At 69.9% G+C, this 55,492-nt stretch carries 58 protein-coding genes and 1 pseudogene (1 of these 59 cut by a window edge); 19 read left to right on the forward strand and 40 right to left on the reverse strand.

What is annotated here, in order from left to right:
- Positions 1-186 precede the first annotated feature (186 nt).
- Both KAH28_RS13080 and KAH28_RS13085 read right to left on the reverse strand, forming a co-directional pair.
- Positions 187-1,716, reverse strand: coding sequence for a long-chain-fatty-acid--CoA ligase (locus tag KAH28_RS13080; protein WP_290577317.1), 1,530 nt, complete (start codon positions 1,714-1,716; stop codon positions 187-189).
- A 116-nt stretch (positions 1,717-1,832) separates the two neighbouring features.
- Complete coding sequence (locus KAH28_RS13085; protein WP_290577319.1) at positions 1,833-2,777, reverse strand: LysR family transcriptional regulator; 945 nt, start codon at positions 2,775-2,777, stop codon at positions 1,833-1,835.
- Between the two features lie 101 nt (positions 2,778-2,878).
- Here KAH28_RS13085 and KAH28_RS13090 point away from each other — a divergent pair, with 101 nt between their 5' ends.
- The 7 genes from KAH28_RS13090 to KAH28_RS13120 all read left to right on the forward strand — a co-directional run bounded on the left by KAH28_RS13090 (position 2,879) and on the right by KAH28_RS13120 (position 10,129).
- A complete protein-coding gene (locus tag KAH28_RS13090) occupies positions 2,879-3,217 on the forward strand; it encodes a nuclear transport factor 2 family protein (RefSeq protein ID WP_290577321.1) in 339 nt (112 codons plus the stop codon).
- Positions 3,214-3,996 carry an SDR family oxidoreductase gene (locus tag KAH28_RS13095; RefSeq protein ID WP_290577323.1) on the forward strand — a complete coding sequence of 261 codons (783 nt, stop codon included), beginning with the start codon at positions 3,214-3,216 and terminating at the stop codon, positions 3,994-3,996. Before KAH28_RS13090 ends, KAH28_RS13095 begins: the two co-directional genes overlap by 4 nt.
- A gap of 110 nt (positions 3,997-4,106) precedes the next feature.
- A complete protein-coding gene (locus KAH28_RS13100) occupies positions 4,107-5,105 on the forward strand; it encodes an AraC family transcriptional regulator (RefSeq protein WP_290577324.1) in 999 nt (332 codons plus the stop codon).
- 56 nt (positions 5,106-5,161) lie between these two features.
- Positions 5,162-5,956, forward strand: a complete 795-nt coding sequence (locus tag KAH28_RS13105; protein WP_290577326.1) for an alpha/beta hydrolase — start codon at positions 5,162-5,164, stop codon at positions 5,954-5,956.
- Positions 5,957-6,077: 121 nt separating this feature from the next.
- Positions 6,078-7,586 (forward strand): serine hydrolase, encoded by a 1,509-nt coding sequence (locus KAH28_RS13110; protein WP_290577328.1) that lies wholly within the window; start codon positions 6,078-6,080, stop codon positions 7,584-7,586.
- A 112-nt stretch (positions 7,587-7,698) separates the two neighbouring features.
- Positions 7,699-8,991: a PQQ-dependent sugar dehydrogenase gene (locus KAH28_RS13115; RefSeq protein WP_290577329.1), complete on the forward strand. Its 1,293-nt coding sequence runs from the start codon at positions 7,699-7,701 to the stop codon at positions 8,989-8,991.
- 334 nt (positions 8,992-9,325) lie between these two features.
- The gene (locus KAH28_RS13120; RefSeq protein ID WP_290577331.1) at positions 9,326-10,129 is read left to right on the forward strand and encodes a hypothetical protein; all 804 of its coding nucleotides are present in this window, start codon (positions 9,326-9,328) and stop codon (positions 10,127-10,129) included.
- Positions 10,130-10,304: 175 nt separating this feature from the next.
- Here the strand turns inward: KAH28_RS13120 and KAH28_RS13125 are convergent, their stop codons facing one another.
- The 4 genes from KAH28_RS13125 to KAH28_RS13140 all read right to left on the reverse strand — a co-directional run bounded on the left by KAH28_RS13125 (position 10,305) and on the right by KAH28_RS13140 (position 13,391).
- Positions 10,305-10,922, reverse strand: coding sequence for a TPM domain-containing protein (locus KAH28_RS13125; protein ID WP_290577333.1), 618 nt, complete (start codon positions 10,920-10,922; stop codon positions 10,305-10,307).
- A gap of 60 nt (positions 10,923-10,982) precedes the next feature.
- Positions 10,983-11,744 carry a TPM domain-containing protein gene (locus tag KAH28_RS13130; RefSeq protein ID WP_366918193.1) on the reverse strand — a complete coding sequence of 254 codons (762 nt, stop codon included), beginning with the start codon at positions 11,742-11,744 and terminating at the stop codon, positions 10,983-10,985.
- A gap of 2 nt (positions 11,745-11,746) precedes the next feature.
- Complete coding sequence (locus KAH28_RS13135; protein ID WP_290577337.1) at positions 11,747-12,307, reverse strand: LemA family protein; 561 nt, start codon at positions 12,305-12,307, stop codon at positions 11,747-11,749.
- A 130-nt stretch (positions 12,308-12,437) separates the two neighbouring features.
- The gene (locus tag KAH28_RS13140; RefSeq protein ID WP_290577339.1) at positions 12,438-13,391 is read right to left on the reverse strand and encodes an NAD-dependent epimerase/dehydratase family protein; all 954 of its coding nucleotides are present in this window, start codon (positions 13,389-13,391) and stop codon (positions 12,438-12,440) included.
- 131 nt (positions 13,392-13,522) lie between these two features.
- Here KAH28_RS13140 and KAH28_RS13145 point away from each other — a divergent pair, with 131 nt between their 5' ends.
- Entirely contained in the window at positions 13,523-13,987 is a 465-nt protein-coding gene (locus tag KAH28_RS13145; RefSeq protein ID WP_366918194.1) for a MerR family transcriptional regulator, read from the forward strand.
- 56 nt (positions 13,988-14,043) lie between these two features.
- Here the strand turns inward: KAH28_RS13145 and KAH28_RS13150 are convergent, their stop codons facing one another.
- The 7 genes from KAH28_RS13150 to KAH28_RS13180 form a co-directional block, all read right to left on the reverse strand.
- On the reverse strand, positions 14,044-15,093 hold the full coding sequence (locus KAH28_RS13150) for a saccharopine dehydrogenase NADP-binding domain-containing protein (RefSeq protein ID WP_366918195.1): 1,050 nt from the start codon (positions 15,091-15,093) through the stop codon (positions 14,044-14,046).
- Between the two features lie 61 nt (positions 15,094-15,154).
- On the reverse strand, positions 15,155-15,838 hold the full coding sequence (locus tag KAH28_RS13155; protein WP_290577343.1) for a type 1 glutamine amidotransferase domain-containing protein: 684 nt from the start codon (positions 15,836-15,838) through the stop codon (positions 15,155-15,157).
- A 70-nt stretch (positions 15,839-15,908) separates the two neighbouring features.
- The gene (locus tag KAH28_RS13160; protein WP_366918196.1) at positions 15,909-16,877 is read right to left on the reverse strand and encodes an acetoacetate decarboxylase (ADC); all 969 of its coding nucleotides are present in this window, start codon (positions 16,875-16,877) and stop codon (positions 15,909-15,911) included.
- Positions 16,878-17,140: 263 nt separating this feature from the next.
- Positions 17,141-19,486 carry a molybdopterin cofactor-binding domain-containing protein gene (locus tag KAH28_RS13165; protein WP_290577347.1) on the reverse strand — a complete coding sequence of 782 codons (2,346 nt, stop codon included), beginning with the start codon at positions 19,484-19,486 and terminating at the stop codon, positions 17,141-17,143.
- Positions 19,483-19,950, reverse strand: coding sequence for a (2Fe-2S)-binding protein (locus KAH28_RS13170; RefSeq protein WP_290577349.1), 468 nt, complete (start codon positions 19,948-19,950; stop codon positions 19,483-19,485). The genes KAH28_RS13165 and KAH28_RS13170 overlap by 4 nt, the downstream gene beginning before the upstream one ends.
- Before the next feature lie 51 nt (positions 19,951-20,001).
- Positions 20,002-20,778: a carboxymuconolactone decarboxylase family protein gene (locus tag KAH28_RS13175; protein WP_290577351.1), complete on the reverse strand. Its 777-nt coding sequence runs from the start codon at positions 20,776-20,778 to the stop codon at positions 20,002-20,004.
- Between the two features lie 171 nt (positions 20,779-20,949).
- Entirely contained in the window at positions 20,950-21,843 is an 894-nt protein-coding gene (locus tag KAH28_RS13180; RefSeq protein WP_290577353.1) for a LysR family transcriptional regulator, read from the reverse strand.
- 96 nt (positions 21,844-21,939) lie between these two features.
- Here KAH28_RS13180 and KAH28_RS13185 point away from each other — a divergent pair, with 96 nt between their 5' ends.
- From KAH28_RS13185 to KAH28_RS13220, 8 genes are all read left to right on the forward strand, one after another.
- Positions 21,940-22,608: an NAD(P)-binding domain-containing protein gene (locus tag KAH28_RS13185; RefSeq protein WP_290577355.1), complete on the forward strand. Its 669-nt coding sequence runs from the start codon at positions 21,940-21,942 to the stop codon at positions 22,606-22,608.
- 174 nt (positions 22,609-22,782) lie between these two features.
- Positions 22,783-23,469 carry a dihydrofolate reductase family protein gene (locus tag KAH28_RS13190; RefSeq protein WP_366918191.1) on the forward strand — a complete coding sequence of 229 codons (687 nt, stop codon included), beginning with the start codon at positions 22,783-22,785 and terminating at the stop codon, positions 23,467-23,469.
- Positions 23,470-23,512: 43 nt separating this feature from the next.
- The gene (locus KAH28_RS13195) at positions 23,513-23,989 is read left to right on the forward strand and encodes a cupin domain-containing protein (RefSeq protein WP_290577359.1); all 477 of its coding nucleotides are present in this window, start codon (positions 23,513-23,515) and stop codon (positions 23,987-23,989) included.
- Positions 23,986-24,396: a cyclophilin-like fold protein gene (locus KAH28_RS13200; RefSeq protein ID WP_290577361.1), complete on the forward strand. Its 411-nt coding sequence runs from the start codon at positions 23,986-23,988 to the stop codon at positions 24,394-24,396. Before KAH28_RS13195 ends, KAH28_RS13200 begins: the two co-directional genes overlap by 4 nt.
- Positions 24,397-24,471: 75 nt before the next feature.
- Positions 24,472-25,218, forward strand: coding sequence for an SDR family oxidoreductase (locus KAH28_RS13205; protein ID WP_290577362.1), 747 nt, complete (start codon positions 24,472-24,474; stop codon positions 25,216-25,218).
- A gap of 74 nt (positions 25,219-25,292) precedes the next feature.
- Entirely contained in the window at positions 25,293-25,709 is a 417-nt protein-coding gene (locus KAH28_RS13210; RefSeq protein WP_290577364.1) for a cupin domain-containing protein, read from the forward strand.
- A gap of 140 nt (positions 25,710-25,849) precedes the next feature.
- Positions 25,850-26,989: a low temperature requirement protein A gene (locus KAH28_RS13215; protein WP_290577366.1), complete on the forward strand. Its 1,140-nt coding sequence runs from the start codon at positions 25,850-25,852 to the stop codon at positions 26,987-26,989.
- Positions 26,990-27,034: 45 nt separating this feature from the next.
- Entirely contained in the window at positions 27,035-28,240 is a 1,206-nt protein-coding gene (locus KAH28_RS13220) for a low temperature requirement protein A (RefSeq protein ID WP_290577369.1), read from the forward strand.
- A gap of 25 nt (positions 28,241-28,265) precedes the next feature.
- On the opposite strand, the gene KAH28_RS13225 is transcribed toward KAH28_RS13220, so the two are convergent.
- Positions 28,266-29,111 (reverse strand): AraC family transcriptional regulator, encoded by an 846-nt coding sequence (locus KAH28_RS13225; protein WP_290577371.1) that lies wholly within the window; start codon positions 29,109-29,111, stop codon positions 28,266-28,268.
- Between the two features lie 110 nt (positions 29,112-29,221).
- Between KAH28_RS13225 and KAH28_RS13230 the strand changes: the two genes are divergently transcribed.
- A complete protein-coding gene (locus tag KAH28_RS13230) occupies positions 29,222-29,647 on the forward strand; it encodes an organic hydroperoxide resistance protein (protein ID WP_290577373.1) in 426 nt (141 codons plus the stop codon).
- A 37-nt stretch (positions 29,648-29,684) separates the two neighbouring features.
- The gene (locus KAH28_RS13235) at positions 29,685-30,698 is read left to right on the forward strand and encodes an alpha/beta hydrolase (protein WP_290577375.1); all 1,014 of its coding nucleotides are present in this window, start codon (positions 29,685-29,687) and stop codon (positions 30,696-30,698) included.
- Between the two features lie 84 nt (positions 30,699-30,782).
- Here the strand turns inward: KAH28_RS13235 and KAH28_RS13240 are convergent, their stop codons facing one another.
- The 11 genes from KAH28_RS13240 to KAH28_RS13290 form a co-directional block, all read right to left on the reverse strand.
- The gene (locus KAH28_RS13240; protein WP_290577377.1) at positions 30,783-32,150 is read right to left on the reverse strand and encodes a wax ester/triacylglycerol synthase family O-acyltransferase; all 1,368 of its coding nucleotides are present in this window, start codon (positions 32,148-32,150) and stop codon (positions 30,783-30,785) included.
- 120 nt (positions 32,151-32,270) lie between these two features.
- The gene (locus tag KAH28_RS13245; protein ID WP_290577379.1) at positions 32,271-33,365 is read right to left on the reverse strand and encodes a PPC domain-containing protein; all 1,095 of its coding nucleotides are present in this window, start codon (positions 33,363-33,365) and stop codon (positions 32,271-32,273) included.
- Between the two features lie 110 nt (positions 33,366-33,475).
- Entirely contained in the window at positions 33,476-34,117 is a 642-nt protein-coding gene (locus tag KAH28_RS13250; RefSeq protein ID WP_290577381.1) for a cupin domain-containing protein, read from the reverse strand.
- 7 nt (positions 34,118-34,124) lie between these two features.
- A complete protein-coding gene (locus tag KAH28_RS13255; RefSeq protein ID WP_290577383.1) occupies positions 34,125-35,453 on the reverse strand; it encodes an FMN-binding glutamate synthase family protein in 1,329 nt (442 codons plus the stop codon).
- Positions 35,446-36,099 carry a hypothetical protein gene (locus KAH28_RS13260; protein WP_366918197.1) on the reverse strand — a complete coding sequence of 218 codons (654 nt, stop codon included), beginning with the start codon at positions 36,097-36,099 and terminating at the stop codon, positions 35,446-35,448. Before KAH28_RS13260 ends, KAH28_RS13255 begins: the two co-directional genes overlap by 8 nt.
- A gap of 44 nt (positions 36,100-36,143) precedes the next feature.
- On the reverse strand, positions 36,144-37,079 hold the full coding sequence (locus tag KAH28_RS13265) for a glutamine amidotransferase family protein (RefSeq protein ID WP_290577387.1): 936 nt from the start codon (positions 37,077-37,079) through the stop codon (positions 36,144-36,146).
- Between the two features lie 30 nt (positions 37,080-37,109).
- Positions 37,110-38,444 carry a type III glutamate--ammonia ligase gene (gene glnT, locus KAH28_RS13270; RefSeq protein WP_290577389.1) on the reverse strand — a complete coding sequence of 445 codons (1,335 nt, stop codon included), beginning with the start codon at positions 38,442-38,444 and terminating at the stop codon, positions 37,110-37,112.
- A 16-nt stretch (positions 38,445-38,460) separates the two neighbouring features.
- Positions 38,461-38,952: a hypothetical protein gene (locus KAH28_RS13275; protein ID WP_290577391.1), complete on the reverse strand. Its 492-nt coding sequence runs from the start codon at positions 38,950-38,952 to the stop codon at positions 38,461-38,463.
- Positions 38,949-41,849, reverse strand: coding sequence for a glycine cleavage T C-terminal barrel domain-containing protein (locus KAH28_RS13280; RefSeq protein ID WP_290577394.1), 2,901 nt, complete (start codon positions 41,847-41,849; stop codon positions 38,949-38,951). Before KAH28_RS13280 ends, KAH28_RS13275 begins: the two co-directional genes overlap by 4 nt.
- Positions 41,830-42,102: a sarcosine oxidase subunit delta gene (locus KAH28_RS13285; protein ID WP_290577396.1), complete on the reverse strand. Its 273-nt coding sequence runs from the start codon at positions 42,100-42,102 to the stop codon at positions 41,830-41,832. Before KAH28_RS13285 ends, KAH28_RS13280 begins: the two co-directional genes overlap by 20 nt.
- Positions 42,103-42,104: 2 nt before the next feature.
- Entirely contained in the window at positions 42,105-43,271 is a 1,167-nt protein-coding gene (locus KAH28_RS13290) for an FAD-dependent oxidoreductase (protein WP_366918198.1), read from the reverse strand.
- Between the two features lie 528 nt (positions 43,272-43,799).
- Here KAH28_RS13290 and KAH28_RS13295 point away from each other — a divergent pair.
- Positions 43,800-44,219 (forward strand): universal stress protein, encoded by a 420-nt coding sequence (locus KAH28_RS13295; RefSeq protein WP_290577400.1) that lies wholly within the window; start codon positions 43,800-43,802, stop codon positions 44,217-44,219.
- Positions 44,220-44,253: 34 nt separating this feature from the next.
- Here KAH28_RS13295 and fliR read toward each other — a convergent pair whose 3' ends face one another.
- The 15 genes and pseudogenes from fliR to KAH28_RS13370 form a co-directional block, all read right to left on the reverse strand.
- A complete protein-coding gene (fliR, locus tag KAH28_RS13300) occupies positions 44,254-45,021 on the reverse strand; it encodes a flagellar biosynthetic protein FliR (RefSeq protein WP_290577402.1) in 768 nt (255 codons plus the stop codon).
- Between the two features lie 11 nt (positions 45,022-45,032).
- Complete coding sequence (gene fliQ, locus KAH28_RS13305) at positions 45,033-45,302, reverse strand: flagellar biosynthesis protein FliQ (protein WP_290577405.1); 270 nt, start codon at positions 45,300-45,302, stop codon at positions 45,033-45,035.
- Positions 45,299-46,045 (reverse strand): flagellar type III secretion system pore protein FliP, encoded by a 747-nt coding sequence (gene fliP, locus KAH28_RS13310; protein WP_290577407.1) that lies wholly within the window; start codon positions 46,043-46,045, stop codon positions 45,299-45,301. Before fliP ends, fliQ begins: the two co-directional genes overlap by 4 nt.
- The gene (locus KAH28_RS13315) at positions 46,042-46,389 is read right to left on the reverse strand and encodes a flagellar biosynthetic protein FliO (RefSeq protein WP_290577409.1); all 348 of its coding nucleotides are present in this window, start codon (positions 46,387-46,389) and stop codon (positions 46,042-46,044) included. Before KAH28_RS13315 ends, fliP begins: the two co-directional genes overlap by 4 nt.
- A 5-nt stretch (positions 46,390-46,394) precedes the next feature.
- The gene (gene fliN / locus KAH28_RS13320; RefSeq protein WP_290577411.1) at positions 46,395-46,784 is read right to left on the reverse strand and encodes a flagellar motor switch protein FliN; all 390 of its coding nucleotides are present in this window, start codon (positions 46,782-46,784) and stop codon (positions 46,395-46,397) included.
- A gap of 38 nt (positions 46,785-46,822) precedes the next feature.
- Entirely contained in the window at positions 46,823-47,818 is a 996-nt protein-coding gene (gene fliM, locus KAH28_RS13325; protein ID WP_290577413.1) for a flagellar motor switch protein FliM, read from the reverse strand.
- A complete protein-coding gene (locus KAH28_RS13330) occupies positions 47,815-48,303 on the reverse strand; it encodes a flagellar basal body-associated protein FliL (RefSeq protein ID WP_290577415.1) in 489 nt (162 codons plus the stop codon). Before KAH28_RS13330 ends, fliM begins: the two co-directional genes overlap by 4 nt.
- A gap of 73 nt (positions 48,304-48,376) precedes the next feature.
- Positions 48,377-49,624 carry a flagellar hook-length control protein FliK gene (locus KAH28_RS13335; protein WP_290577417.1) on the reverse strand — a complete coding sequence of 416 codons (1,248 nt, stop codon included), beginning with the start codon at positions 49,622-49,624 and terminating at the stop codon, positions 48,377-48,379.
- The gene (fliJ, locus tag KAH28_RS13340) at positions 49,621-50,046 is read right to left on the reverse strand and encodes a flagellar export protein FliJ (RefSeq protein ID WP_290577419.1); all 426 of its coding nucleotides are present in this window, start codon (positions 50,044-50,046) and stop codon (positions 49,621-49,623) included. Before fliJ ends, KAH28_RS13335 begins: the two co-directional genes overlap by 4 nt.
- On the reverse strand, positions 50,043-51,365 hold the full coding sequence (locus KAH28_RS13345; protein ID WP_366918199.1) for a FliI/YscN family ATPase: 1,323 nt from the start codon (positions 51,363-51,365) through the stop codon (positions 50,043-50,045). Before KAH28_RS13345 ends, fliJ begins: the two co-directional genes overlap by 4 nt.
- 20 nt (positions 51,366-51,385) lie before the next feature.
- Positions 51,386-51,958 (reverse strand): FliH/SctL family protein, encoded by a 573-nt coding sequence (locus KAH28_RS13350; protein WP_290577423.1) that lies wholly within the window; start codon positions 51,956-51,958, stop codon positions 51,386-51,388.
- Entirely contained in the window at positions 51,951-52,982 is a 1,032-nt protein-coding gene (gene fliG / locus KAH28_RS13355; RefSeq protein ID WP_290577425.1) for a flagellar motor switch protein FliG, read from the reverse strand. Before fliG ends, KAH28_RS13350 begins: the two co-directional genes overlap by 8 nt.
- Complete coding sequence (gene fliF, locus KAH28_RS13360) at positions 52,975-54,579, reverse strand: flagellar basal-body MS-ring/collar protein FliF (protein WP_290577426.1); 1,605 nt, start codon at positions 54,577-54,579, stop codon at positions 52,975-52,977. Before fliF ends, fliG begins: the two co-directional genes overlap by 8 nt.
- Before the next feature lie 10 nt (positions 54,580-54,589).
- Complete coding sequence (gene fliE, locus KAH28_RS13365) at positions 54,590-54,919, reverse strand: flagellar hook-basal body complex protein FliE (protein ID WP_290577428.1); 330 nt, start codon at positions 54,917-54,919, stop codon at positions 54,590-54,592.
- A gap of 57 nt (positions 54,920-54,976) precedes the next feature.
- A pseudogene (locus KAH28_RS13370) lies at positions 54,977-55,492 on the reverse strand (sigma 54-interacting transcriptional regulator); its annotated part runs 480 nt beyond the window's last position; the annotation flags it as partial.

Genomic DNA, 55,492 nt, shown 5'->3' on the forward strand with positions numbered 1-55,492 from the left:
CCTCCTCGATACCCGGGGCGGTTCAATGCACGGTCTGGGGAAGTGGCAGCGATAGCCTCAAGAAGAACGACTGAGCAGCAGTTAGCCAGTCCCATAGCGATGGCGAACAATGGAGCGTTGCAACGCGGATGCGCTCGTCCTCACTTGCGCAAGTAGCGCGCCATCCTCCGACGCGCTACCAGGCCCTCACCCTGCCAGCTCCTTGCGCAGCTCGGTCTTGAGGATCTTCCCGGCACCGCTCAGCGGCAGCGCCTCTTCCCGGAAACTGATGCTGCGCGGCAGCTTGTAGTCCGCGATGAGGCCGCGGCAGTGGGCGATGATGTCGGCCTCGGTCGCGGTACCGCCTTCCCTCAGCACGATCACCGCGTGCACGGCCTCGCCCCACTGCTCGCTGGGCAGGCCGATGACGGCGGTTTCCTGGACGTCCGGGTGCTGGTAGATGGCGCCCTCGACCTCGACACTGAAGATGTTCTCGCCGCCGCTGATGATCATGTCCTTGGCGCGGTCGACGATGAAGACGTAGCCGTCGCCGTCCATGTAGCCGAGATCACCGGTGCGCAGCCAGCCGTCGCGCAGCGTCTCGGCGGTCTGCTCCGGCCGCTTCCAGTAGCCCTGCATGATGTTGAGCCCGCGCGCGCAGACCTCACCCACCGTGCCGGTGGCGACCTCGCTGCCGGCCTCGTCCATGATCGCCACGTCCACGCCGTAGGCCGGCACGCCGGCGCTGGTCAGCTTGTCGCTGCCCGGGTAGTGCGCCTCGGCCGGCAGCAGGGTGACCACCGGCGCGGCCTCGGTCTGGCCGTAGCCCTGCACGAAGCCGACGCCGGGCAGCGCCTTCATGGCGCGCAGCAGCAGTGCCTCGGGCATCGGCGAGGCGCCGTACAGCATGCGCCGCAGGCTGGCGATGTCCGCGCCTTCCAGCTTCCCGGAGCTGACCAGCATGTTGATCATCGTCGGCACCAGCATGGTGTGCGTGACCTTGCCGCGCGCGATCATCGCCAGCAGCGCGTCGATGTCGAAGCGCGGAATCACGCAGTGCGTGCCGCCCACCGCCGTCACGGCGTGCGTATTGGCCATGTCCGCGAGATGGAACATGGGCGCCGCGTGCAGATACACCGCGGTCTGGTCGTAGCCCAGCATCGGCAGCATGTTGAGCATGTTGTAGACGATGGCGTCGTGCGACAGCATCACGCCCTTCGACTTGCCGGTGGTGCCGCCGGTGTAGAACAGCCCGGCCAGCGCATCGCCGCGCACCTCAGCTTCCGCGGCCGGCGCGTGATTCGCGATGAGGTCCTCGTAGGCCAGGCAGCCCTCCGGCAGTTCGCCGTCGCCGATGAACACCACGTGCTCCAGCGCCGGCAGCTGCGCGCGGATCTGCGCCACCACGGGCGCGAAGGCGTCATCGACGAACAGCACGCGGCTCTCGGAATCCTCCAGCGTGTAGGCGATCTCCGGCGGTGCCAGCCGGATGTTCACCGGATTCGCCGCCGCACCAGCCCAGGACACCCCGTAGAGGTACTCCAGATAGCGATCGCTGTTCAGCGCCAGGATCGCGACCCGATCTTCCGCCTGCACGCCCAGCCCGTGCAGCGCGCCCGCAAGCCGCGCAACGCGGTCCCTCAGCTCCCGCCAGGTCTGCTCACGGTTTCCGCAGATGGTCGCGGTGGCGTCGGCACGCGTCTGCACCGCGCGGCGCAGGGTCTGGGTGATGCGCATGGGGTCGTCTCCTCGATCCGCTTGGCAACGTTTGTCACCCGAATCCTAGCGTGCCTGCAGGGGGCGTTCACGCATGCACCGGCCTGAGCTGCATGACCGACGGCAGGCCGGATCCGTCACGACCGAGATGCCCCGCCGGGCGCTTCCCTGCCGGGCTGCTCGGGAATGTCGCGATCGAGCAGGCAATCGATGAATGCCCTGAGGGCGGGTCGGACGTAGCGGCGATTCGCGTAGTAGAGGTGCAGGCCGGGCAGCGTCTGGGCCCAGTCGCGGAGAACGCGCTTCAGCTGGCCACGCTCCAGTGCTTCCGCGATGCCATCGTCGTTGTAGGCGTAGAAAATGCCCAGCCCCTGGAGCGCGGCGGGGATGACGATGTCCTGATGGTTGGCGGTCAGCGGCCCCTCGACCTGGACTTCGACCCGCTGGCCGTCCCGCACGAACTCCCAGCGGGCGATCCTGCCGCTGCCGGGAAACCGCCAGTTGAGGCAGGCGTGGTGCTGCAGGTCGGCCGGAGACGCCGGCTCGCCATGACGAGCGAGGTACTCCGGTGACGCCACGGCGAGCAGTTCGACGTCCGGCGTGAGCCGCACCGCGATCATGTCGTTCTGCAGGCGCTCACCGACCCGAATGCCCGCATCGAACCCGCCGGCCACGATGTCGCTCAGACCGTCGTCGATCACGATATCGAGCACGACATCGGGACAGGCGGCGTGAAAGCGCCCCAGCCGCGGCGCAATGACCTTCTTCGCCGCCATGCTCAACGCGTTGATCCGCAGCGTACCCGCCGTCCTGCCGGTCGCACTGACCGCCTGCTCGACGGCGTCGTCCATCTCGCGAAGCATCGGCGCGATGCGCTCGTGCAGACGTCGCCCCGGCTCCGTCGGCGACACGCTGCGGGTCGTGCGATCGAGCAGGCGCACGCCCAGGCGCGATTCAAGCTGGCGGATGATCTGGCTGAGCGCGGACCTCGACAGGCCGAGTTGGTCCGCGGCGCGGGAGAAGCTCGCCCAGTCCACCACGGCCACGAAGGCCTTCAGCTCGGCGAATTCGGAACCGCGCATTGTGTACGGATCGCTACATGGCCTGATCGGATACTAGGCGATTCTCTTGTGCGCCACCGTGGTTCATCGTGGTCTCCCGGAAACAACAGCGAGACCACGACATGAACGACACGAAGGAACTGCACCTTCCCGCCGCCGTTGCCGCCTACTTCGATGCCGACCTCGGTAACGGTGACGCGGTTGCACGCTGCTTCACCACGGACGGGCAGGTCACGGACGAGGGCCGGACCTACACGGGACGGTCGGCGATCGCCGCCTGGAAGGACGCGGCCTCCGCCCAGTTTTCCTATGTCACGAAGCCCGTATCGCTCGAGGAAACGAATGGCAGCTGCATCGTGACGGGGCGAGTGACGGGCGACTTTCCCGGAAGCCCGACCGACCTTCGGTATGCCTTCACGCTCGCACAGGGCGGGATCGCGTCGCTGGAGATCACCCAGTGAGCTTCGATCTGCAGCTTGCGGACAAGCGGGTGCTGGTGACCGGCGGCACGCGTGGCGTCGGTTCGGCGACCGTCGCGTTGATGGCGGCGGCAGGCGCCCGGGTGATGGTGGCTGCGCGCTCGCTTCCGGAGTCACCCGTCGACGATGTGCGCTATGTCGCTGCCGATCTGTCGACCGCCACGCACGCGCACTCCTTGGCCGACGCAGTTCACGAGCAGCTCGGCGGCATCGATGTCCTGGTCAATGTCGTCGGGGGCTCGTCCGCACCGGCGGGCGGATTCGCCGCACTCGATGATGCCGAATGGTCGAAGGAGATCGAACTGAACCTGATGTCCTCGGTTCGGCTCGATCGCGCGCTCATGCCGGCCATGATCGAGCAGGGCTCCGGCGTCATCATCCACGTCACCTCGATCCAGCGCGTTCTGCCCCTGCCCGAGGCAACCATCGCCTACGCCGCCGCCAAGGCTGCGCTGTCGACGTACAGCAAGGCACTCTCGAAGGAGGTCACGCCCCGGGGTGTCCGCGTCGTTCGCGTCTCTCCCGGATGGATCGAGACCGAAGCAGCGGTCGCGCTTGCGGAAAGGCTCGCCACCCAGGCGAATACCGACTATGCGGGCGCGCAGCGGATCATCATGGATTCACTGGGCGGCATCCCGCTGGGACGACCGGCGAAGCCGGGCGAAGTCGCCGACCTCATCGGCTTCCTGGCATCGCCGCGTGCAGCTTCCATATCCGGGGTGGAGTACGTGATCGACGGCGGCACCGTGCCGACGGTCTGACCGAAGACACTGCAACGATTGCCCGGCTGGCGAATCGCGGGGCAACGGCATAGATTATTGCCGCTGACCGTGCGCCCCACGGCCTTTCTCGGGCTTCAATGACGCGCCGCATGAACGGACACCGTCACGGAGGCGGCCCCCGGCACCGGGAGGTTTCCGGCGTTCGAGGCATTGCCGACAGTCTGGACTTGCAGCACGCGCCGGTCCTGCAGACCAGCATCGCCTCCCGGTCGGGCATGGCCTTCATCGAGCTGGCGTCCGGACCGGGCCACACCGGGACGACACTGCCGGTCGCCGATGATGCCTTCCTGATTGCGCTCCAGCTCAGAGCCTGTCAGGACTTCGACCTGTACGCCGACGGTCGCCTGATTCGCCCGCGCGCATTCGATGCCGGCGCTGTGGCCATCTTCGACCTCAGGACGAAGCTGGCGATGGCGCACCGGGATCCGTTTCACGCCGTGGATCTGTACCTCCCCCGCAAGGCGCTCGATGCGCTGGCCGAGGACGCCAATGCACCCCCCATGGACGGGCTTCGGCACGAGCCCGGCAGGGCACTGCACGATCCCGTCGCGCGCCATCTCCTGCTGGCGATTCGGCCGGCTCTGGCAGCGCGCGAGCAGGCAAGCGAGCTCTTCGTCGATCAGCTCGCCGTGGCGCTCGCGACCCATGTCGCGCAGGCCTACGGCGGTCTGCACGCGGGGCCTGTAGCGAATACGGGCACGCTGGCGCGCTGGCAGGAGCGCCGCGCCAAGGAGCTGATTGCCGCGAATCTTGCAGGCCACATCACGCTCGCCGAACTGGCCGCGGAATGCGGCCTGTCGATCCGCCACTTCACGCGCGCGTTCCGTGGCTCGACGGGCATGTCGCCGCACGCGTGGCTCACGCAGCTCCGCCTGGAGAAGGCCAGGCGGCTGCTCGCGCACTCCCGCCGATTGCTGGTCGATATCGCGCTGGAATGCGGCTTCTCGGATCAAAGCCACTTGACCCGCGCTTTCCAGCGGCGTTTCGGAGTGGCTCCGGGCGCTTGGCGGCGGCTGCATCAACGCGCCGCCGCCCGGGATGCATGGCCCGATGATGCAAAAGCTGTCCCGTTCGTGCAGGAAGCGTGAGGGCCGCTTCGCGAGCATGGCCGCTCCCGCAATCGCCCGTACCACGGAGAAGTGTCATGAAGCGCACCCAGGCCATCCTCGCGACCGTCGTGGCGGCCACCATCGGCCCCGCGACCCACGCACAACCCGCGCTGGCCACGAACGGCACCGGCCCGGCGCAGAACGTCGTGCTGGTGCACGGCGCCTTCGCCGATGGTTCCGGCTGGCGTGGGGTCTACGACGAGCTGACCCGGCGGGGTTACCGGGTAACCATCGTGCAGAACCCGCTCACTTCACTTGCCGATGATGTCGCGTCCACGCGACGCATCCTCGATCGCCAGGACGGACCCACGATCCTGGTGGGGCACTCCTGGGGCGGCACGGTCATCACCGAGGCAGGCATGCACCCGAACGTCGCGGGCCTGGTGTACGTCTCGGCGCTGGTGCCCGACGCCGGCGAATCCACGGCCCAGCAGTATCAGGGGTTCGCGGCCACACCCGAGTTCGTGATCGATGTCCAGGAGGATGGATTCGGCTTCCTGAATCCGCAGCACTTCCAGGCCGGGTTCGCCCACGATGTCGGCGATGCGGACGCAGCGTTCATGCGCGACGCGCAGGTTCCCATCAGCATGTCGGTCTTCGAGACCCGGGTGCAGAACGCCGCTTGGCGCACGAAGCCCAGCTGGGCCGTGATCGCCACAGAGGACAAGGCGTTCGATCAGGCCATGCTCGTCCACATGGCCGAGCGTGCCGGCGCGCAGATCACGCGGGTCCCTGCCAGTCATGCCGTTTTCATGACCCAGCCTAAGGTGGTTGCCGCGACCATCGAGCGCGCCGCCCGGGAGGCGGTTGCAGGCATTGCACGAAAGTAGCTCGCACCATCGGGGATCCGAATCTCGCTGCCCTCCCCCACAAACGGAGTAGAGGCTGTCCCCTGTCCTCCGACATAATCCCGCTCATTACAGTGGGAATACAGTCGAGGGGGGAGAGGCCATGTATCAGTCCATGTGGCGCCAGCTTGCCGTCACGGCCATTGTGTCGATGGCGCTTGCGGCGTGTGGGGGAAGCGGCAGCCAGAGCCAGAACGAGCAGGTCGCGGTTCCGGGTTCGGAGGATCCGGCTGTCGAGCCGCCGAACGAGGGCGTGATCCTCGCGCAGGAGCTGGCGCACATGGTGGAGCGCGCCGGGCTGTACTCGCTGCCCACCGACCTGGAGTCGGTGCTGCAGTCGATCACGACGCTGCCCACCGGGCTGGGCAACGTGGTGGCGATGCATCTGGGCCGACTGTATGCGACGCCGGACGAATCGCTGCCCGCCGTCGGGCCGCTGCTGGATCTGCTGCGGGCACGCCTGGAGCTGTTGCTGACCGGGCAGCAGCCGGTGCGGTTGGTGCAGGACACGCTGGATGGCGAGTTCTCCATCCTGCTGCTGCCGGTGGATGCGGTCACGGTGATCGTGATCCTGCCGACACAGGTGGTGAAGGCTGCGCCCTCCTCCCCGGACCTGCCGGCGGCCGAGGTCGACCTCAGCCAGATCACCTACGAGGTGAACGGCCGCACGCGTACGGTCGATGAGTACATGCAGAGCGGCATGACGAATGCCATTGCCTTCATGCACAACGGCCAGTTCATCTACGAGGATTATCAGAACGGCTACAACCCCGATACCCGCGCCCACATGTGGTCGGTCACGAAGTCGGTGACGACGTCGCTGGTGGGGATTGCGGTGTCGGAGGGTCTGGTCGATTCGATTCACGACCCCATCAAGAAGTACATCCCGGAAGCCGCCGACTCGGTCTGGGAGGGCGTGACCGTCGAGGATCTGCTGCAGATGGAGTCCGGCACGTACTGGGTGGATGTGCCGATCCACCAGCCCGAGCAGCTGGTGCTGATGGGCGCGGACTTCCACACCAACGGCCTGTTCGGCATGACGCGCGACGAGTACCTGCTGCGGCTGACGCGCGTTTCGCCGCCGGGGGAGTTCTACCGCTACAACAGTGGCGACGCACAGATGCTGGCGTGGATGCTGGAGAACATCTACGACCGTCCCTATGCGGAGATCCTGTCGGAGAAGATCTGGCAGCCGGCGGGCATGCAGGACGATGCGCTGGTCACGGTGGACCGCCTGGGCAACACCTTTGCCTCCATGGGACTGATGGCCACGCCGCGCGACATGCTCCGCTTCGGCGAGATCTTCCGCAACGGCGGCCGCACCTTCGACGGCCGGCAGATCATTCCGGCGGCCTGGGTCGAGGCCTCGCACAACTACGACAAGGACAACGGCGGCGGCCCGCGCGGCTACATGTGGCCGCACTGGGGCGGCGAGGAGTCCGGCAACTACACGGCGGCGGGCTTCGGGCACCAGCGGGTGAGCGTGGCGCCATCGCTGAACATGGTGGGCGTGCGCTTCGGCAACGACCCCATCGACACGGTCGCGCCGGCGGAATGGGAAGCCGTGCTGACGGCCGTGGGCAACTACCTCCAGTACGGCACGACGCAGTAGATCGCCGGTCGCGGGCGCCCTGCATGCGGGGCGCCCGGGCGGCCGCGCAACCCGTTCTCCGGGCTTTTTGACATATGTTAGATTTGCCGATCCTTCACTTCAGGGTCGGGCCATGCTGCGTCGAACCAACCGCCTCCCACGCAAGACCGCGTACCTCCTGCTCCCGGCACTCGTGCTGGCGGGATGCGGCAGCGACGGCAGCGGCGGACCCGGCCAGGCGCCGGAGCTCAGCCGGCAGGCCTGCGAATTCGTGCCCCGGGCCGAGGGTGACGACGCGCCCATCGGCCCCGAGCTCGACGTCGAGGTGGTGGTCGACGGCCTGGAGATCCCCTGGGGCCTGGACTGGCTGCCGAACGGCGACATGATCTTCACGGAGCGGGACAAGGGCCTGCTGCGCATCATCCGGAACGGGCAGCTGGAGTCGGGCGCGGTGGCCGAGGTCGACGTGGCGGAGATCACCTGGGCCGAGGAAGCCGGCGGCCTGGGCAGCGAGGGCGGCCTGCTCGGCGTGCTGCTGCATCCGGACTTCGCCGAGAACCGGCAGCTCTACATGTACTGGACCGCGCGCGCGGAGGACGACTCGCTGTACAACCGGCTGGGTCTGTTCACGATGTCCGAGGACTACGGCAGCGCCGAGCTGGAGCGCATCCTCCTCGACGACATCCCGGGCGGCATCCACCACGCCGGCGGACGCATGCGCATCGGCCCCGACGGCAAGCTCTACCTGGGCGTGGGCGCCTACGAGGCGCCGCAGGCCCAGCAGCCCGATTCGGTGGCCGGCAAGCTGCTGCGCATGAACCCGGACGGCTCGATTCCGGCCGACAACCCCACGCCGGGCAGCTATGTGTATCTCACCGGCATCCGTAACACGCAGGGCTTCGACTGGTTCGACCCCCATCATCTGCTGGTCATGGAGCACGGACCCACCTTCAACGACGACGGCGGCCCCTTCACCAAGGGCCTGGACGAGTTCAACGTGTTCCGCGCCGGCGAGAACTCCGGCTGGCCGGACACCACCGGCTGCGACTCCGCGGAAGGCATCACTCAGCCGGTGATCGTCTGGGAGCGCTCGCTCCCGCCGGGCGGCGCCACGCTGTACCGCGGCAACGCCATTCCGGAATGGACCGGCAGCTTCTTCGCCGCCACCCAGGGCCTGCCCCCGCAGCGGGACCAGGGGCAGCACCTGCACCGCATCCAGCTGGATCCGGACAACCCGTACATCGTCGAGGAACGCGAGATCTTCCTGAAGCAGCGCTTCGGCCGGCTGCGCACCGTCGCGGAAGGCCCGGACGGCTACCTCTACGTGACCACCACCAACTGCGACACGCGCGGGGATCTGGCCTGGAACCCGAATTTCTGCCGCCAGGGTGGCGACAAGATCCTGCGCATCGTCGGACTGCAGTGAGCGCACGCCGCTAGGGAAGCTCTGATCTATGTCGCGAGCGAAGGCAGGTTGGCCGCCGCCGGAGCGCAGGAAGCGCAGTGTATGGGGTAATACATGAGCATTTCGAGCACCGCCGGCGGCCAAGATGCCGAGCGCAGCAATAGATCAGAGCTTCCCTAGACGGCGCTGCCGGAAACGCACCGGGCTTGAGCGCCGACGTCGGCGTCTGATACACCACGCCTGATCGGCTGACGGCAAAGCGCGCGCCGCGCTCGCGGGAAAGGGGCCCGCCCGGCTCGGTTTGCGGGGTGCCGATACCCGGTCACGACCGTTCCAGGGGAGCACGGGAGGAGACATGAACGGCGCCGCAACACCTGTCGCCCATCACAGGGTGCTGGCCCTGCCCTCAACCCAATCGCAGAGCCGAACCGCGCTCGGCCCGGAGGACGACTGCCCGTGGGTCGCCGTCGGTGGTGGCGGCGGCGGTGGCGGTGGCGGAGGAGGCGGCGGCGGTGGTGGCGGCACGGGCATCGGCGCCCCGCTCGAAGGCGGCTGCTTCAGCAAGCTCCTCGGGGTGGTGCTGGTCCTGATTGTCTGCGCGCACCTGTTCGTGGCCTTTGCACCCGAGCCCGCGGATGTGGAGCGCCGCCTGGTGGAAGTCGCGGTGGTGCTGCCCGGTTCCGTGATCGACGATCTGGACCGGGTCGCCATGGATGCCGGCTTTGCCAGCGAAGGGCAGCGCCGCGACACGCTCGACGCCCTCATGGACGCGGTGGACCCGGCCGAGGTCGATCAGGGCTTCGTGCGCGTGCTGGTGGACCCGGACCGGGGCGGCAACGTCTTCGTCAGCTCCAAGCGCCGCTACGAGCGCCAGCTCCGACGCGCCGATCTGGGCGAGCTCACCGACGTCGACCTGCGCACGGCCCGCGCCGCTGACCCGCCGTCGGAGGCCGTGGTGCTCGGCGTGATCGTCAGCCGGCCGACGTCCATCGGCGCGCCGATCCAGGGCGACACCTGGGCGGCCAGGGACTTTCTCTGGCAGACCAGCACGACGACCCCGGAGGACGGCCCGGTGGTCCTGTACTTCTACTACGGCCCGGACCCGGGGGACACGCTCAGCGAGCGCGAGGCACGGCGCGTGCTCGCCGATCTCACCTAGCCTTCGTTGCTGCCTGCGCTCGCCAAGGCTTCCAGCCTTCCGATCATGTCGGGCTCGCGGCCGCGCGAGAAAGCCCGCTCCCCCGACCTCGGGCGAGCGGGTTGGGTGAAGGCGTGCCGACGCCAGCCGGCCAATGGCGCAAGCCGGTCTGGCTGACCGGTGGCCGACGTGGCCGTTACGACAGGATCACCAGATGATTGGGCAGCTCGTTACGCTCGTGGGTGGCGGGCACGTGCTCTTTCAGGAGCTTGCCGCAGGCAGCAATGCAGTCGAGGAATCCCTGCCGGGTCTGGCCCTGGCGCACCTGGGCGGTGAAGCGCGCCACTATGTCTTCCCACACCGCGTTGTCCAGGACGTCGGCAATGCCCTGGTCAACCAGGATCTCCACATAGCGTTCGGCCTCCGACACGAAGATCAGCATGCCGGTGGCGCCCTTGGTGTGGTGCAGGTTCTGCTCCAGGAACTGCCGCCGCGCCAGGTTCGACGCCCGCCAGTAACGCACCTGCCGGGGAATCAGGCGGGTGCTGATGCCGGGCATCCGGAACAGCAGGCTGATCAGGATGAAGGCGCCCCACTGCACAAGCAACAGGATGTCGGCACCGAACCAGCCGCCGAGGTAGTTGGCGATGCCGGGCACCAGCAGCGCCAGGATGCCGGCCCAGACCAGGGGGATATAGGCGTAGTTGTCGGACTGGGCCGTCAGCACGGTCACCAGTTCGGCGTCGGTTTCCCGTTCCACGTCATTGATGGCGGCGGTAACGGCTTCCTGATCGCTCTTGCTCAGCAATGTCATGATTCTGTGGCTCTCATCGTCCGGTAAGGGGGGTCAGCACGCGCGGATGGCTTTGCGGGGTTACCAGCCACCGGAGGCACCACCACCGCCGAAACCGCCTCCGCCGCCGCCAAAGCCGCCGCCTCCGCCGCCGAAGCCGCCACCACGGCCGCCCATGGCCGCGCCGAGCACGGCCGCGCCCACCAGGGCCGCGCCGCCGCGAGCGCCACGGCCACCGCTACTGCCGATAAGGAACACCACCGCGAGCATGAGGAAGAAGAGCAGCCCCACCAGGCCGGCATTGGGTTTCTCCTCGACGGCACGGGTTCGCCGGCCCTGGGAGACCGCCATCGGCTCACCGCCGAGGACCTGGATCATGGCGGCGGTGCCGTTGACGATACCGGCCTGGAAATCGCCCTGACGGAATGCCGGGGTGATGATGCGATTGATGATGACCGAGGCGTCGGCGTCGGTGAGCCGGCCTTCAAGGCCATAGCCCACCTCGATGCGCACTTCGCGTTCATCGTGCGCCACGATCAGCAGGGCGCCGTTGTCCTCGCCCTCCTGTCCGATGCCCCAGTGCCGGCCCAGCTGGTAGCCGAAATCCTCGATCGGAAAGCCCTGGAGGTCCGGCAGCGTCACCACCACGAGCTGCTCGGTGCTGGCCTGCTCGTGGGCCTGGAGCATCTGGCTCAGGCGCGATTCCGCTTCCGGGGAAAGCATCTCGGCCTGATCCACCACCCGGCCGGTCAGCTCCGGAAACTCCGGCGTTGACTGGGCCCACGGGGCGGCCGGGAGCAGAAGCAGCAACGCCAGCAGCAAGCCTTTGCGGGGCCGCACCATCATCAGAACTGCACCGCTGGTGCGTCGTCCGCGTTCTCCGTGGTGGCTTCGAAGTTGGCGCGGGGCTCCAGATCGCTATACAGGATGCTGTGCCAGATCTTGCCCGGGAAGGTGCGCAGCTCGGTGTTGTAGCGCTCCACCGCCTGAATGAAATCCCGGCGCGCGACGGCGATGCGATTCTCCGTGCCTTCGAGCTGAGACTGCAGGGCCAGGAAGTTCTGGTTCGACTTCAGGTCCGGGTAGCGTTCGGACACCGCCATCAGGCGGCTCAGGGCGCTGCTCAGCTCCCCCTGGGCCTGCTGGAACTGCTGCAGCTTCTCGGGGTTGTCGAGAATGCCCTCGTCCACCTGGATGGAGGTGGCCTTGGAGCGCGCCTCGGTCACCGCGGTCAGGGTTTCCTGCTCCTGGGCCGCGAAACCCTTGACGGTTTCCACCAGGTTGGGGATCAGGTCGGCGCGGCGCTGGTACTGATTTTCCACCTGGGACCAGGCGGCGGTGACGCGCTCGTCGTAGGTGGGGATGTTGTTGATCCCGCAGCCACTGAGCAGCAGAACCAGTGCCATCAACGACGCCAGCGGCCAAACGGCCCGCTGTTGAAACGGTTTGAGAAGGATGCCCATGGCGTTCTGCCCCCGAAGCGGTTGCGTGAAGAAGGGAGGATGCCCGCCCCTCGGGCGGAGGCACCGAACACCTTCACATGGGGACAGAGCCGCTGTTTTCAAGGTGGTCGGCCCTGCGAATCGCGGTCAATCCTTCGCGATAGGTCGTCACGCGGAACTCGGGGAAGCGCTGCTTGAACCTGTCGGAGACGAAGAGGTTGTCGGCTTCGTAGCGCGGCAGCAGCTCGGCGGCGTCGCGCACCTGCCGGCTGAGCAGCCCGGCGGCCCTGAGCTGCCAGCGCTTCAGCACCTTGTAGCGGCCATCCGTGCCGAAGATTTCCGCGGCCAGCGCGACGAACTGCCGATAGGTCAGCCGGTCATCGTCGCAGGGCAGATGCCAGGTCCGACCGTAGGCATCGGGCGTGTTGCCCAGCAGCGCCATCGCGCGGCTGGCATCGGGGGTGTAGATGAGGGTGCGCAGGGTGTCGTCGCGCAGGAAGACCCTGGCCGGCTTTCCCTGCCGGAGATTGTCGATGACGGTGCTGTTGGTGATGCTCTGCGTGATGCCCGGGCCGTAGAACTCGGGGGCGCGGCAGATCATGGCCTGCAGGCGCCCTTCTTTGATCGCGGCGAGTAGCTCGCGGGCCGCCGCGGCGCGCACCTCGCCCTTGGCGCCGTTGGGCCGGAACGCGATGTCCTCGGTCTGAGGCTGGGCGGTCTGCGGGTACATGTAGGTGTTGTCGAAGTAGACCAGCCGGGCGCCTTGGGCGGCGCAGGCGTCGATGACGTTGCGCATCAGCACCGGCCACTGCGCCACCCACAGGCGCGTGTCCATGGGCAGGCCGGCCGTCATGTAGACGATCTCCGAGCCCTCGACGGCGCGCAGGGTCTGCGCCGGATCCAGCAGATCGGCCGCGCGCAGCTGGTCGGTGTCGTGCACCGCGCGCGGTCTGCGGCTCACCAGCCGGATGTCGCTGGTGAAGTCGCGCGCGAGGTGGGCGGCCAGCTCGCGCCCGATCTGGCCGTTGGCGCCAAGAATGGTCTGCATGAGAGGACTCCGGAAGATCGCGTTTGACGCACCCTACACTTGAAGTTAACTTGAATGTCAAGCCTCGCGCGCCATTCCACCCGTTCACGCGCGACGCCATCATTCCGAGCCCCGGAGGACGCATGACGATGATGAAGATCGGCGAGCTGGCGACGAAGACCGGACTGGCCACTTCACGCATCCGCTTCTACGAGCGCATGGGCCTGCTGCAGCTCGTCGAACGCCAGAGCAACGGCTATCGCACCTATCCGCCAGAGGCGGTCATGGTGCTGAATCTCATCAAGTCCGCGCAGGATGCCGGGTTCAGCCTGGAGGAGCTGCGTAACCTGATGCCGCCCGACCTGACCAACTGGGAGCACGGCAAGCTGCATCAGGCCCTGCGCGACAAGGTGCACAGCATCGAGGTCCTGCAGCAGCGCCTGGAGGAAGGCAAAGCCAGGATCCTGCAGGTGCTCAAGGAGATCGAGGCAAAGCCGGACGACATGACCTGCGCGGCGAATGCTCGGCGCGTGATGTCGCGGATGGGCCTGGGCGACCTGCCGGCAACGGAGGCCGGGGAAGGCGGCAAGCAGCCGTCGCGCAGCCGGATGCCCTGAATCCCCCGTTCGCGCACCCCGGCCCGTCACCCGCCCCGGCCCCGAGGCCGCGTGGTTCAGACGATCTCGATCGCTCCCGAGCCCGGCAGCCGCGATACCAGATCCGTGCCCACCAGCCGGGCAGGCGTGTACGCGCCGCCGGCGGGTACTTCCGTCATCAGGTGATCGACGACTGCAAGCGCACCGGTCACCGTCAGGCTGTAGGCGTTGTCCGTGCGCACGCGGGCGGTCCTGGTTTCCCCGCGCGCGTTGCGGGCCTCGCCCCAGACGAAGGTCGGCTGCCTGGCACGGACCAACTCGCTGGGGCCCCGGACGGTCTTGTCGATACGGGCCTTCAGCCAGCGCTGCACCCAGTCCCAGCCGAGCGCGGGGCGGAAGAGGTTGGCGATCCTCGCGCCACGGATCATCTTCGGCGAACCCGGAATGAAGACGCGGATGTCCGGAATCCCGGTACTGTGGAAGGCGGTGGACAGATCGCCCCACGGAATGGTCATGGCCAGCTTCTCGCCATCGCCGAAGTCGATGCGGCGCACCTCGAAGGCCAGCGGGACGGTCACCAGCTTGCCGCCGCGCCGGATCTTGCCGCCCTGCGCCATGCCCTCGACGGAGGTCTTGGCCGTGCCGGGGGACATGCCGGTGCGCGAATCGAAGCCCAGCGTCAGCTCGGTGGCGTCCGGCAGCGCATCCTTCAGCGCTGCCGCCACGCAGTCGGTGGGGATGACATCGAAGCCAACGCCCGGGCAGAGCACGACACCCGCCTCCCGGGCGCGCGCCGTCAGCGATTGCGCGTGCTCGAACACCGCGATCTCGCCGGTGATGTCCAGGTAGTGCGCACCGGCCTCGAGGCAGGCCGCCATCATCGGTGCGGCAGTAGCCGAGAACGGGCCGGCGCAGTGCAGCACCAGCCCGCAGTCCCGAAGCTGCCCGGCCAGCGAGCCAGTGTCGTCCAGCCCGAAGACTCGCGCTTCCAGCCCCAGCTCTCCGGCCAGCGCCTCGATGCGATCGCGCCGGCGTCCGGCCAGGATCGGCTTCAGACCGCGCTTCACCGCTTCGCGCGCGATGAGCTCGCCGGTGTAGCCATTGGCGCCGTAGATCATCCAGTTCATGGTCATGGTGTTGTCCTGCGTCAGGTAATGGGTTGTTCCCGGGGTGGACGGCGGTGCCGCGCTACAGCAACTCGGCAACGCGTTGCGCGGTGGCCCTGGCCGATTGCGGGTTCTGGCCGGTCACCAGCCGCCCGTCCACGATCACGTGCGGCGTGAACGGCAGACGGCGCTTGTCGTAGAGGCCGCCCCGGTCCTTCGTTGCCTGCTCGGCGTTGTAGGGCACCTTCCCGGCGACGCCTGCCAGCACTTCCTCGGTCCAGGAAAAGCCGGTGAGCCTGCGGCCGGCGATCAGCAGGGAATCGTCCGAGAGCCTGGTATTGAGCAGGCCGCAATAACCGTGGCACACGGAGGACACGATGCCGCCGCTTTCGAAGACTTCCCGGGTGACGCGATTGAGGCCTTCGTCTTCGAGAAAGTCGTACATCACGGCGTGGCCGCCCGTGAAATAGATGGCATCGAAATCGGCGCCGTCGACCTCATCGGGGCTGGCGGTTTGCTCCAGCCATTGCATCCGGGATGGGTCGGCCAGCCAGGCCTTGGCCGTCGCGTCGATGTTGGGCCATTTCAGCGAGCGCGGCTCAAGCGGCGATTTGCCGCCGTTGGGGCTCATGATGACCTGCTCCCAGCCCTTCTCGGCGAAGACCGCCCAGGCGTGCGTGAGTTCGGACAACCAGAGCCCGGTAGCGTCGTCGGGATCGCTGTAGTGAGCGACGTTGGTGACAGCATGAAGAATGCGCTTGGTCATGGCGGATTCCCTCTCTAGGCGGCGCGCGACAGCAACGAACGCGCGGGTAATAAGCAACGACGCGAGCAGGCTACCGCTTTTCCGCCAGTACGGCCGTCAGCGGGCGTGGCGCATACAGCGCGCTCTGGAAGCTCGGCACGTACTCGTACTTGAGCATCCTGCCCAGCTCCAGGGAGCGGATGAAACGCGACAGGCTGCCGTCCTCGCTCAGTTGCAGGTCGACCGTGTCGGTGCGGTAGCTCGCGGCGTGTTCCAGCTGGCGGGAGGTCGCGTAGCCGGAGATCAGCTCTCCATCCCGATCGGGATTCACGAAGCTGTTGGTCACCATGGTGACCTCGGTAGAGACGTCGCCGAGCTTCTCCGTTTCCAGCACAAGGTCGACCTTGCCCGTCTCGGCATCCGCGATCTCGAACACGACCTTTGAATCGGTTTCGCGATAGTCCATGCGGGTCAACCACTTCGGCAGGTTGTAACCCTCCACCCCGCGGACCCTGGCCAGCTCCGTGTCCACGGGAAGCTTGAGCACATAGCCCCAGAAATCGCTGTTCAGCGCCTGGCCGATCAGGCTGATCGGGCCCAGGTTGGTCGTGCCGGGCTCGCTCGTGACGATGGACAGCGCGAACTCGTTGTAGCGGTCGTTATCGCAGTAGTGATAGGCGTACGCCGTGACCGCCACCAGGCCCCGGCCGGGCCAGATCTGAAGCGGCTGAACCGCTTCCAGCACCTCGGCCGGCATCAGCTCGCGCAAACGTTCCAGATCGGCGGTGAAGATCGCGGTGACCCGGCTGTTCTCGTAGTAGAAATTGGGCGAGTAGCTCTCGAAGCCGATATCGACGCGGGTCTTCTCCAGCGTCCGGACCCAGCTCAGATCGAGCTCCGGCGATTCGCGCTCGATCACCGACAGCGGGGGATTCGAGCGGTAGCGGTCGTAGAGTCCGCCCGCGACCACGGGAACGTCGTGTCCCGCGATGTCGATGACGGTGGTGGCAGCGGCCTCGTCCGGGCCTTCCTGGTCTGCCCACGCGGCAGGGGCGCCCATGCAGGGCAACAGCGCGAGGGCGGCGAGAATCGGGGGCAGCTTCATGATGATCGCATCCTTGGTGGCCGGAGAATGCGCCCCTGTCCGGGCGCTCCCGCGTCGCCCGGCGCCGCCGTGGCGCACATGGTGCGCGCTGCGGGGCCGATTCGACATCGGATGCGAGCAGGCTACGATTGAACCTGACTTTAAGGTCAAGCTCTGCGGTTGCCGGTCTTCGGGCGGGCCGACGGATGAACACTTCGGGCCGCGACCGGGCCACAGCGCTACACGGCCAGCTGATCCCCCACCGGCAGCCGCCGGATGCGCTTGCCGGTGGCGGCGTGGATGGCGTTGCACAGCGCCGGCGGCACCGGCGGCATGCCGGGCTCGCCGACGCCGCCCAGCGGGACGTCGCCCTCGGGCTCGATCAGGTGAACGCGGATGGCGCGCGGCGCGAGGTCCATGCGCGGGACGAAGTACTGGTGGAAGTTGTCCTGCTGGACGCGGCCCTCGCGGAAGGTGATCTCGCTCTGCATGGCGATGCCGATGCCCATGACGCACGCACCCTCCAGCTGGGAGCGGATGCGTTCGGGATTCACCTGCGGCCCGCAGTCGAAGGCCATGTCGGCGCTGTGGATGGTGAGCTTGTCGTCGTCATCGACTTCCACATCCAGCACCACGGCGGTGTAGGAGGCGAAGCTGTGGTGCACCGCCAGCCCGAGGCCCCTGCCCTTGGGCCGCTTCGTGCCCCAACCGGCCTCGGCGGTGGCCTTCTCGACCACGGCGCGCAGCCGGCCGACGTCGATGGGATAGCGCTCGGGATTCTCGCCGTAGTTCCATTCCTCGCCGATGGCGCGCGGGTCGATGCGGCGGGCCGGGCCGAGCAGCTCCAGCAGGTAGTCGCGATGGTCGCGACCGGCCGCTGCTGCCACTTCCGCCGCGAAGCTCTGGATGGCGAAGGCGTGCGGCAGGTTGTAGACGGCGCGGAACCAGCCGATGCGCGTGTGCGCGGAGGCCTCGGGGTTCTCCAGACGCAGGGCGGGAATGTCGAAGGGCATGGTGTTGAAGCCCATGCCGAGCTCGAAGCCGCCCTTGTGCTCGGGATCGGGCGCGAACAGCGAGCCGATGCTGGGCGAGAGCGTGCGATGCCGCCAGCCGACGGTCCGCCCCTCGCCGTTCAGCCCGGCTTCCAGGCGGTCCACCGAGACGGCGTGGAAGTACGCGTGATGCAGGTCGTCGTCGCGCGTCCACTGCACGCGCACAGGACGGCCTTCCAGCGCCTGGGTGAGGCTCGCCGCCTCCAGCACGAAGTCGGGCTTGGACTTGCGGCCGAAGCCACCGCCGAGCAGGGTCACGTTGATGTCGACGTCCTCGGGCTCGAGGCCGAGGCGCCCGGCGACGTTGGCACGCGTGGCACCCGGGTTCTGCACCGGCGCCCAGATCTCGGCGCGGCCGTCCACGATGCGCGCCAGGGCCACCGGCGGCTCCATCGGTGCCTGCGCCATGTGCGGCATGGAGTAGGTGGCGCTGACCCGGTTCTCGGCATCCGCCAGCGCGCGCTCGATGTCGCCCTCGTCGCGGATGACCTTGCCCGGCGTATCGGCGCCTTCCTCCAGCGCCTTCCGGTACTGCTCAGTGTCGTAGGCGGCGTTGTCGCCCGCGGCCTCGAGGTTCCAGTCGATCTTCAGGGCCTTGCGCCCCTCCATCGCGGCCCAGGTGTTCTCGGCCACGACGGCGACGCCGCCCAGCGGATCGAAGCCGGCCGGCTGGCCGGTGCCGGCGATCTCGATCACGCGCACCACGCCCTTGATCCTGCGCGCTTCGGCATCGTCGAAGCCGCGCACCGTGGCGCCGTAGACCGGCGGCCGCGCGACCACGGCATAGAGCATGTCGTCGAAGCGGACATCGGCACCGTACACGGCGCTGCCGGAGACGATGGCCTCGCCGTCGATGGCCTTCGGCCGGGCACCGTCGCCGGCCCTGGTGCCGGGCGCCGGGCCGGCGTCCTCGCCGATGTAGCGCCACTCCGAGCGCGGCTTGAGCGCGAGGGTGTCGCGCTCGGGCACCGGCAGCTCGCGCGCGGCGGCCGCCAGCGCGCCGAAGCCCAATTCGCGGCCACTGGGCTGATGCACCACCACGTGCACGCCCGCTCGGCACTCGGATACCGGCACGCCCCAGCGCTCGGCCGCGGCCTGCTCCAGCATCGTGCGCGCCGCGGCGCCGGCGCGGCGCATGGGTGCGAACCAGTGGCGCATGCTGCGCGAGCCGTCGGTGTTCTGGTTGCCGTACTTCGGCTCGTCGGCCGGGGCCTGCTCGACGCGCACGCGGTCCCAGTCGGCGCCGAGCTCGTCGGCCGCCACCATCACCAGACTGGTGCGGATGCCCTGGCCCATCTCGGCGCGGTGGTTGGTGACGGTGACGGTGCCGTCCTCGTCGATGCGGATGAAGACGTTCGGATCGTCGACCCAGCCGTGCGGCATGGCCTCGGCGCCGTACTGCTTCTCCTCTTCCTCGCCCAGCGCCAGGTCCCAGCGCGCGGCGAGCACCAGGGCTCCGCCGGCGGCCAGGCCCTTGAAGAAGTGGCGGCGGCTGACGTTGGCAAGCAGCAGGTTCGCGTCGGTGCGGCTCATGCCTTGTCCTCCCCCGCCTCGGCCGCCTGCCGGATGGCCTGGCGGATGCGGTTGTAGGTGCCGCAACGGCAGATGTTGCCGCTCATGGCATCGGTGATCTGCTGGTCATCCGGATCGGGCGTCTTCCGGAGCAACGCGGTAGCGCTCATGATCTGGCCGCCCTGGCAGTAGCCGCACTGGGCGACGCCGAGGTCGAGCCACGCGTCCTGGACGCGCCGCCCCACCGGGTCATCGCCTACCGCCTCGATGGTGGTCACCGACTTGCCCTCCGCCTGCGAGACGGGGGTGACGCACGAGCGCGTGGGCTCGCCGTCGATGTGCACGGTGCAGGCACCGCACAGCGCCATGCCGCATCCGAACTTGGTGCCGCTGAGGTGCGCGACATCGCGCAGGGCCCACAGCAGGGGCATCTCGTCGGCAACGTCGAGCTCGCGTGCCTCTCCGTTGATCGTCAGCGAAACCATTCCGGCCTCCTCGGTCGTGACATCCCGCACACCGGCATTGTGCCGGTGCTGCTAGCCGTCGTGGTCATCGCGCTGCGCGAAGACCTTCTTTGCCACCGGCATGGCCGAGAACACGTTGGGCCAGCCGGCGTAGAACGCAAGATGCGACAGCGTGGCCGACGCCTCATCCTTCGTCAGCCCGTTGTCCATCGCACGATTGAGGTGGAACGGAATCTGCGCCACGTGACCCGCCGCGATCAGCGCCGATACCGTCACCAGACTGCGGTCACGCGGCGCGAGCCCCGGACGCAGCCAGAGATCGCGGAAGAGCAGCGACTCGGTGTTGTCCACCACCCCCTGCGACACCGCGCCGTAGGTGCTTTGCACATGCTTCTGGCGCGCGGCCTCGGCCTCCTTGTCGAGCGGCAGCATCTCCTCCGGCTCTGCGGCAGGCAGGTCACCGGATGCGATGTCCCGCTCCGCGAACACCGGGGCTGCAGCATCGACCGCGGCCATGGCGTTCTGCCAGCCGGCATAGAAGGCGAGATGGGTGATGGTCTCGGAGATTTCGGCAGCCGCCACGCCGCTGTCGAGGGCGGTGCGGATGTACCCGCCGAGACCGTCGGACTGATGGCGGGCGATCAGCGCGGCGATGGTGACCAGCGCGCGGTCGCGTGCCGACAGGGCGTCGTCCGCCCATTCCCGCCCGGATAGTGCTTCGACCGCGTAGCGTTCAAGCGCTGGCGACACCGCGGACACCCGTTCCGCATCGATGGGCACGGGCTGCTGCGCCACGGCCGGCGTTGCGGCAATCACGAAGGTGATCGCCGCCGGGAGCACTGCGCGCATGGGACCTCCTGCTTCACTGTCCGGTGATCGAGTTGCCGGGACCGCGCGGACGGCACCCGACCGCGACAGCGTATGGCCGCTACCCGGCGCGAACCATCGCCGGAGTGCCATAAGAGAAATGAGGCAGGCTCATCAATACGGGCTCGGGCGCCCGCACTGCAAGGGGCGCCGTCACTCCGCGTAGCGCATCGCCTCGAGGATGACGTTGAAGGCCGGCGACGCGCGCCGGCGGTGCGGGTAATAGAGATAGTACCCGGGAAACGGCGGGCTCCAGTCCTCCAGCACCGATACCAGCCGCCCGGCGTCCAGATGGGCACGGACCATGTCCTCGGGCACGTAGCCGATGCCGTAGCCCTCCAGCGCGGCGTCGACGACGGCGTAGATGGTGTTGAAGGTGAGCTGCCCGTCCACGCGCACGCGCAATTCGCGGCCGTCCTTCTCGAATTCCCAGGCGTAGATGGCACCGTGCGTGGACAGGCGCAGGTTGATGCAGCGGTGCGCGGTCAATGCGTCAGGGGTGGCAGGCCGGTCGCGGCCGCGGAAGTAGTCCGGCGAAGCCACCGCCAGCATGCGGAAGTCCGGCCCCACGCGCATCGCGATCATGCCCTCCGCCACCTGCTCGCCGAGGCGCACGCCGGCATCGAACTTCTCGGCCACGATGTCGGTGAGGGCGTAGTCGGAGACAACTTCGAGCTTGAGGTCGGGATAGTGCTTCAGCACCGGCGCCAGGCGCGGCCAGATCACCATGTCGGCGGCGTGATCCGTGGCGGTGATGCGGATGGTGCCCACCGGCCGGTCGCGCATCTCCACCAGGGCCTGCAGCTCGTCCTCGATCTCCGCGAAGTGCGGCGCGATGCGTTCGAGCACGCGCTCGCCCTCGGCGGTCGGTCGCACCTGCCGCGTGGTGCGTGTCAGCAGCCGCATGCCCAGCCGCTCCTCCAGCCCGCGCACGGCATGGCTGAGTGCCGACTGCGAGACTCCGATCTGCGCCGCCGCTCGCGTGAAGCTGCCCACCCGCGCCACGACCACGAAGGACATCAGGTCGACGACATTCTCCCTCATCATTGATGAGCCTCCTTCATGACTGCTTGCCGAGGATAGGCGTTTCCGGTGCCATCGGAGCTGCTACGTTGCCGGATCCTTCACACGACGGGAGGCAGCATGCGGATCGGCATCCTCGGCTCGGGACGGATGGGCGGCACCCTCGGCAGCATCTGGGCGCGCGCCGGCCACGCCGTCACCTTCAGCTACAGCCGCAGCCCGGCCGGGCTCGAACGCCTCGCCCGCGAAGCCGGTGCACGCGCCGGCACCCCCGCGGAAGCGGTGCGCGGCGCCGACGCCGTGCTGCTGGCCGTGCACTGGTCGCGCATCGACGATGTGCTGACGCAGGCCGGCGACCTCGACGGACGCATCATCGTCAACTGCTGCGTACCGCTGGACGCCGCCGACCGCGAGCTGATCGTGGGTACCACGACATCGGGTGCCGAGCTGCTCGCCGAGCGGCTGCCCGGTGCACGCCTCGTCTCCGCCTTCAACACCGCGCCCAGCGAAGCGCTCGCGGCCCTGGCCCGCGGCTGGGGCAGCGCGCCGCCTCCGCACCTGCTGTACTACGGTGACGATGCCGAGGCGAAGACGGTCGCCGCCGGGCTCATCCGCGACGCCGGCTACCACCCGCTGGACGCCGGACCGCTGCGCACGGCGCGCTTCGCGGAGCCCTTCGCGATGGTTACCGCGGTGCTTGCCTACGAGCAGCCCGGCGGGCCGGCGCTCGTCTACCGCTTCGACCGGCTTGGCGGGGAAGCGGAGGAGACTGATGAACCCCATTCATAACTCCCAGAAAACCACCCTGATTTATTCACGTTTCCCTGCGGCGTAACGTGCGCTGCGTAGCGCTGCCGTCCGCCGGCAGGAACAACGGGGGCACCGCAAGCGCCGCTGCCGCGCCTGCGCTGCCCCGCAACCCCGATCACGCGAGGCCCCATGCGTCCCAGGATCACCTGTCACATGATCACGTCGCTCGACGGCCGGCTGCACCCCGATCGCTGGTCGGACCCGGCGGGCGGGCGCGTGGCCGATCTCATCGACGCGCACTACGACGCCACCGCCGAGCGGCTGGGCGTCGAGGGCTGGATCGTCGGGCGCCGGACCATGGGCGAGTTCCTCGATCAGGAGCCCTCGCCCCGCCTGCTGGGCGAGCCCCGTGAGCGGCCACCGCATCTGGTGGACGCCGCGGGCAGCGACCTGGCGGTGGCCATCGACCCCTCGGGTCGCCTCCGGCACGCCGGCGGCGCCATCGACGGCGACCACGCCGTGGCCGTGCTCTCGGAGCGCGTCACCGACGACTACCTGGCGCGGCTCCGCGAATGCGGGGTCTCGTATGTGTTCGCCGGCCCGCACGGGGACGATCTCGCCACGGCCATGGCCGCCATCGGTGAGGGCTTCGGCGTCGCGCACCTGGCGCTGGAGGGCGGCGGCATCACCAACGGCGCGTTCCTCGCGGCCGGGCTCATCGACGCCACCAGCACGCTGATCTGCCCGACCCTCGATGGCCGCGCGGGCATCGCCAGCATCTTCGACCACGCCGGGCCAGGGGACAGCGCGCCGTCGGCGCGCCAGCACCTGCGGCTGACCGCCTGCGAGACGCTGGAAGGCGGCGTGATCTGGCTGCGTCACGACATCGCGCACGGCTGAACCCCATCCGGCGCATCAGGCAACCACCGAAACGGAGATTCCCATGCAATCGCTGATCACCACACTGGCCGCCGCCGCAGCGCTCGCCTTCTCCGCAAGCGCCCTGGCCGAGGGCATGCAGGTCTCGAAGAACGGCAGCCGTGACGGCATGCTGGCGCCGGACGCGCACTTCACCGGCACGGCCTACGTCCAGATGCTCTTCGACGCCGAGGGCGCCGCGCGCTCGAACGGTGCCTCGGTGACCTTCCTGCCCGGCGCGCGCTCGAACTGGCACACCCATCCGGGCGGCCAGGTGCTGATCGTCACCGACGGCACCGGCTGGGTGCAGGAAGCGGGCGGCGAGCGCGTCGTGATGCAGCCGGGCGACGTCATCGTGACGCCGCCGGGCGTGAAGCACTGGCACGGCGCCACCGCGACCACCGCGGTCACCCACCACGCCATCCAGCAGTTCGCCGACGGCAGCAACGTCGTCTGGCAGGAGGCCGTGACCGACGCCCAGTACGCGGGCGACGCGGAATGACGCCGAGCGGCCACGACGCCGACGCTGCCACCGCGGCCGCGCGCGATCCGCGCATCCGCATCGTCGTCGCCGGCACGGTGCTGCCGGCGACGCTGGCGGACAGCGCTGCCGCGCGCGCCTTCGCGGCCATGCTGCCGCTGGATTGCAGCCTCGCCGACTTCCACGCCACCGAGAAGATCGCCGACCTGCCCGCCCGCCTGCCGACCGACGACGCGCCGCACGGCGTCGATGCGGCGAGCGGGGACATCGCCTACTACGCCCCGTGGGGGAACCTGGCGCTGTTCTACCGCGACTTCGGCCACGCCCGCGGGCTGGTCCGGCTCGGGCGGATCACGGGCGACGTCGCGGTGCTGGCTTCGCCGGGGCCGCTGCCGGCGCGCATCGAGCGGGTCACGCCCGCCGACTGAGTTCAACCGGCGCGGACGGCGTCAAGACGCCGCCCGCGTCCACCCACCCATGCACCCAAGCAAGGAGTCCACCCAATGACTGACAACATCCAGGGCAAGGTCGTCGTGATCACCGGCGCCAGCAGCGGCAACGGCGAAGCCACCGCGCGCCATCTCGCCGAGCGCGGCGCCATCGTCGTGCTCGGCGCGCGTCGCAAGGAGCGCATCGAGAAGCTGGCCGCCGACCTGACCGCGGCAGGCCACAAGGCCATGGCCATCGAGACCGATGTCACCGACCGCGAGCAGGTCAGCCGGCTGGTCGACACCGCGGTGGAAAGCTTCGGCAGGATCGATGTCCTGCTCAACAATGCCGGCCTGATGCCGCTCGCGCCGATGGAGCGCCGCAAGGTCGATGAGTGGGACACCATGATCGACGTCAATCTCAAGGGCACGCTCTACGGGATTGCCGCCGCGCTGCCGCACATGCAGGCAAAGAAGTCCGGGCACATCATCAACGTCTCCTCGGTGTACGGGCACAAGCTCGGGCCCGACGCCACGGTGTACTGCGCCACCAAGTTCGGCGTTCGCGCGCTGTCCGAGGGCCTGCGGCAGGAGATGACGCCGTACAACATCCGCACCACCGTGATCTCGCCCGGCGCGGTGGCCACGGAACTGCTCGACCGCATAGGCGAACAGGACATCCGCGAGCAGACCCAGGACTTCGTCAGCAAGATCGCCATCCCCGCCGAGAGCTTCGCGCGGATGGTGGCCTTCGCCGTCAACGAGCCCGAGGACGTCGACGTCAACGAGATCCTGTTCCGCCCCACCGCGCAGCCCATCTGAAGCCGGCGCCTCGCTGCGGGCGCGGGCCCGGTGCCCGCGCCCGCCACATCCCCTTTCAATCCAGGAGGTCCGCCATGCATGCCATCCACCGCAACGGCTCGCGACCGTCCAGCAAGGGCCCGGCCGAGTGTTTCAGCGGCGAGGTGCGCATCGACCCGCTGTTCCAGTCGGCGGAGCCGGCGCGCGCGTCCGGTGCCAGTGTCACCTTCGAGCCCGGTGCCCGTACCGCCTGGCACACCCACCCGCTCGGCCAGACCCTGATCGTCACCGCCGGCTGCGGGCTGGTGCAGTGCGAGGGTGAAGCCGCGCAGGTCGTCCGACCCGGCGACGTCGTGCAGTGCCCGCCCAACGAGAAGCACTGGCACGGCGCCATGCCGGAAACCGCGATGACCCATATCGCCGTGCAGGAAGCGCTCGATGGCAAGGTCGTCGAGTGGATGGAGAAGGTCACCGACGCCGACTACCGCGCTGCCACGGACACGCTGACGTGATCGTCGCTCGCCAGGGTCGCTGCACCCCGGCGGCAACCCGCAACGGGCATCGAACGGCGCACGAAACCGGCACCGACTGAAGGCCCGCCACCATGCCCCGCAGCGGCACGTCGCGGTGCCCCGTTGTCTATCATCGGCGCATGGGCCTATTGCGTTTCGCACCTCAGCCCGCGCAGGCATCGCATCGCGGCACGACCCCGCTCGAGCTGCTGTTCGATCTGGCCGCGGTGGTCGCGATCGGGGCGGCCGCACGCGGCCTGGCGCTCGGCATCGCGGATGGAAACGGCGGCGCCGCGACGGTCGCGTTCCTGTGCAGCTTCTTCATGGTGTGGTGGGCCTGGATGAACTTCACCTGGTTCGCCTCGGCCTACGACGACGATTCGACGACGTTCCGCATCCTGAGCATGGCGATGATGTTCGGCGCGCTGATGCTGGCCGCGGGTGTCGAAGCGGTCTTTGCACGCGAACCCATCTGGTTGGCCTTGTCCGGATTCATCGTCATGCGTCTCGCCCTGACGCTGATGTGGTGCGCCGTGGCGCGCGGCGACCCGGATCGCCGCACGACCGCACTGTGCTACGCCTGCGGCATCATCGGGATGCAGGGGTACTGGATCGCGCTGGTGGCGATTGCCGCACCCGGATCGTTCTGGTACACGCCGCTCTTCGCGCTCGGGGTCGCGGGCGAACTGGCGGTGCCCGCGGTCGCGGAGCGCCGGGGTCCGACACCGTGGCACCGGCACCATATCGCCGCACGCTACGGGCGCCTGAACCTGATCGTTCTCGGGCAGGCCTTCCTCGCGGTGGTGACGGCCATCGAGCTGGCACCAGGCGCCGCATTCCCGCATGCCGGGCGACTGGCACAGGCCGCATCCTTCGCCATCGTCGCGTTCGCGATGTGGAGCCTCTACTTTCCGGGCGATGCGCGACCGCCCGGCGACCGCCTCGGGCGGGCACTGCTCTGGGGCTACGGGCATTTCGCGGTATTCGGCGCCGCCGCTGCCGCCGGCGCGGGCATGCAGGCGATCCTCCTGCCCGGCAGTGGTGCCGGCCGGGCCGGTACGCTCGTGATGGTGGCATCCGTGGCGGTGTACGTCGCCGCGCTCTGGCTCATCCGGGACCGCTATGCTCGGACGGGTACCGGCAGATGGCATGGGCTTGCCGTGGCGATGCTGGCGATCATCGCGATCGGCGACCCAGCGATGGCGCTGCCGGGAACCGCACTGACACTCGCCTGCCTCGCGACCGCCAATAGAAGGGCAGCCGAACGCGTGCCGGCGTGAGCGGCCCGAGGGGAGCGGGCACAAAGAGCAGTCGAGGGAGATCACATGGCAATGGATGACTTTCCGATCTGGCGGCGGCCGCGCCACTACATGGATGCGGGCGACGCCAACGACCACGTGCACTGGGTCGAGCTGTTCTTCGACCTGATCCATGTGGTGACCATCTTCATACTGGGCAACTACCTGTCCCACCACCTCGACTGGCAGGGCTTCTGGGTGTTCACCGGCCTGTTTCTGGCCATCTTCTACGCCTGGGCGGACAGCTCGGTCTACAACTCGCTGTACATCTCCACCGATATGCCGCATCGCGCGGTCATGGCGGTGCAGATCGTGACGATGATGGTGATCGCGGCATCGATCCCGGACGTCACCGGTGCGGCGTGGCCGTACTTCGCGCTGGGCTATGCGCTCAACCGCGCGCTGACCTCCCACCTCTACTGGCGGGCGCGCTGCGTCGGCGCCGAGTCGGGCGCGCTGGCACGCGAGCAGGGCCGCAACTTCTTCGTGCTGGCGGCTCTGTTCGCTGTTTCAGCCTTCCTGCCGCGGCCGCTGGCCTACTGGGTGTTCGGCGCCGGCGTCGTGCTGATCCAGCTGCAGTACATGCTGCCCGGCGTGGGGACGCTGCGCCACGAGCGCTTCGTGCCGCGACTGGGCCACATCTCGGAGCGCTTCGGCCTGCTCATGCTCATCCTGCTGGGCGAGGGCTTCTTCAAGCTGGTGCTGACCCTGACCGACAAGGGCATCGACAAGGTCGCGCCCGGCACGCTGTTCAACCTGGCGATGGGCGGACTGTCGCTGTTCGCGCTGGCCTGGATCTACTTTGACAGCGCCGGCAATGCGCAGCCGAAGCGCCGGACCAATCCGACCCTGCTGGCCTACTGGTTTGCCCACATCATCATCCTGTGGAGCGCCGTGATGGTGGGCGTGGCACTGGCCGGCGAGGTCTATGTGGGCTTCATGGAACCCTACCCGAGCGGCTACGGCGCCATCGGCACGGTCGGTCTCGCCACCTTCCTGACCGCGCTATGGGTGCTGCAGCGACTGGTCGCGGGGCGCGACATCACCTGCCGCTATCACAGCGGCGGCGTGCGCCTGTTCGGCATCGCGGTGGCGCTGATCGTGCTCGTCATCCACCCCGCCGTGCCGGCCATCATCGGCAATCTGTTGTGGGGCGTGGCGCTGTTCTCTCAGATCGGGGTGCCGCTGTATCGGGCCGTTCGGGACAAGCGCCAGCCGGCGCGCGCCTCCTGATCGAGCCTGCCGGCCGATCCGGCGCTCAGGCGGCACGAGCGCCGCGCTTCTGCCATTCGCGCGGTGACACCTGGCACTGCGCCTTGAAGGCGCGCGACAGCGCTGCTTCGCTGCCATAGCCCACTTCGGTCGCGATGACCTTCAGGGGTCGCCCCTGCTGCAGGGCCGCCTGCGCCAGACGGATACGCCAGGCCTGCAGGTAGGCCGCGGGCGTGATGCCCACGATGCCGTGGAAGGTGCTGGCGAACACGCTCCGCGACATGCCCGCGACACCGGCCAGGTCCTCCAGCGACCACCGTTCGGCCGGCTGCTCGTGCATGGCGACCATGGCCTTGCGCAGCCTGGGATGCGACAGGCCGGCCAGCATGCCGCTCTCCAGCTGCCCGGTTTCCATGAGGTGACGCAGCACCTGAATCAGCACCACCTCGAACAAGCGGTCGATCATCTCGCGGCGACCGCAGTTGTCGCTGGCGGCCTCGTCGAGAAGCAGTGACAGCGAATGGTCGACGCCGTCGATACCGGCCAGCGGCAGCACCACGACATCGGGCAGCGCACTGGCAATCGGATTCGCCGCGCCACCCTCGAAGTGCAGGTTCGCGCAGGTGGTGGTCGCGGGGTCGTCGCGATCCGAGACGAAGCGACGGGCCACCGGCCGCGGATAGAGCAGCAAAGTGGGCTCGTTGATCCTCAGCGGCCGGCCCGCGGCATGCACGACCTCCAGCAGTCCCGCGCGCACCAGGTGCAACTGCCCGCCCTCGCCGCCGGCCTCGAAGCTGGCAACGCCGCAGATCGGGCCGGCGTGGAACATGCGCGCCCGCACCGGGAAATGCATCAGCAGGGCATCGAGACGATCGGTGCAGGCTTCGGTCATTTCCGTACTTTGGATCAAGTATTGAGTACGCAATGTATCTTTACGTGCAGCTCCTGTCGATAGAGTGGGTCCTGCCAACCGGCACACATCCACTCCCACAGGAGAATCCCATGTCGATCGAAAAGATCTTGTACCGGGCCCATGCGACCGCCAGCGGCGGCCGTGACGGCCGGGCCGAATCATCGGACGGAGCCTTGCAGGTCGGGCTGTCCACGCCGCGCGAGCTGGGCGGACCGGGCGGGCCGGGCACCAATCCCGAGCAACTCTTCGCCGCGGGCTACTCGGCCTGCTTCCTCAGTGCCCTCAAGTTCGTCGCCGGCAAGGAGAAGGTCGCGCTGCCGGCGGACGCGCGGGTTTCCGGCGCGGTGGGCATCGGCGCCCTTCCGACCGGCTTCGGCATCGAGGTCGATCTCGAGATCTCCCTGCCCGGCCTGGATCGCGAGCAGGCGCAGGCCCTCGTCCACAAGGCGCATGTCGTCTGCCCGTACTCCAACGCCACGCGCAACAACATCGACGTGCGGCTCACGCTCGTCTGACGCGGCACCTACAGCACACGCCACCAGGAGAAATACCATGAATCTCAAGTCCACACTGATCACCGCCGCCGGCACCGCCCTCGTCGCCGGCTCGGCACTGGCAGCCGGCAGCCCAGGCGTCGAGCGCGGCACGCAGGCCTTTCTCGACACGCTGGCCGCCGCGGGCGGGCCACCACTCGAAAGCCTGTCGCCCGAGGAGGCCCGCTCGGTTCTCGTCGAGGCGCAGAAGGGCGCGACGCTGCCACCCGCGAAGGTCGAGGAGAAGACCATCCGCGTGGACGGCAAGGCGCTGACCCTCACGATCGTCAGGCCGGAAGATGCCAGGGGTGTGCTGCCCGCCTTCATGTTCTTCCACGGCGGCGGCTGGATCCTGGGCGACTACCCGACCCACGAGCGCTTCGTGCGGGATCTGGTGGTCGACTCGGGGGCTGCAGCGGTCTTCGTCAACTACACGCCGTCGCCGGAGGCACGCTACCCGGTGGCCATCAACGAGGCCTACGCGGCGACCAGATGGGTGGCGGAGAATGGCGCACAGATTCGCGTCGACGGCAGCCGCCTCGCGGTGGTCGGCAACAGCGTCGGCGGCAACATGGCGACGGTGGTGGCGCTGATGGCCAGGCAGAACGGCGGCCCCGCGCTGCGCGGTCAGGTGCTGTTCTGGCCGGTCACCAATGCCAGCTTCGAGAACGCCTCCTACGACCGCTTTGCCGAAGGCCACTTCCTGACGCGCCCGTTGATGCGGTGGTTCTGGGACGCCTACACCACCGATCCGGCCGAGCGTCGGGAGATCCTCGCGTCGCCGCTGCTGGCGACGCCGGAGCAGCTCGCCGGCCTGCCGCCCGCGCTCATCATCACCGCGGAGCACGACGTTCTCCGCGACGAAGGCGAGGCCTACGGGCGAAAGCTGGACGAGGCCGGAGTGCCCACCGTGGTGACGCGCTACAACGGCATGATCCACGATTTCGGCCTGCTCAATGCACTGTCGACGCTGCCCGGCACGCGGGCAGCGCTGCATCAGGCCTCCGAGGAGATCAGGACGCGCCTGCAGTAACGCGGCGGTTGTGCGCAGCCGCTCCGAAGCCGGTGTGCTTCGGGGCGGCTTCGCGTCGGCGCGGGCGGAGCAAGCGCCCGCGTGCTACTGCGGATCGAGCTCGTCCAGCGCTTCCTCGAGATAGGTGAGCAGGTACTGCAGATGCGGCACGGTCTTGCGGCAGCCGATGAGGCCGAAGTCGATGGTGTCGTGCCGGCTGACCAGCGTGATGTTGAGCGCGATGCGGTTGATGATCAGCGATACCGGATACAGGCCCTCGAGCCGGCAGCCCTGCCAGTAGAGGTCGGTGCGCGGGCCGGGCACGTGCGAGATCACCACGTTGACGATGGTGCGCTCGCGCCCCAGGCCGGTGAGCAGGCTGACCACGCCGGGTGCGAACAGCATGCCCTCGTAGGCCAGCAGCTGGCTGCCGTTGAGCGACTTGAGAGCGCGCTTGTTGTAGTCCATGCAGGACTTGATCGAGCGCAGCCGTTCGACCGGATCGGCGATATGCGTGCCGAGGTGGCTGAGCGCAAAGGCGACCTCGTTGCCGCTGGTGCCGTCGTCGCGCCGGGTGGATACCGGCACCGCGGCGATCAGCGGCGTGGCCGGCAGGGCGTTGTTGTCCTGCAGGTACTTGCGCAGCGCCGAGCCGCACATCGCCAGGATGACGTCGTTGGAGGTCGCGCCGTGGTTGCGCGCGATGGCCTTGACCCGCGCGGTGGAATAGGACTGTGCGGCGAAGCGGCGCGAAGCGGTGATGCGGCCGTTGAGCAGCGTCTGCGGCGCCTGCAGACCGGTCACGCAGTCGGGATGTCCCTGGCGCTGATCGCGGCGCGTCTCGCGTAGCCGGTCGAGGATGGGCCAGACCCCGGCGGCGCCCTCGCGCGCCAGGGCACGGAAGGCGGTGACGCTGCGCGAGGTGGGATCGGGCACCGGCAGCGTGCGCGTGCGGCTGCGCCGAGTACGCACTTCCCAGGGCGGCGCGAGCTCCAGCGAGCCCTCACGATCCGGCGACATGGTCTTCATCAGCAGCCGGATGCCGGCAACGCCGTCGACCAGCGCGTGATGGATCTTCGAGTACAGCGCGATGCGCCCGTCCTCGAGCCCCTCGATCAGATAGATGCGCCACAGCGGATAGGCACGGTCGAGATGCGCGGCGTGCACGCGCGAGATCATCGCCAGCAGCTCGCGCATGCGCCCCGGCTTCGGCAGCGCAAGGTGCACGAAATGCTGCGCGATGTCGAAGTCCTCGGCATCCTCCCAGAAGCGGATGCCGGCGCGGCGGATCAGTCGCCGGTTGAACGGCGGCATGGCCTGCTGCGACTGGCGCATGCGCTCGGCGATGCGGTAGGCGAAATCGGGGGGCGCATCCGGTGGCGGCTGGAACAGGCAGAGCGCGCCCACGTGCAGCGGTTGCTGCCGCTGCTCCAGCAGCAGGAAGGCGTTGTCGACCGGGGAAAGCGGCTTCATCGATGGTCTCCTAGGGCACCGCCGTATGGTGGCAGCTTAATGCTTCCATCGCGTAACGAAGCAAGACCCGTACCGGGCGGGCGCTGCCGGCGACCGGGCCGCCGGCAGCGCGCACCGGGACTACCGCCGCACGCTGGCGTCGAAGCGCACCCCATCGAAGGCCGAGAAGCCGAACACCAGTGCCTGCCACTGACCGGCAGCGGGTGATTCGAGGAAGCAGACCTCCTCGTTGCCGACATTGGTGGACACGCAGTCGAACTGCGTCTCGCGGTTCGGCGATGCGGTATCGAAGACGATGCCCAGATCGGCATCGCCGCTGCCGGTCGTTCCCCCGGTCAGGGTCACCGTCAGCACATCCGCGCCATCGGGCACCACGAAGGGGATCACCCGCTCGGATGACTCGGCCCCGGCAAGATCCGGCACCGAGCGCACGACCTCGACCCGGGAGTCACCCAGGAACCCCACCGCCGAGAGACTGACGCCGCTGTAGTCGGTGAAGGCGGTCACGTCCACCAGGTAGGTGCCGGCCGCGGGACCGTCGAAACCGCACTGCTCGTCGCTGGTATCCGACTGCGACGCACAGGTGCGCCCGTCCGGTGCCTCGACGAAGAGGTCGGCATCGCCCTCGCCGCCCGACAGCGTGATCAGCAGGCTGGTGAGCCCGTCCGGCGCGTCGAAGTCGTAGAAGGCGGCATCACCCTCCGTGCCGGAGAGACCGGTGCGCTCCTGCAGCGCCAGCTGATCGAGCGCGCCGCGGCTGGCCACCACTTCGGCCGATACGCCGCTGTACGCGGAGAATCCCTGGATCTCCAGCGTCCACTGCCCGGACTCCGGACTGCGCAGCACGCAGGATTCGTCGCTCGTGAAGCTCAGCGACGAGCAGAAGCTCCCCGCCGGCCCCGTCACGAAGAGGTCGGCATCACCGCTGCCACCGGCCAGCGTGACCACCAGCGTGTCCACGTCGCCGGGCACCGTGAAGGTCAGCGTCCGCGAGCTTTCCTCGTCTCCCGAGAGACCGTCCTGTTCGAGCAGCACTTCCTCGGTGACATCACCGCCGGATGCCCCGCTGCCGACATCGACATTGATGATGTTGCCCTGGACGCTGTCGCGCCCGAGCTTGTTGAGCAGATTGTCGTCCCCGCCGCCGCCACCGCCGCATCCCGCAGCCATCAGCGCTGCGCACGACACCACACCCCACCACTTGCGTTCCGTCACGATCCCACCTCCCCGCTGATCCCCGATGGCGGCACCGCGCCGCCATGCGCCCGATCGAAAGCCTAGCGCCGCCGCGCGCCGTGCGCCTCCCCCTGAATGCGGTACACCGCTCAGTCCTCGTCGAACACCGTTACCGCGAGAAAGCGGATGGGCAGCTCGCGCAGGCGCTCTGGGCCGTGCGGCACGCGCGCATCGAAGGTGAAGGCATCGCCGGCGGCGAGCTCGTAGACGTGCTTGCCGTGGCGGTAGTCGATGCGGCCTTCCAGCAGATAGATGAACTGCGTGCCCTCGTGCTGGAAGGTCGGGAAGGCCTCGGCGGCGTCATCCATGGTGATGAGGAAGGGCTCGAAGGCGCGATGATGGCGGCTGGGATCGGTAAGCAGATGATAGGTATGGCCGCGGCGCGTGCCGCGGCGCACGACCTCCAGCCCCTCGCCGGCGCGCACCAGCTGGGCGCCGCCCTCCGGCGCGTCGTAGTCGCGGAACAGCTGCGACAGCGTCAGGCCCAGCGCGCCGGTCAATCGCGCCAGCGCATCGAGGCTGGTGGCCACCTGGCCGTTCTCGATCTTGCTGACCATGCCGGGGCTCAGACCGGCGAGCCCGGCGATCTCGGCGATGGTCAGCCCCTGACGGTTGCGCGACTGCCGCAGCACCGTGCCGATGTAGCGCTCGAGGGCATGATCGCGGTCGCTGTCCGTCTGGCGGGTGGCCAGGGTCTTGGGCAGGAAGTCGTCGGCGGGATCGCGCTGCATGCGGGGCTCAGAAGGACTGCACGCCGGGGATCCATTCGGTCCCGGCCAGCGGTACGCGCGCCATGGCGGCTGCCTCGATGGTCAGCGCCACCAGGTCCTCCGGCTCGAGGTTGCGGATGTGGGACTTGCCGCAGGCGCGGGCGATCGTCTGCGCCTCGGCGGTGAGCACGCGCAGATAGTTCGCCAGCCGCCGCCCACCGAGCTCGGGATCGAGCCGCGCCGCCAGCGCAGGGTCCTGCGTCGAGATGCCCGCCGGATCCTGCCCGGCGTGATAGTCGTCGTAGAAGCCGGCGGCCGAGCCGATGCGGTGATAGTCGGCGTCGCGCTGCGGATCGTTGCAGCCCAGCGCGATCAGCGCGGCGGTGCCGATGGACACCGCGTCGGCGCCCAGCGCCATGGCCTTGGCGACGTCGGCCCCGGTGCGGATTCCGCCCGATACCACGAGCTGGACCGTGCGGTGCATGTCCATCTCCTGCAGCGCCTGCACGGCCTGCGGGATGGCCGCCAGGATCGGGATGCCGACGTGCTCGATGAAGACTTCCTGGGTGGCAGCGGTGCCGCCCTGCATGCCGTCGAGCACCACCACGTCGGCGCCAGCCTTCACCGCCAGCTTCACGTCGTAGTAGGTGCGGCTGGCGCCGATCTTGATGTGGATCGGCTTCTCCCAGCCGGTGATCTCGCGCAGTTCCTCGATCTTGATGGCGAGATCGTCGGGCCCGGTCCAGTCCGGGTGCCGGCAGGCACTGCGCTGATCGATGCCCGCGGGCAGGGTGCGCATCGCCGCGATGCGGTCGCTGATCTTCTGGCCCATGAGGATGCCGCCGCCGCCCGGCTTCGCCCCCTGCCCCAGCACGACCTCGATGGCGTCGGCGGCGCGCAGGTGGTCCGGGTTCATGCCGTAGCGCGATGGCAGGTACTGATAGACCAGCCACTTGGAGTGCCCGCGCTCCTCGTCGGTCATGCCGCCGTCGCCGGTGGTGGTGCAGGTGCCGGCGGCCGAGGCGCCGCGGCCCAGCGCCTCCTTGGCCTGTGCCGACAGCGCGCCGAAGCTCATGCCGGCGATGGTCACCGGGATGTCCAGATGCAGCGGTCGGCTCGCGAAGCGATCGCCCAGCACGACGTCGGTGGCGCACTTCTCGCGATAACCCTCCAGCGGGTAGCGCGACATGCTCGCGCCCAGGAAGAGCAGGTCGTCGAAATGCGGCAGACGGCGCTTGGCGCCGAAGCCGCGGATGTCGTAGACGCCGGTGGTGGCGGCGCGCTGGATCTCGTGGATGGCGTGGCGGTCGAAGGTGTGCGACTCACGCAGCGTCCACGGGTCGGCGGGATCATGCATGGGAGTCTCCGGTGACGATGGCGGCGTCGTCGACCGCCACGTGATAGAGCCGGCGGGCCGAGCCGTAGCGCCGGAATTCGGCCGGCTGCGCGTCGACGCCGGCCGCGGCGATGAGCTCGGCGACATCGCGCAGGTGCTGGTCGCGCATCGGCTTCTCGATGCAGTCGGCGCCCAGCGACGCCACGCTGCCGCGCACGTAGATGCGCGCTTCGTAGAGCGAGTCGCCCAGCGCCTCGCCGGCATCGCCGCAGACCAGCAGCCGGCCGGCCTGCCCCATGAAGGCGCTCATGTGGCCGACGCTGCCGCCGACCACGATGTCGACGCCCTTCATCGAGATGCCGCAGCGCGCCGAGGCGTCGCCGTCGATGATCAGCAGCCCGCCGTGCGCGGTGGCGCCGGCCGACTGCGAGGCGTTGCCGCGCACGTGCACGCGGCCCGACATCATGTTCTCGGCCACCCCGACGCCCACCATGCCGTTGATGGTGACGCTGGCCTTCTGGTTCATGCCGGCGCAGTAGTAGCCGGCGTGGCCGTCGATGGTGACGTCGAGCGCGGCGTCCAGACCGCAGGCGATGGCATGGCGGCCGTCCGGATCGGTGATGCGCCACTGCATCCCGGTCGGCTCGCGGGCCTGGGCGTGGAGCATGGCGTTGAGCTGACGCACGCGGGTCTCGGCGAGGCTGACGGTCTTCACGAGCCGGTCTCCGCGAACGGAGCGGCTTCGGCGGCGCCGCGCTCCCAGACGTAGACCCGCGCCGGTTCCGGCTCCCAGACGCGCGCACCGGCGATGCCGGGCAGCTTCGCGAGCGCACGGTACTCCGATGCCATCGCCACGTACTCGGCGGTCTCGGCGAGCACCGCCGGCTTGCAGGCGATGGGATCGCGCAGCACCGCGAAGCCGTCGCGCGTGCCCACGGCGAAGGTGAAGAAGCCGTCGAGATCGTCGAGCGCGCCTTCCAGCGCCGCGGTGAGACTGTCGCCGCGGCGCAGCCGCCAGGTCAGGTAACCGGCCGCGACTTCGGAGTCGTTCTCGGTCTCGAAGCGCAGTCCCTCGCGCTGCAGGACGCTGCGCAGCCGGTTGTGGTTGGACAGCGAACCGTTGTGCACAAGGCACAGGTCGTGACCGGTGGTGAAGGGATGGCTGCCGGCCATGGTCACCGCGCTCTCGGTGGCCATGCGGGTGTGTCCGATAATGTGCGTGCCCTGCATGCCGGTGAGCCCGTAGCGCTCGGCGACCAGGCGCGGGTGGCCGACGCCCTTGAGGATCTCGATGCTGCGGCCGACGCTCATCAGCTGCGTGCCCGGGGCGTGGTGCACCAGCCATTGGCGCACGGCGTGCTCGTCGGCGGGCGTCCTGAAGACCGCCGCGCCGGCGTTGCGGAACCAGTCCAGCGAGGTGCCCAGGTCGCGCTCGAAGGCGCTCGCCAGCGCCTGCCAGTCGGTGGCGGCGTCCTCGTTCTGCAGCGTGTACTTGAGCATGCCCTCGCCGACCTCGTCGCCGTAGATGGCGAAGCCGGCGCTGTCCGGACCGCGCCCGCCCATGGCCAGCAGCATGGGCGCGAACAGCGCACCCAGTCGCGGCGCCAGCGCCGCGTCCTTGAGATAGAGCCCTACGATGCCGCACATGGTTCGCTCCGGTTGTGACTTTGCGGACGATCAGAAGTACTCGGCATAGCGCGCCACCTCCCAGTCCGAGACGTGGCGGCTGTACTCGATCCACTCGTCGCGCTTGATCGTGATGAACTCGTCGACCAGCTCGCGGCCGAGCGTGTCGGCGAAGAGCGGGTCGGCCTCCAGCGCCTGCAGCGCCTCGCTGAGGTTCTGCGGCAGGATGTCGATGCCCTGCTCGCGGCACTGCGCCGGCCCGAGGTCGTAGAGATTGATGTTGCGCGCCTGACCGGGATCGAGCTCGCGCTCGACGCCGTCGAGACCGGCCGCGATCAGCGACGCGGTCACCAGATAGGGATTGCAGCCGGCATCGGGCAGGCGGTACTCGAGATGGCCGTAGGGCACGCGCACCATGGCCGAGCGGTTGTTGTCGCCGTAGGTGACGTAGACCGGCGCCCAGGTCGCGCCCGAGGCCGAGCCGCCCACGACCAGCCGCTTGTAGGAGTTGACCGTGGGCGCGGCAAAGGCGCACAGCGCCGGCGCGTGCGCGAGCAGGCCGCCCAGGAAGTGGTAGGCGGTCTTCGACAGGCCCAGCCCCTGGGCATCCGCATCGTCGTGGAAGATCGCGTTGCCGTCCGCGTCGGTGATGGACATGTGGTAGTGCATGCCGTTGCCGGTCCGGCTCGACACCGGCTTGGGCATGAAGGAGCAGATCATGCCCAGCCGGTTGGCGATCTCGCCGGCCGCCATGCGCAGCAGCACGAAGCGGTCGGCCGAAGTCATGGCATCGGTGTACTTGTAGTTGACCTCGAACTGGCCGTTGGCGTCCTCGTGGTCGATCTGATAGATCTCGTAGCCGATCTGCTGCAGGTTGCCGACCAGCTGCTCGAGGAATTCGCGCGAGCGCGACAGGCCCTTGTAGTCGTAGCAGGGCTTGTCCAGCGTGTCGCTCTCGTCCACCGGCACCAGCCCGCCGTCGGCGCCGCGCTTGAGCAGGCAGAACTCCGGCTCCAGCCCGGTGTGGAAGGTCCAGCCGCGCTCGGCCAGCCGCGCGATCTGCCGCTGCAGGACGTAGCGCGAGTCGTAGGGATAGGGCTCGCCGTTGACGTAGCCGGTGCAGGCGATGCGCGCGTAGCCCGGCTGCCAGGGCACCGGCGTCAGCGTGTCGAGATCGCCGCGCGCCATGAAGTCGGGACCGTGCGGGCCCATGCCCAGCCCCCAGACCGCGAAGCCGGCGAAGCCGGCGCCCTCCTCCACCACGTCCATCAGGCAGTGGGCGGGCACGGACTTGGTCTTGGCGACCCCGTGAATGTCGACGAACTGGGCGAGCACGAAGCGGATCTCGTGCTCGGCGATCAGGCTCTCGATGTGAGGGGGCATCATGGCGGAACTCCTGTGGTCAGTTGTCGCGGGATTCGGCGCACGAGGCGGCGACCGTCTCGAGCGTGGTGGTCAGGTAGCGTCCATGGGACGGATCGCAGCCGATGAGCAGATCGGGCGGAGCGGCCCCGGGCGCCGGCGGCGCCCGGAAGAGCCACACCGCGATGCGCGCGAACCGGGTCATCAGCCAGCCGCCCTCGGCGAGCAGCGCCGGATCGAGCGCGCAGAGCTCGGCCATCAGGCCCGGCCAGCCGGCACCGGTGACCCGGAGCACGTGATCGGCGGCCGGGAAGGCCCAGGGCGGACCGTCGTCCGGCAGGACGGTGCCGCCGTCGTCGGCGAGCAGGAAGGCGGCCCGGCCGGTACGCGCCACGAAGCCGGACGGCGTGGCGAGCGCCTGCTGCTCGGCGTCCGGGCACGGCAGGCCGGCGCGCTGCAGCACCTCCGCCGCGCCGGGGCCGACGAGCTGCACGAGCCGGAGATCGTCGACGATGGCGATGCGCAGGCTCATGACATCACCGCCTTCGCTTCCGGCTTCTGGCGCAGCCCCTCGGGATCATAGAAGGGCGTCGGCACGCGCTCGGCCACCACCATGTCGTCCCCGTCGACGCGGATGTGCAGCAGCTCGTCGCTGTCGGCCAGTGCGGCGTCGACCATCGCCAGACCGATGGCACGGCCCAGTACGGCCGAGCGCGCGATGCTGGTCACGCGCCCCGCGATGGCGCCGTCGCGGATCACCAGATGGCACTCCTGCGGCAGCGGCGTGCGTGCGTCGGCGAACAGGGCGAATCCCACCAGCCGTCGCCTCGGCTGCTCCGCGAGCCGTGTCAGCGCCGGGCGCCCCTGGAAATGCGGCTTGTCCAGATGGACGGCGCGCCCCATGCCGACCTCGTAGGGATGGGTCAGCCCGTCGGTGTCCTGCCCGACGATCAGGTGGCCCTTCTCCAGCCGCAGCACGCGCTGTGCCTCCACGCCGCAGGGCGCCGCGCCACTCTCGACCAGCGCCTGCCACACGGCCGCGACGTGACGGGCGTCGAGATGGATCTCGTAGCCCAGCTCGCCGACGAAGCCCACCCGCACCAGCCGGGCCGGATGCCCGCACACGCGGCCGGTGCGGATGGCCTGGTAGCCGAAGGCGTCCTCGTCCAGCGCGAGATCGGTGAGCGGTGCCAGCAGCCGCCGCGCATTCGGGCCGGCGAGACTGATCGCCCCCATGCGCCCGGTGCGGTCGAGCAGGTGCACGTCGAGCGCGTGCTCCTGCGCCAGACGCGCCAGGGTCCGGAAGGTCGCCGCCGCGTGTCCGCTGGTGGCGGTGACGTAGAACTGCTGCGCACCGAGCCGGCCGACGATGCCGTCGTCGACGATCACCCCGGTGGTGTCGACCATCAGCGCGTAGCGCGAGCGCCCCGCGCGCAGGGTCGTCATGCGCAGCGTGTAGGCAGCGTCGAGCAGCCGCCCGGCATCGGGGCCCAGCACCTCGAACTTGCCGAGCGTGGACACGTCGATGACACCGGCATCGCGGCGCACTGCCGCCACTTCACCGGCGATCGCCACCGCGCGCTCGCCGGCGGCGCCGTACCACGCCGGTCGCAGCCAGTCGCCGGCCTCCAGAAACTGCGCACCGTGCGCGACGTGCGCATCGTGCAGCGGCGTCAGACGCTGCGGGCGCAGAAGGCGGCCGGCGAGGTCCTCCAGCCGTACCGGCTGCACCATCGGCCGCGCGGTGGTACTGCCGGTGGCGTCGATGTCCTCGCCGCGCCAGCGCGCCAGCACGCGGATGGCCGCCAGGTTGGAATGCTTGCCCTGGCTCGGTCCCATGCCGACGGTGGAGAAGCGCTTGAGCAGCTCGATGCTGTCGAAACCCTCGCGCGCGGCCTGCTCGAGATCCTTGAGCTGCACGTCCTCGTCGAGGTCGACGAAGTTGCGGCCGCGCGCGTGCCGCGCCACCGGCCACGCCGCGCCGTGCGCGCGCTGGTCGCGCGTGCTCGCCGGCTCCGGCGCGGGCCGCCCCTGCAGCACCGCGGTCAGTCGCCGCGCCGCGGCGATGCCGTCATCGCACTGCTGGGCGATGGTGAAGGCGCCGTTGACCCGGCCGGCGGGCACGACGGTGTCGGGCCAGTGCTCGGGCACCGGCATGGCCAGCGTGTCGTCGTAGCGGAAGCGCGCCCCGGCCTGTGCCAGCAGCGCGCCCGCCGGAGCCCAGCCCGCGCTCATCAGCACGCCGTCGCAGGCAATGCGCCGCGCATCGCGATCAACGCACTCGCCGGTCGCGTCCACCGGCGCCACCGTCACCGCCCGCACCCGCCGCGCGCCGTGGGCTTCGCGCACGGTGTGACCGCACAGCACCGGAACGCCCTCGCCGGCCAGACGCTGCGCGATCGCGGGATCGGAAGGCTCGGCGTGCATGTCGACCAGCGCCGCGATCGCGACACCCGCCGCGCGCATGTCGGCGGCCGCAACGTAGCCCTCCGCATTGGCGGTGAGCACGACGGCGCGCCGGCACGGAGCGACGCCGTAGCGATGGAGCAGGCGCTGCGCGCCGGAGGCGAGCATGACGCCGGGCCGGTCGTTGTTGCGGAACACCGCCGGCTGCTCGATGACGCCGGTCGCGACGATGATCCCGCGCGCACGCACCTTGACGATGCCGTCGGGCGTGGCCAGCGGCACGAAGTGATCGGCGTACGTGCCCAGCGCGGTGGCGCAGCAGCGCAGCGCGATGCGCCGATGCCCGCGCACCGCCGCGAGCAGGCGCGTGCGCCGCTGTCGCGCGGCATCGTCGTGCACCCACTGATAGTCGAAGCTGCCGCCCGGGTGCGGGTTCTCGTCGGCGAGCAGCACCGAGAATCCGGCCTCGGCCGCCACCAGCGCCGCGCTCAGGCCGGCGGGGCCGGCACCGACCACCAGGACGTCCGGATGCGCGAACCGCGATGGCCGGCGCTGCGGCATCCATTGCACCGACACGCGACCGAGGCCGGCGCGCTCCCGGATGACGCGCTCCCAGTACGGGAACAATGCGCGCGGTCGGTGGAAGGCCTTGTAGTAGAAGCCCACCGGCAGGAAGCGCCCGGCACGGTCGAGCCAGGCGTCGGCATCGTTGGCCAGCGTGCCGCGCACATTCACCGGATGCAGGGTCATGCCCTCGGTCACCGGCGTGATGTCACCGCGGATGTGGGTGTCGTCGGCCGAGCAGAACAGCGCATTGACGTCGTGATCGGCCATCGACCAGGCGCCGCGCGGGCGGTGGTACTTGAAGCTGCGGCCGAGCAGGTCGACGCCGCCCGCGAGCAGGGCCGCGGTAATGCAGTCGCCGGGATGCGCGCGACGGGTGCGCCCCTCGAAGCGGAAGGTCAGCTCGCGCGATCGGTCGATCCATTCCAGCGGACCGGGATCAGGCGTCCGGAAGGCCAACGGCCACCTCCTCCAGCGGCACGACCCGCTCGACGCGGTCCTCATGGGTGTCGCGGTCGACCACGTACCAGCGCCCGGTGGGCTCGTGGTACCACCACTCGCGCAGCCGGCGCGCGCCGCCGCTGCGGTGGAAGACGTGGGCGGCCACCGCCGCGGCGTCCGCGTCGGATGCCGGCACGGGCCGGTGCTCGCCGCCGTAGACGAACTCGTCCAGCGGGCGGGCGCCGATCACGGGCAGATCGAGCCACTTCACGCTCAGTGCCCCACCGAGGCCGCGCCCTTCTCGCCGACCAGCGCGAAGGCGCCGAAGCGATCCAGCCCGAAGGGCGCGATGAGCTCGTGATTGCGGCCCGCCGCCACGGTGGCGGCCATGGTCCATCCGCTGACCGGCGTGGCCTTGAAGCCCCAGGTGCCCCAGCCGGCATCGAGATGGAAACCGTCGACCGGCGTCGTGCCCATGATCGGCGCGAAGTCCGGGGTCATGTCCGCCATGCCGGCCCACTGGCGCAGCACGCGCAGCCGGCCGACCCGCGGCAGGAGGTCGAGCAGGCGGTCGGCCAGGCCCTCGACGAAGCCGAAGGTGGCGCGCGTCGCGTGCAGCACGGCGGGGTCAACCGCGGCCCCCATCACCAGCTCGCCGCGCGCCGACTGGCTGACGTAGACGTGCAGGCTGCCCGACACCACGATGGTGTCGAGGAAGGGCTTGACCGGCTCGGTCACGCAGGCCTGCAGCGGATAGATCTCGATGGGCGTGTCCAGGCCCAGCATGTCGGTGATGGCGGGCGTCGAGCCGGCCACCGCCGAGACCACCGCCCCGCAGGCGATCGCGCCGCGGTCGGTGACCACGCCGGTGATGCGCCCCCCGGCGGTGCGCAGACCGGTGACGCGCGTCTGCTGGTGGATCTCGACGCCGTGCGCGGCCGCGGCGCGCGCGTACCCCCAGGCCACGGCATCGTGGCGCGCGACCGCACCGGGGCCGTGGAACAGCGCGCCGTGCACGGGATGCCGGCCGCCGCAGTCGAGATCGATGCCCGGCACCGCCTCCGCGATCTCGTCGCGATCGGCCAGACGGCTGTCGACGCCGAGATGCCGATTGACCTCGGCGCGCCAGCGCATGGTGCGCATGGCCTCGTCCGAGTGCGCCAGCGTGTAGTGACCGCGCTCGGAATAGAACAGGTTGATGTCCAGCTCCTCCGACAGCGTGCGGAACATGCGCACGCTGGTGTCGTAGAAGCGCACCCCTTCCGGAGTCAGATAGTTCGACCGCACGATGGTGGTGTTGCGTGCAGTGTTGCCGCCGCCTAGGTAGCCCTGCTCCAGCACCGCCACCCTGCGGATGCCGTGCTCGCGCGCCAGGTAATAGGCACAGGCCAGCCCGTGCCCGCCGCCGCCGATGACGACGACGTCGTAGTGCGGCGCCAGCGGTCCGGCTTCCGGGAAGAAGCGCGGCGCATGCTCGCCACCCGAAAGCCCCTGCTTGAGCAGCGTCCAGGACACGGTCAGGCGCGCTCGCTCGGGGCGAATCGGTACGCAGCGTCGATTGCGGCTGGGAGGCGCAACGGATTTCCTGAAGAGAAACTTTGTTTCCTGCAGGGAATGCAAGGCGCTTGCCAGATGCCGTGCGCACTGCGGGAAACGCCCCCGTCCGCATCGGGTGCAGCGGACAACCCGCTGACCGGGAACGGCTTTCAGGCAGCGTCGAGGCGGCCGTGCGGCGCCGGGGCAGAGCAGGGGCGCCGATCGACGACCGAAAGCCCGCCCCGCAACCGGGCGTGCGCCGCCACCGTGCACCCATGCGGGGCGGGACCGTGCACCTTCCCGCCCCGGTCCATCATCCCGGCTGAGCCCGATCGGTGCGGTCGCCACCGCAACCGTCCGGCCGGCGCGCGCCACCACCACCCTGTTCTAGACTCGGGGCAACCGCATCGAAAAGCCGGAGGAGAGCGCACCATGTACCAATCCATCCTCGTGCCCACCGATCTCGCGCACGTCGACAAGCTCCACAAGTCACTGCAGACCGCGGTCCATCTCGCCCAGCAGTACGGCGCGACCCTCTGCTACGCCGCGGTCACGCCGAACGGACCGTCTTCGGTGGCGGCCTCGGCGGAGGAATTCGAGCAGAAGCTCAAGGCGTTCGCCGCCGAGCAGGGCGAAACCCACGGGGTGAAGACCCGCTCCGTCGCCGTCGTCGCGCACGACGCCGCGGTCGAGCTCGACGACAGGCTGCTGGACACCATCGAGGAAACCGGCGCCGATCTCGTGGTCATGGCATCCCATGTGCCGGGCCTGGCGGACCGGCTCCACATCATGCACTCCAACGCCGGCAGGATTGCCACGCGGGCGGAGGTATCGGTCTTCGTCGTGCGCTAGCGGCGCGCACAGCCGCCGGTCGTGACCCGTCGCGCTACGAGGCGCGGCCGGCGGCGACCAGGAAGGTCTCGTCGAACAGTTCGCCCAGCGGCGCGGTGATGGCCGGGAGCCACGCCCACATCGCCAGCAGCACCAGCAGCAGCGTCGCCGGGAAGCCGATGGCGAAGAGGTTGAGCGCCGGTGCGGCGCGCGACACCAGGCCGAGGGCGAGATTGGCCGCCAGCAGCGCGGTGAGCACGGGAAGCGATACCTGCGCGGCACCGGTGAAGATGATCGCGGAGAAGCGCAGCCAGGCGTCGATCTGCTCCGGTCCGGGCAGCGCGCCGCCCACCGGGAACAGGGTGAAGCTGGTGACCAGCGCGTCGATCAACCGGAGATGCCCGTCCATGGCGAGGAAGATGAGCATCGCGATCACCGTCATGAAGGCGGCCAGCACACCCGAGCTGGTGCCGCGCAGCGGATCGGTGAGCTGCGCGAACGACAGACCGGCGGCGGCCGATATGGCCTCGGCGCCGAGCGCCACCGCCTCGAAGGCGAACAGGAAGATGAAGCCGATGGCGAGGCCGACCACCACCTGCTGGACCACGGCCAGCCACCAGTCGGCGCCGAACAGGGGCATCTCGGGTGGCGCGGGCAGCACCATCGCCAGCAGCAGCGCCAGGGCCAGTGCCATCGTCAGCCGCGCGCGCGGCGTGACGTTGCGTGCCCCCAGCACCGGCGCGATGGCGACGAAGCTGCTGGTGCGCAGGAGCGGCCAGAGCAGCGCGTGGTAGGCGGTCGCCAGCGCGTCGAGGGCGAGCACGCCCTCCATCGCTAGCCGATGAGTCCGGGGATGCTGGTGAACAGCCGCTGCGTGTAGTCGACCAGCAGTCCCAGCATCCACGGCCCCGCCACCAGCAGCGCGGCCGCCACCGCGAGCAGCTTGGGGATGAAGCTCAGCGTCATCTCGTTGATCTGGGTGGCGGCCTGGAAGACGCCGATCACCAGGCCCACCAGCAGCGCGACACCGAGCATCGGAGCGGCCAGCAGCACCACCACCTCCAGGGCGCCGCGGCCGATGGACAGGACCGCCTCGGGCGTCACGCGAAGCTCCCGGCGAGCGCACCGATGACCAGCGTCCAGCCGTCTACCAGCACGAAGAGCATGAGCTTGAACGGAAGGCTGATCAGCATCGGCGACAGCATCATCATGCCCAGCGACATCAGCACGCTGGCCACCACCAGATCGATGATCACGAAGGGGATGAACAGCAGGAAGCCGATCTGGAAGGCGGTCTTCAGCTCGCTGGTGACGAAGGCCGCGGCCAGCACCGTGAACGGCACCGCATCGGCACCGTCATAGGGCTCGTCCCCGGCCAGGCGGGCGAAGGTGGCGAGGTCGGCCTGTCGCGTCTGCTGCAGCATGAAGGTGCGGATGGGCTGCTGGGCGGCGGTGAGCGCCTCGCCGAAGTCGAGCTGCTCCTCGGTGTAGGGCTCGGCGGCCTGTTCCCATACCGCACTGGCGGTGGGCTGCATGATGAAGGCGGTGAGCAGCAGCGCCAGGCCGAGCAGGATCGGATTCGACGGCGTCTGACCGGTGCCCAGCGCCTGACGCAGCAGACCGAGCACCACGATGATGCGCACGAAGCCGGTCATCGACAGCAGCAGCGCCGGCAGCAGCGTCACCAGCGTCATCGCCACCAGCACCTGGAAGCTCAGGCTCCAGGTCTGGTTGCCGTCCTCGCCGGTGGTCATGGTGAGCGCCGGCAGTCCCGTCTCCTGTGCGACGGCGGGGCCGGCCAGCAGGAGACCGGCGAACGCCAGCAGCGGCAACAGCGCGCGCGTCATTCGCCACCCCGGCGCATGCGCGCCAGCCGTTCGGCGAAGGGCATCGCCGCCTGCGCCTCCGGCAATTCCGGTGCATCGTCGTAGCGGTGCAGCACGCGCACGCCGTTCTGCCCCACCGACAGCAGCAGGTGGGCGCCGGCGGCATCGACCAGCATGACGCGATCGCGCGGTCCGAGCGCATGCGCGGCCCGCACCCGGAACCAGCCGGCTGCGGGCACGAAACCGCCACGCAGGCGACGCACGCCCCAGGCCGTGGCCAGGATCAACGCCACCACCACCAGCAGCGCAACGAAGGCGCGCAGCGCGGCGGCGGCAGTGCCGTCGGTGAGCGAGGCCGCTTCCATCGCGACTAGCGCAGCTTGCGGATGCGCTCGGCCGGGCTGACCACATCGGTCAGGCGAACGCCGAACTTGTCGTTGACCATCACCACTTCGCCGTGGGCGATGAGGGTGCCGTTGACGAACACGTCCAGCGGTTCGCCGGCGAGGCGGTCGAGCTCGACCACCGAGCCCTGCGAAAGCTGGAGCAGATTGCGGATCGGGATGCGCACGCGGCCGACCTCCATCGACAGCGAGACGCCGACGTCGAGGATGACGTCCAGGTTGACGTCGGGCTGCGCGCCGTCGGCCGGCTTGTCCTGCTGCAGATCCTCGAACTGCGCGGGACGCGCCTCGCCGGATGCGGACGCGCTCTTGGCCGGCGCTTCGGTCTCGGTGTCGCTGTAGGCGGTTTCGCTCATGATGGGGCCCGGTGCGTGCGAATGGATGGGGCGCCGGCTCAGCCGAGCGCGGACGCGCCGCCCTCGCGGCGCGCGAATTCGGTGATCTGGACGGCATGGTTGCCGTTGGCGGTGCCGAGACGGCCGCGGAATACCGGCAGGTCCTCGACGGTGAGCTCGACGGCGTCCTGCCAGTCCAGCGGGATGACGTCGCCCGCCTTGAGCTGCATGACGCGGCGCAGGCTGAGCTGGGGCGTGTCGAGCACCGTGCACAGCTCGACCTCGGCGTCCTGCATGCGGCTCTTGAGCGCTGCCGCCCAGCGGTCGTCGCGATCGTCGCGATCGGACTGCAGGCCGGCGTCGAGCAGATCCTTGATCGGCTCCACCATGGCGTAGGGCAGCGTCACGTGGATGTCGCCCGAACCGCCCTCCAGCTCGACGTGGAACTTCGAGACCACGACCAGCTCGCTGGGCGAGACGATGGTCGCGAAGTGCGGGTTCACCTCCGAACCGCTGTGCTCGAAGTCCAGGTTCATGACGGGCGCCCACGCCTCGTGCATGTCGTGGAAGGCCTGGCGCAGCATGAGCTGGATGACGCGCGATTCCACCGGCGTGAACTCGCGCCCCTCGATCTTCACCGGATAGCGCCCGGCGCCGCCGAAGAAGGTATCGACCGCGGTCACCACCAGCTTGGGCTCGAAGACGAACAGGCCGGTGCCGCGCAGCGGCTTGATCTTCACCAGATTGAGGCTGGTGGGCACGAACAGCGAGTGCACGTAGTCGGAGAACTTCACCATCTCGACGCCGCGGATGGAGATCTCCGGCGAGCGCCGCAGCATGTTGAACAGGCCGATGCGGAAGTAGCGCGCGAAGCGCTCGTTGATCATCTCCAGCGTCGGCAGGCGGCCGCGGATGATGCGGTCCTGCGCCGCCAGGTCATAGGGACGCGCCTCGCCGGCGAGCGGATCGTCCTCGTCGGTGCTGACCGCGCCGGAATCGACGCCGCCGAGCAGCGCGTCGATCTCGTCCTGGGAGAGAAGGTCGTTGCCGCTCATTGCATGACGAAGTTGGTGAAGTAGATCGCCTCGACGGCGCTCTCGGCCACCTCGAGCTCGGCGAGGCGGGCATTGATCGCATCCAGCGACTGCGCGCGCAGGGCTTCCTTGCCGTCGCGCGTGAGGAGGTTCTGGTAGTCGGCGGTCGACATCAGCATGAGCAGCTCGTTGCGCAGCAGCGGCGCGTGCTTCTCGAGCGCCCCCGGAACGGCCGAATCACGCGTCATCAGGGCCACATCGATCTTCAGGTAGCGCATGTAGGCGCCGTCCGGCAGATTCACCACGAAGGCCGGCTCGAAGGGCCAGTAGATCGGCTCCGCCAGCCTGGGTGCCGCCGGTTCGTCGGTCTCGGCATGCGCGGCCACCTGCGTCAGGTAGTACCAGCCACCGCCACCGCCGAGCGCTGCCATCAGCAGCCCCACGATCAGCGTGCGCATCATCCCGCCGCCCTTCCTGCTGTCATCCTGAGCTGCTGCCTCGGCCATGGTTCTCGATTCCGGTGCGCGGACGCGTCGTGCCCGCCTCCGCGATCCGTGCTGCAAGCGCGGCGCCACCGCCTCAGGCCCAGCCCTCGAACAGGCCGCGCGCCCGAAGAGCGGAGGCGGTGATGGGGACGGACGGTGGCTCGCCGCTGTCGTCGGGTCCGCCCGCGCCGTGCCCGGCGGCGTCCCGCTGCCCGCCCGTCGACGCGCCGCCGCCGGTGTGCTGCTGGGAAACCGACGCGTCGCCGAGCTGCAGGCCCTGCCCGGCGAGCTGCTGCTGCAGGAGCGGCATCGCCTGCTCGAGGGCCGCGCGCGCGCCGGCGGTGGCGGCCACGAAATGCGCGCTCAGCGCACCCTGCTCGCTCCGCCCCAGCTGGATGTCCAGGCGCCCGAGCTCGGGCGGATCGAGCCGCAGACTCGCCTGCCAGCGGCCCTCGGTGGCCGCCTCCACCATGACGCGCGCGGCCGCCTCGGCAAGCTGCTGCGGCGCCGCGGTGGTCGTCGGCAGCGCCGGCGCCGCCATCGGCGGAGACACCTGCGGTGCCTGTCCGACCGGCGAGGGCGCGGCGGCAGGCACCGCCGCCGGCGCCGAGGCCTCAGCACCGACGCCCGGTGCGGACGTGGCACCCGCCGGGCTCGTACCGCCCTCGCCGCGCATCGCGCGCATGACCGCCTCGCGCAGCGCGCGCGGCAGCGGCTCGGTCGGCGATGGCGCGGCACGCGGCCCGTCGGCCTGCGGGTGTGCGGGTGCGGCCGCGGCCGCTTCGGTGCGCGGCGCAACGGCAGCGCGTGCACCCTCGTCGGCGGGCGGTCGCGGCCCGGACGCCTGCGCATCGATGCCGGCGCGATCGACGGTCCGGCCTCCGGCATCGGGGGGGCGGACGCGCGCGGCCGTAGCGGCACCGTCGCCGACGTCCGCCGAAGCCGGGGGTGCGCGTTCCGCGCGCACCGGCGCTTCCGCGGCCGGCGGAGGCGGTACGGCCGTGGCCGCCGCTGCCGCGGGCGCATCGGCTTCGGGCCGGCCGCCCGGCGGTACGGCACCGTCGCCTTCGGCGGACAACGCCGCCGGTGCCCTGCCGGCCCCTTCGGTGGTCCTCGGCTCCGGCCGCTCGGCAGCGGTGCCGGCCGCCGCTTCGGCGACATGTGCTTGAGTCGACTCGCCATCCGCTTCGCTTGCCGGTCGCCGCGTCGCGGACGCCGGCGCCGCATCACCGGCGCTGTCGGCCATCAGGCGCGCGAAGGGCGCGCCGTCATCGCTCGCCGCTCGCCGCGGAGGTCCCGCCGGCGGCGGCGCCGGCGGTGCCGCGCCGACCGCCGGCGTCATGCACTCGCCCGGCAACGACTGCCGGCCCAGTCATCGAGCGCGTCCTGCGCACGGCGGCGGGCCTCGTGGTCCGCGGCGCGCTGATAGCCGGCCTGCAGCCGGTCGAGCACGTCGCGATCCTGGCGCGCCAGCATGTAGCGCGTGCGGCAGGCCTCGACCGCCGCCTCTGCCTGCTGCAGGCGGGCTGCCTGCGCGCGCACCGCCTCCTGGAGCCGCCCGAGGAACACGGTCCGGTTGGCCAGCCACTGCGCCGACGCGCGCACCGGCGCGGCTTCGTATTCGTGCAGATAGCCGAGCAGCTCGCTGGCCCGCGCGGATTCGGCGCGGGCGCGCTCCTGCGCGGCGGCGAGCTCGCGGGCGGCGGCATCCTCGTGGACGCGGCGGACACGGGCGACGGCATCGAGGGGACGGGTTCCGGTCACGTCTGCTGCTCCTGAAAGATGGCCTCCAGCGCCTGCTGCGATGCCGCCATGTCGGCCACTTCGCCGCGGTCCTGCCGCAGGAAGGCCTCGATGCGCGACCAGCGCGCCAGCGCTTCGTCGGTATCGGCATCGGTGCCCTGCTTGTAGGCACCGATGGTGATGAGGTCACGGTGGCGGCTGTGCGCGGCCAGCAGGCGCCGCAACCGACGCGCGGCGTGCTGCTGCGGCTGATCGGTGACCGCATCGGCAACGCGCGAGACCGATGCCTCGACGTCGATGGCGGGAAACCGTCCCGACTCCGCGATGCCGCGCGACAGCACGATGTGGCCGTCGAGGACGGCGCGCGCGGCGTCGGCGACCGGGTCCTGCAGATCGTCGCCGTCGACCAGCACGGTGTAGATGGCGGTGATGCTGCCGGTGCCGTCACCGTTGCCGGCACGCTCGACCAGCTGCGGAAGGCGCGCCAGCGCCGACGGCGGATAGCCGCGCGTGGCGGGCGCCTCGCCGGTGGCGAGACCGATCTCGCGGCCGGCGTGAGCGAAGCGGGTCAGCGAGTCCATGAGCAGCAGCACCGACCGCCCCTGATCGCGGAAGTACTCCGCCACCGCCGTCGCCAGCCAGGCACCGCGCAGCCGCGCCAGCGGCGGCGCATCGGCGGGCGCCGCGACGACGCAGGCGCGGGTCATGCCCTCGGCGCCCAGGGTGTCGTGCACGAAATCGCCGACCTCGCGACCGCGCTCGCCGATGAGCCCGACGACGACCACATCGGCGGTGGTGTTGCGCGTCATCATGCCGAGCAGCGTCGACTTGCCGACGCCGCTGCCCGCGAAGAGTCCGACGCGCTGGCCGCGGCCGAGCGTCAGCACGCCGTTGACCGCGCGCACGCCGACGTCGAGCGGCGTGGTGATGGCACGACGCGCGAGCGGATTGATCGGCGCCGGGGCGGCATCGGCGGGCCGCGTGCCGCGCGGATCGGCGCGGCCGTCGAGGGCGCGCCCGTTGGCGTCGACCACGCGCCCGAGCCAGTCGGGACCGATGCGCGCCACGGCGCCGCCGGCCCGCTGGGCCACCGCGGCCTCCGGCAGCAGTCCGACCGGGTTGTCCAGCGGCATGAGCAGCGTGCGCCCGTGCGCGAAACCCACCACCTCGGCGGCGATGTCGCGCCCGTCGGCGACCGCGATGCGCACCCGCGACCCCAGCGGCGCGCTGCAGCCCTCGGCCTCCAGCGTCAGGCCGACTGCGCGGCGCAGGCGGCCGCTGCGCACGAAGCCGGGCTCGGGCGGCACGGTGCCGGCGATCGCTTCGAGACGTCCGCGCAGCCGCTCCGCACGTACCGCGTTCACGCCTCCATCTCCTGATCGGCATCCAGCCACTGGCGCGCCAGCGTGTCGAGGCGGGCGTCGAGACCGGCATCGACCCCGGCGGCACCGCGCCAGACGCGGACGTCGCCGCGCGGCAGATCGGGGTCGTCGTGCCACTGCACCGTTGCCGGCAGCGCGACATCCTCGGGCAGCCCGGCGCGATCCTGCGGGTGCAGCGCGACATGCGCCGCGCCCTCGCCCTCGACCAGCGCCTCCAGCGCGTCGCGCACCAGCCCCAGCACCGCGTCGGGGTCGACCGCCAGCGTGTGCCGGGCCAGTCGCGCGCCGATGCGCAATGCGAGATCGCGCAGCTGCTCGACGACGGCGTCGTCCGCCGCCGCCAGCGGGCTCGCGAGCGCCGCGGTCAGCGCCTCCAGGCGCTCGGCGGCGGCCTTCACATCCTGCATGCCGGCGGCGAAACCGTCGGCGTGGCCCTTCTCCCAGCCCTCGCTGTAGGCGCGCGCCTGCACGCTCTCCAGCTCGGCCGTGGTGGGCGGCCGGCTTCCGGATCCGAAGTCCGGCAGCGCGACGCGACGGGCGGCCTCAGACATATTCGTCCGCCCCGCCCTTGCTGCCCAGCGTCAGCTCGCCGTCGTCGGAAAGCTGACGCGCCAGCGCCAGGATCTCCTTCTGCGCGGCCTCGACGTCGGATACCTTCACCGGCCCGCGCGCCTCCAGGTCCTCGAGCAGCATCTCGGCGGCGCGCTTGGAGATGTTGGCGGTGATCTTCTCGCGCACGCGGGCATCGGCCCCCTTGAGCGCCACCGGCAGCTTGTCGCCGGGGACCTCGCGCAGGAGGCGCTGGATGCTGCGGTCGTCGAGCGTGGCGAGGTCGTCGAACACGAACATGAGGTCCTCGATGCGCTCGGAGAGCGTCGCGTCCATGTCGCGCACCGCCTCGATGAGCTGGGTCTCGGTGCTCGAATCGAGGAAGTTGAGGATGCTGGCGGCGACCTTGACGCCGCCGACGCTGGACGACTTCAGGTTGTTGTTGCCGGAGAACTGCCGCTCCATGATCTCGTCGAGCTCGTTGAGCGCGTTGGGCGGAATGCCCTCGAGCGTGGCGATGCGCATGACCACATCGGCGCGCGTGCGCTCGGACAGCAGTCCCAGCACTTCCGCGGCCTGGTCGGGTTCGAGATAGGCCAGCACGATGGCGACGATCTGCGGGTGCTCGTTGCGCACCAGATCGGAGATGGCGCGCGCGTCCATCCACTTGAGCGCATCCAGGCCCTTGGTCTGGCTGCCCACCAGGATGCGGTCGATGAGCCGGCCGGCCTTGTCCTCGCCGAGCGCATTGGCCAGCACGCGACGCACGTATTCGTCGGCCCCGACGCCCAGCGAGGTCTGGCCGTCGAGCTCGGCGACGAAGCTGGAGATGACCTGCTGCGCCTGCTCGGTGGTCACCGGCCCCATGCGCGCCATGGCCGCGCCGAGCTTCTGCACCTCGCGCGCGCTCATGTGCTTGAGCACCTCGGCGGCCTCGGCCTCGCCCAGCGACAGCAGAAGCACCGCGGCGCGGTGGGTGCCGTCGCCGATGCCGGCGGCCGGCCGTTCCATGAGGGCCTCAACCATCGCTGCCCACCCAGGTCCGCATCAGCTGGGCGACCCGCTTGGGATCGGTCTGCACCACGGTACGGGCGACCTGGAGCTGGCGCTCGTAGGGCGCCTCCCGCATCTCGGGCTCGGGCGCGTCGTCGCCTTCGTCGGGCGCCACCGTACCGGCGAGCCGGGGATAGGTCTCGGGCTCGTCGACCGCCTGCACGGTCACCGGCTGCAGCAGGGCGCGCAGGGTCGGGCGCAGCACCGCGAAGATGAGTACCAGCAGCACCAGCACGCCGCCGAAGTTGCGCGCGAGCATGGTGCCCCAGCCATCGTCGAGATAGCGCTCCCAGATCGGCGCCGCCTCGGGCGCCGCCGGCACGACGGCATCGGCGAAGCGGGCATGCTCGATGCTCAGGCGATCGCCGCGCTGGGCGTCGAAGCCGATCGCGCCCTCGACGAGCTGCCGCAGCTGCTGCATCTCGGCCGGCTCCAGGGGCCGCGTGCTGACGGTGCCATCGGCAGCGGTGACCCGGACATGGTCGACCAGCACCGCCGCCGAGACGCGCTTGAGCGCGCCGGCGGGCTGCTCGGTCATGCTGTACTCGCGCCCCACCGCGTACTCGCGCGACACTTCGCGCAGACTCGGCGGCGCATCGGGATCCGCCGCGGGCGCGGGTGCCGGTGCGGCACCGTCGGGGTTGCCCGGCATGTTGGCGGCCGCGCCCGCTGCGGCGCCGGCGGGCTCGCCGCCGCGCTCCTCGCGCAGCTGCTCGCTGGTGATGGCGGCGGGGTCGGCCTGCACGCGCTCGCTGGCGAGCTGACGGGTCTCGACGTCGTGCTCGACGGTGACCTGGGCGCGCACACGCCCCTCGCCCACCAGGGCCTCGGCCAGGCCGATGATGCGGGAGGCCAGCAGTGCCTCGGTCTGACGGGCGAGATCGAACTGCTGGCGCGAGGCGGCGATCACGCTCCCCTCGCCGTCGGGATCGGAGAGCAGGTTGCCGGCGCTGTCCACCACCGTGACGGCGGACGGGTCCATCTGCGGCACGCTGGCGGCGACCAGATTGACGATGGCCTGCGCCTGGGCGGCGTCGAGGCTGCGCCCGGGGCGCAGGTCGACCACCACCGAGGCGCTGGCGCGGCTGGCGTCGCGCACGAAGGCGGACTCGCGCGCCACCGCCAGATGCACGCGCGCGCTGCGCACCGGCGACAGACTGGCGATGGTGCGCCCGAGCTCGGTCTCCAGCGCGTACTGGTAGCGCGCCGATTCCATGAACTGGCTGACCCCGAAGCCGGGCGACTCGGACAGCATCGCGAAGCCGTTGTCCGGGCCCAGCGCGTCGTTGCCGGCGAGCTGCATGCGCGCGGCGTGGAGCTGCGTCCGGGGTACCGATACCGCGTCGCCGTTGTCGGCAGTGCGGGCCGGAATGCCGACGGCCTCCAGGCTGCGCACGATCTCGGCGGAGTCGCGCAGCTCGAGGCCGGTGGCCACCGGCGTCCAGTCGGCGCCGCGCGACCACATGTACACGCTGATGCCCGCGGCGACCGCGAGCGCGAGACCGGCGAGCAGCAGCACGGGCTTGAGCGCCGGGACCTGCTGAACGATCTGGAACGGGGATTGCGCCATCGTCGGGCCCCTACAGCGGCATGTTCATGATGTCCTGGTAGGCCGCCACCGCCCGGTTGCGCACCTCCACGGCGGCGCGGAAGGCCACGCCGGACTCCTGCATCTTCAGCATGGTGGTGGCGAGATCGCCCCGCCCCAGCTGGAAATCGTCGGCCGCGCGCGCGGCGTCGGCCTGGCGGTCGTTGACCCCGCGCACGGCGTCGCGCATGGCATCGACGAAGCCGCTGCGCTGCGGCGCCTCGGCGCCGGCGGCGGGGGTCGGCGCGGCGGCGGGCAGCGTCGAGCGCGCCTGCAGCGCACGCATCTCGCTCAGTACGCGATTGATCCCCATCTCATCCATGGCGGCGATCTCCGTGCTTCATCCCCCGGAACATCGGGCAAGGCGCGTGCCCCGGCATCAGCCGTTCGCCGGCGCGGAGGCGCCGTCCGGCGCGATGTCGTGCTTGCGCAGCTTCTCGATCAGGGTGGTGCGCGACACGCGCAGCAGCTGCGCGGCATGGGTGACGACCCCCTCGCTGCGCGCCAGCGCCTCGCGGATGAGACCGGCCTCGATGCGCGCGAGATGGTCGCGCAGGTCGAGGCCCTCGCGGGGCAGCGATGCCTCGGTGTCGGGACGCGCCCGCACCGGCGACGGCGCTGCCGTGTCGGGATTGAGATCGGCGCGATAGCGCGGCGGCAGGTCGTCGACACCGACCGTGTCGTCGATGCAGAGCACCGCCAGGCGTTCGATCAGGTTCGCCAGCTCGCGCACGTTGCCCGGCCAGTGGTAGTGCGACAGCGCTTCCAGCACGGCGGGCGCCGGACGCAGCGGCTTCCCGGAGGCGGTGGGCGTCCGCGCGCACAGCGCATCGATCAGCGCCGGGAGATCCTCGCTGCGCGCACGCAGTGCCGGCAGCTCGATGGGAAAGACCGC

It is taken from the genome of Algiphilus sp. (assembly GCF_023145115.1).
In the GTDB taxonomy this organism is placed as follows: domain Bacteria; phylum Pseudomonadota; class Gammaproteobacteria; order Nevskiales; family Nevskiaceae; genus Algiphilus.

Coding starts and splice junctions, on each gene's coding strand:
- KAH28_RS13080 (WP_290577317.1), bottom strand. CDS start 1,716: ATGCGCATCACCCAGACCCTGCGCCGCGCGGTGCAGACGCGTGCCGAC.
- KAH28_RS13085 (WP_290577319.1), bottom strand. CDS start 2,777: ATGCGCGGTTCCGAATTCGCCGAGCTGAAGGCCTTCGTGGCCGTGGTG.
- KAH28_RS13090 (WP_290577321.1), top strand. CDS start 2,879: ATGAACGACACGAAGGAACTGCACCTTCCCGCCGCCGTTGCCGCCTAC.
- KAH28_RS13100 (WP_290577324.1), top strand. CDS start 4,107: ATGAACGGACACCGTCACGGAGGCGGCCCCCGGCACCGGGAGGTTTCC.
- KAH28_RS13105 (WP_290577326.1), top strand. CDS start 5,162: ATGAAGCGCACCCAGGCCATCCTCGCGACCGTCGTGGCGGCCACCATC.
- KAH28_RS13110 (WP_290577328.1), top strand. CDS start 6,078: ATGTATCAGTCCATGTGGCGCCAGCTTGCCGTCACGGCCATTGTGTCG.
- KAH28_RS13115 (WP_290577329.1), top strand. CDS start 7,699: ATGCTGCGTCGAACCAACCGCCTCCCACGCAAGACCGCGTACCTCCTG.
- KAH28_RS13120 (WP_290577331.1), top strand. CDS start 9,326: ATGAACGGCGCCGCAACACCTGTCGCCCATCACAGGGTGCTGGCCCTG.
- KAH28_RS13125 (WP_290577333.1), bottom strand. CDS start 10,922: ATGACATTGCTGAGCAAGAGCGATCAGGAAGCCGTTACCGCCGCCATC.
- KAH28_RS13130 (WP_366918193.1), bottom strand. CDS start 11,744: ATGGTGCGGCCCCGCAAAGGCTTGCTGCTGGCGTTGCTGCTTCTGCTC.
- KAH28_RS13135 (WP_290577337.1), bottom strand. CDS start 12,307: ATGGCACTGGTTCTGCTGCTCAGTGGCTGCGGGATCAACAACATCCCC.
- KAH28_RS13140 (WP_290577339.1), bottom strand. CDS start 13,391: ATGCAGACCATTCTTGGCGCCAACGGCCAGATCGGGCGCGAGCTGGCC.
- KAH28_RS13145 (WP_366918194.1), top strand. CDS start 13,523: ATGAAGATCGGCGAGCTGGCGACGAAGACCGGACTGGCCACTTCACGC.
- KAH28_RS13150 (WP_366918195.1), bottom strand. CDS start 15,093: ATGAACTGGATGATCTACGGCGCCAATGGCTACACCGGCGAGCTCATC.
- KAH28_RS13155 (WP_290577343.1), bottom strand. CDS start 15,838: ATGACCAAGCGCATTCTTCATGCTGTCACCAACGTCGCTCACTACAGC.
- KAH28_RS13160 (WP_366918196.1), bottom strand. CDS start 16,877: ATGGGCGCCCCTGCCGCGTGGGCAGACCAGGAAGGCCCGGACGAGGCC.
- KAH28_RS13165 (WP_290577347.1), bottom strand. CDS start 19,486: ATGAGCCGCACCGACGCGAACCTGCTGCTTGCCAACGTCAGCCGCCGC.
- KAH28_RS13170 (WP_290577349.1), bottom strand. CDS start 19,950: ATGGTTTCGCTGACGATCAACGGAGAGGCACGCGAGCTCGACGTTGCC.
- KAH28_RS13175 (WP_290577351.1), bottom strand. CDS start 20,778: ATGCGCGCAGTGCTCCCGGCGGCGATCACCTTCGTGATTGCCGCAACG.
- KAH28_RS13180 (WP_290577353.1), bottom strand. CDS start 21,843: ATGATGAGGGAGAATGTCGTCGACCTGATGTCCTTCGTGGTCGTGGCG.
- KAH28_RS13185 (WP_290577355.1), top strand. CDS start 21,940: ATGCGGATCGGCATCCTCGGCTCGGGACGGATGGGCGGCACCCTCGGC.
- KAH28_RS13190 (WP_366918191.1), top strand. CDS start 22,783: ATGATCACGTCGCTCGACGGCCGGCTGCACCCCGATCGCTGGTCGGAC.
- KAH28_RS13195 (WP_290577359.1), top strand. CDS start 23,513: ATGCAATCGCTGATCACCACACTGGCCGCCGCCGCAGCGCTCGCCTTC.
- KAH28_RS13200 (WP_290577361.1), top strand. CDS start 23,986: ATGACGCCGAGCGGCCACGACGCCGACGCTGCCACCGCGGCCGCGCGC.
- KAH28_RS13205 (WP_290577362.1), top strand. CDS start 24,472: ATGACTGACAACATCCAGGGCAAGGTCGTCGTGATCACCGGCGCCAGC.
- KAH28_RS13210 (WP_290577364.1), top strand. CDS start 25,293: ATGCATGCCATCCACCGCAACGGCTCGCGACCGTCCAGCAAGGGCCCG.
- KAH28_RS13215 (WP_290577366.1), top strand. CDS start 25,850: ATGGGCCTATTGCGTTTCGCACCTCAGCCCGCGCAGGCATCGCATCGC.
- KAH28_RS13220 (WP_290577369.1), top strand. CDS start 27,035: ATGGCAATGGATGACTTTCCGATCTGGCGGCGGCCGCGCCACTACATG.
- KAH28_RS13225 (WP_290577371.1), bottom strand. CDS start 29,111: ATGACCGAAGCCTGCACCGATCGTCTCGATGCCCTGCTGATGCATTTC.
- KAH28_RS13230 (WP_290577373.1), top strand. CDS start 29,222: ATGTCGATCGAAAAGATCTTGTACCGGGCCCATGCGACCGCCAGCGGC.
- KAH28_RS13235 (WP_290577375.1), top strand. CDS start 29,685: ATGAATCTCAAGTCCACACTGATCACCGCCGCCGGCACCGCCCTCGTC.
- KAH28_RS13240 (WP_290577377.1), bottom strand. CDS start 32,150: ATGAAGCCGCTTTCCCCGGTCGACAACGCCTTCCTGCTGCTGGAGCAG.
- KAH28_RS13250 (WP_290577381.1), bottom strand. CDS start 34,117: ATGCAGCGCGATCCCGCCGACGACTTCCTGCCCAAGACCCTGGCCACC.
- KAH28_RS13255 (WP_290577383.1), bottom strand. CDS start 35,453: ATGCATGATCCCGCCGACCCGTGGACGCTGCGTGAGTCGCACACCTTC.
- KAH28_RS13260 (WP_366918197.1), bottom strand. CDS start 36,099: ATGCTCCACGCCCAGGCCCGCGAGCCGACCGGGATGCAGTGGCGCATC.
- KAH28_RS13265 (WP_290577387.1), bottom strand. CDS start 37,079: ATGTGCGGCATCGTAGGGCTCTATCTCAAGGACGCGGCGCTGGCGCCG.
- glnT (WP_290577389.1), bottom strand. CDS start 38,444: ATGATGCCCCCTCACATCGAGAGCCTGATCGCCGAGCACGAGATCCGC.
- KAH28_RS13275 (WP_290577391.1), bottom strand. CDS start 38,952: ATGAGCCTGCGCATCGCCATCGTCGACGATCTCCGGCTCGTGCAGCTC.
- KAH28_RS13295 (WP_290577400.1), top strand. CDS start 43,800: ATGTACCAATCCATCCTCGTGCCCACCGATCTCGCGCACGTCGACAAG.
- fliP (WP_290577407.1), bottom strand. CDS start 46,045: ATGACGCGCGCGCTGTTGCCGCTGCTGGCGTTCGCCGGTCTCCTGCTG.
- KAH28_RS13315 (WP_290577409.1), bottom strand. CDS start 46,389: ATGGAAGCGGCCTCGCTCACCGACGGCACTGCCGCCGCCGCGCTGCGC.
- fliN (WP_290577411.1), bottom strand. CDS start 46,784: ATGAGCGAAACCGCCTACAGCGACACCGAGACCGAAGCGCCGGCCAAG.
- fliM (WP_290577413.1), bottom strand. CDS start 47,818: ATGAGCGGCAACGACCTTCTCTCCCAGGACGAGATCGACGCGCTGCTC.
- KAH28_RS13330 (WP_290577415.1), bottom strand. CDS start 48,303: ATGGCCGAGGCAGCAGCTCAGGATGACAGCAGGAAGGGCGGCGGGATG.
- KAH28_RS13335 (WP_290577417.1), bottom strand. CDS start 49,624: ATGACGCCGGCGGTCGGCGCGGCACCGCCGGCGCCGCCGCCGGCGGGA.
- KAH28_RS13350 (WP_290577423.1), bottom strand. CDS start 51,958: ATGTCTGAGGCCGCCCGTCGCGTCGCGCTGCCGGACTTCGGATCCGGA.
- fliG (WP_290577425.1), bottom strand. CDS start 52,982: ATGGTTGAGGCCCTCATGGAACGGCCGGCCGCCGGCATCGGCGACGGC.
- fliF (WP_290577426.1), bottom strand. CDS start 54,579: ATGGCGCAATCCCCGTTCCAGATCGTTCAGCAGGTCCCGGCGCTCAAG.
- fliE (WP_290577428.1), bottom strand. CDS start 54,919: ATGGATGAGATGGGGATCAATCGCGTACTGAGCGAGATGCGTGCGCTG.